Origin of the sequence: Streptomyces sp. NPDC006512, from assembly GCF_040611935.1 — a bacterium.
Lineage (GTDB): Bacteria > Actinomycetota > Actinomycetes > Streptomycetales > Streptomycetaceae > Streptomyces.
On sequence record NZ_JBEXPG010000003.1, the window covers coordinates 170,896 to 226,767 of the forward strand.

The window sequence follows — 55,872 nt, forward strand, 5'->3', positions numbered from 1 at the left end:
CTGGTCGTCGACGACGAGAAGCGTGGGCATGAGTTCGCCTTCCCCCGGGGCACGACATCAGTGACCGGCGGCCGCGATCACAAGTGGTTCGGTATCGGCAGGGTGAGGTCGACCTGGTATCCCCCATGGGGGCGGGGGCCGACGGTGACGCCACCGCCGTAGATTGTGGCCCGTTCGCGCATGCCCATCAACCCGTGACCTGGGAAATCTCGCTGTGCGGGCACGGTCGTGGCGGATCCGTCGTCGGTGATGCGGACGCCGAGGCCCGTCGCGTCCTGCCGGAAGGCGATCTCGACCGCGGCCTGCGGAGCGTGTTTGAGGACGTTGGTGAGGGCCTCCTGCACGACCCGGTAGACGCACATGTCGATGCCGGCGGGAAGACTGGTGGGGACCTCGCCCGCCACGCGCACGCCGACCCCGGCCGCCCGAACCCGTGCGATCAGTCCCGGCAGCGCGGCCAGCCCGTGGGGCTGGACGTCGTCCTCGCCCTGCCGGGAGCCGGCCCGCTCGGTGCCGTGCCGCAGGACGGTCAGCATGCGGCGCATCTCGTCGCCCGCCTCGCGGGCACTGTCCGCGGCCGTGCGCAGGGCCTGGCGGGCGGCGGGCGGGTCGGTGGTGAACACGTAGTCCGCCACGCCCGCCTGGATGGAGATGACGGAGACGTGGTGGGCGATGACGTCGTGGAGCTCGCGGGCGATGCGCATGCACTCGTCGGTGACCGCGCGGCGGGTCCTCTCCTCCTGCTCGGCGCGCAGCTGCCGGGTGAGGACCGCCAGGCGCTCGCCGCGTTCCGCGAACCTCCGGGAGACGTCCCCGGTCACCCACGTGACGGCGGCCGTGGCGGTGACGAACGCGGCGCTGAGGCCTCCGATCCCCGGCTCGGCCAGACGCGTTCCCCACAGCAGCACCAGCCACGTGATCACCGCGACGGGCACGGACACGGTGCGGGGACGGCGGGCGGCGACGGTGTAGCAGGCCAGACCCGGCCCGCACACGGCGACGGCCGGATAGTGGGCCAGGGTGAAGTAGGTGACGGCGCACAGGGCCACGCAGACCCAGACCGCGACGGGATGGCGGCGGCGTACGGCGAGGGGGAGGTAGATCGCGGCCACCAGCCCGTAGGACCACAGGTCGTTGTCGCGCCAGTACCCGTTCGGGTCGGGCCAGTTGTGCAGCATCGTGGCGGAGATGCCCACCGACCCGACCGCGTAGACCACGTCCGCGATCTGGGCGAGGAGCGCACGGGGTGGGAACGCGAACGCGGCGGAGGGTCTCGTCATGGGCGCAGCCTGGGCACTTTCTCTCCGGTGAACGCACCGCGGAACGCCCGGCCCCGTGCGGCGGCCGGTGCGGGCGCGAGGGGTCGGGCGTTCGGGCGTCACGTGGCCAGCAGGTACTTCTCGACCACCTTCACGTCGGTGTTCCAGTAGGTGACCCCGACGCCGGCGTCGACGTTGAGTCCGCCTCCCTGGTCGGCCAGCGACACCTTGACGGGCTTGCCCGCGTCGGATGAGTTGTCGCTGTTCCTGAAGGCGACGGTCATCGACGTCACGACGCGGAGCTCCTCGCCGACCCGGTAGAGGCGCACGCCCGCGTACGCCTTCTCGCGCGGCCGGATCGTGGCGACCGCGTGCCAGTCGGACTCCAGCGGACCGATCTGGTCCGGGGCGCCGTCGAACCGCACCGAGGGGTAGCGGTAGAGGGTGCAGGGCTTGTCACCGGTGTTGGTGGCCGTGAGGAGGACGTGCTTGGTGGAATCCATCCGGTAGTACGTCGTCGTGATCGAGACGTTCGCGTCGGTGCAGGACGCGAGGGCCGTCTTGCCGTCGCCGCCGGGGCTGCCCGAGGCACCGGGCTTGGCGGTCGCGGTCGTCTTCGGGCTCGTCGCGGCCGGCTTGGTGGGCTCGGCGGACGGACTCCCGGCCGAGGTGGGCCCGGCGGAGGCCGACGCGCCCGGCGCGGCGGGCGGGGTGGCGCCCGGGGACACCGGCCCGGCGGAGGCCGACGCGCCCGGTGTACCGGCCGGGGTGGCGCCGCCCGCCCCGTCGCCCTTGTCCGCCGGGCCGCAGGCCGTGGACGAGAGGAGCGCGGCGAAGGCCACGCCGCCCAGGGCGAAGGTCTTCCACGTCTTCTGGGTCGTGCGCATGGTGGTCCCCCCGGATGCCTTCGTGTTCGTTCGGTTGCCGCGGCCGGCCGTTCGGACGCGACCTGACGAACAAGAAGCTACGGGGGGACCGTCCGTGCGCGCGGCCACCCACCGGTGTATTCCGCCCCGCCACCACGGGTGTACGACGGCCTGCACCCAAGGGTGTACAACCCTGCGGGCGCGGCCGCACCGACGGGTGGCCGGAGCGGGTCTCAGGCCTGAGCGAACAACGGGTCGTACGCCCGTGAGGGCCTTCGGCCCGCCGTGAAGGACAGGAAGTCCTTCACGAACGCGCTCCGCGAGTACGTGCCCGCCGCGTCGGTCATGTCCCGCTGGAAGCAGGTGCGGAACAGGGCCCGGTACTCGTCCGCGTCGATCGACTGGTTGCCGTCGGCGTCCGTGGCGTCGAACAGCACGTCCGCCAGTTTGATCAGCGCGGGCCCGGCCAGGCCCGGTGTCGCCGCCGCGTACTCCTCGGCGCTGATGCGGCCGTCACCGTCGCTGTCGAGGGCCCCCTGCAGCTCCTTCCACCAGGCGGCGAACGCGTTGTACAGCATGGTCTCCGCGGGTTCTTCCAGGTCGAGCCGGCCGCAGACCTCGCGGGCCATGGCCGCCAGGTCGGGCCAGTCCAGGTAGCCGTCTCCGGTCTGGTCGAGCACCGTACGGAAGAACTCCTCGGCGCTGCGCCCGCCGCCCGGCGCGGCGGTTTCGGGCTGCGCCGGGATCGGCGTGATCAGCCGGACCAGCGCCCCGGCCCGCTTGATGCCGTCGCGGACCGCGGCGACGGTCCTGGCGCGGGGGTCGTCACTGTCCGGGGACATGGCCAGCAGCCCGGCCAGTACGTCGGCCTGGATCCAGCCGTCGGGCAGGAACCGGGCCAGCCCCATGGCCAGGTAGGCGCTCTGGGCCAGCGTCCGGGCGCCGGGGAAGTCCGGCAGTCCCGCCCGGCGGCGCAGGGATTCCGGCAGGGACGCCACGGTGATCGCGCCGAGGACGGGCCCGGCGACCGCCCGGCCGGCCGCCCACACCGTGGGCAGGCCCTCCAGGAGCGCCGGCGCGGGCAGGTGGTCGAACAGCTTGTAGAGGATGATGCGCAGCGCCTCGGTGTCCTCCAGTTCCTCCACCATCCGGTCGAAGTACGGCCAGAACTCCTGGAGGGTGGGCGGGAGATGCCCCGCCTGGTCGCCCAGGGCCGCGAGGTACGCCTGGAATTCGGTGTACAGGCGTTCCATCGTGGTCTGTTCGAGGGGCTGGCCGCTGAACCGGCACATGGCGACGGTACTTTCGAAGAGGGTCGCCACCACCCATGCCCGGACGTGCGGGTCCATCGCGTCGTACGGCCGGTCGCGGGCATCGGCGCCGCTCAGCCGCGCGTGCAGCCGGTTCAGGCGCTTCGCCTCCCGCTCCCGCACCGCGTCATCGGCGCCGAACATGCGCTGCAGGCTGAGGAACGTGTTGTGCAGCCGCCGCCACGGGTGCGCCACGAACGTGGAGTTGTCGACCAGTGCGGCGCCGATCTGCGGATGGGCGGCCTCCAGCACGGTGGCCCGGACGATGGCCAGGGCCCAGCGCGGGTCGTTGAAGAACTCGTCGAACTGCGAGCCCGGGCCGAACAGGGGTGGCTCGCCGCCGTGGGAGTCGGTGGTGGTCACGGTGTGGGTGCTCCGTTCACGTCCGGTGTGACGCCGCCGAACCGGCGGTCGCGCTGCTGATAGGCGTGCAGGCACTCCACGAAGTGCGACGCGCGGAAGTCGGGCCACAGGACGGAGGGGAAGACCCACTCGGCGTACGCGACCTGCCACAGCATGAAGTTGGAGATGCGCTGCTCCCCCGACGTGCGGATGACGAGATCCACATCGGGGGTGTCGGGGAAGGGGAGATGGGCGGCGAAGGCCTCCTCGGTCAGGGCGTCGGCCGGTGCACCGCTGCGGATGAGGGAGCGCGCCGCCTCGACGATGTCCTTGCGTCCGCCGTGGTCGAACGCCACGGTCAGGGTCATGCCCCGGTTGGCGCCCGTCAGCGTCGTCAGGTCGTCGAAGTCCCGCGCCAGCGGCGCGGGGATCCTGGGGTCCGACACGCCCAGGAACCGGCAGCGGATGCCCCGGGCGTGCAGCAGCGGTGCGTGCTTGCGCACCACGCGCCGCACCAGGTGCATGAGGAAGTCGACCTCGCTGCTCGGGCGGCCCCAGTTCTCCGTGGAGAACGCGTACAGGCTCAGCCACCGCACCCCCGCCGACCGCGCCGCCTCGATGACGTCGATCACCGTCGTCTCCGCCGCGCTGTGGCCCGCGGTCCGGGGCAAGGACCGCCGCGCAGCCCAACGTCCGTTCCCGTCCATCACGCACGCGACGTGACGCGGTACCTCCCGGCGCCGACTCCCGTCGACAGCACCCGGCGCCCCGCCCTGCGACGGCAGCCGCACTCCGGTCTCCCCTTCAGCCTGCACGAGCGGCCTTCCCCCTTGCCCCAGTACGAACAGGGACCGGCTGCCCCTGGCCTCCCGGCCCCCGTGCACGCGGGAGCCCCCGTCCGACTGGCAGCAGACTGCCCGACCCGCGACCGGCGGGCCCGGGCCTTGGCGCCGCGTTCACTCCAACGGGTTGCCCCCGCCCGGTACGGCGGCCGCCGGACCGGGCGGGAGCGCGACCGCTCCTCGGCGGCCTCAGACCGCGTAGCGGTCCGGGGCGAAGAGCGAGGGGTTCGCCGCGATCCAGGCCGAGGTATGGCGCAGCCCCTCCTCCAGCCCGACCCGGGGCCGCCAGCCGGCCCAGTCGCGGGCCCGGGAGTTGTCGGACAGGAGGCGCTGCACCTCGCTGCCCGACGGGCGCAGCCGGCCGGGGTCGACCACGACCTCCGCGTCCCGGCCGGACGCCGTGATCAGGGCCTCGGCCAGGGCCCCGACGGAGATCTCCTCGCCGGTGCCGAGGTTGACCACCTCGCCCAGCGCCCGCTCGCACTCCGCCACCGCGAGGAAGCCCTCGGCCGTGTCCGTCACGTACGTGAAGTCGCGGGTCGGGGTGAGCGAGCCGAGCCGGATCTCCCGGGAACCCGCGTGGAGCTGGGCGAGGATCGTCGGGATGACGGCGCGCGCGGACTGGCGCGGTCCGTACGTGTTGAAGGGCCGGACCACCGTCACCGGCAGTTCGAAGGCATGGTGGAAGGACAGGGCCATCATGTCCGCACCGATCTTCGACGCCGAGTACGGCGACTGCGGCTGCAGCGGGTGGCGCTCGGAGATCGGGGCGGTCAGCGCCGTCCCGTAGACCTCGCTGGTGGAGGTGTGCACGAGGCGGCGCACGCCGTGGCGGCGGCAGGCCTCGGCCACGTTCTGGGTACCGGTGACGTTGGTCTGCACGTACGCGCCCGGCGAGGCGTAGCTGTACGGGATCCCGATCAGCGCCGCCAGATGGAAGACGGTGTCGCAGCCGGCCACGGCGTCGCTGACCCGGCCCGCGTCGCGGACGTCGCCGGCCCACATCTCCACCGGCCCGTCGGGGTCGGCGAGGTAGCGCGCCAGGTGGCCCTTCTCGGCGTACGGCTTGTAGTGGACGAGGGCGCGGACCCGCGCGCCCCGGGACACCAGCAGGTCCACCAGGGTCGAGCCGATGAAGCCCTCGGCGCCGGTGACGAGGACGGTGCGGTCGGTCCAGCTGTTGGGGTTCACGCGTGCTCCAGGTGGGGTGTGGGGACGAAGCCGGCGACGCGGAGGACTTCCGCGGCCAGCAGTTCGGCGGCCCGCGCGTGCGGGCCGGGGTCGGCGGCGCCGGCCATCGCGGACAGCCGGGCCGGATCGGCCAGCAGCGGTCCGATGAGGCCCGCGAGGCGTTCGGCGGTGGTCTCGGCGTCGGGCAGCAGCAGTCCCGCGCCCGCGTCGGTCAGGACCCGCGCGTTGTGCGTCTGGTGGTCGCCGGGCGCGTACGGGTAGGGCACGAGGAGGGCCGGGACTCCGGTGGCCGCGAGTTCGGCGACGGTCGCCGAACCGGCCCGGCACACGACCAGGTCCGCGGCCGCGTAGACGAGGTCCATCCGGTCCAGGTACGGCACGGCCCGGGCGATCCGCTGCCCGCCCGAGGCCGCGAGATCGGCGACCGTGTCGGGGAGCGCGGCCGGGCCGGTCTTGACCAGGAGCTGTACGTCGTCCCGGTACTGCCAGAGCCCGGCGAGCGCCGTCGCCGCGCGGGTGAGCCGGACGGCGCCCAGGCTGCCGCCGTTGAAGACGACGAGGCGACGCCCCGCGGGGACGCCGAGCGCGCGCCGGGCGTCGGCGCGCAGGGCCGCCCGGTCGGCGGCCGGGAGTCCGGCGAGGCCGGAGAGGGCGGCGGAGATCGGCATCCCGGTGGTGAGCGCGCGGGCGCCGCCCGAAAGGTGACCGCGGCTGCGGTCGAAGGCGACCGCGATGTGCGGTGTGAGCCGGGCCGCGAACTGGTTGGCGCGGCCGGGGACGGCGTTCGACTCGTGGATCACGGCCGGCAGTCCGGCCAGCCGGGCTCCGAGGACGGCGGGCGCGCTCGGGTAACCGCCCATGCCGACGGCGACCTGGGCGCCCTGGGCCCGTATCACCGAGCGGGCCTGGTGCGCGGAGCGCAGGAGCGCGGCGGGCAGCAGGTAGCGCTTCGGGCCCAGGGCCGGGTCGAAGGGGATCATGTCGACGGTGTGCAGACGGTAGCCGGCGCCGGGGATCAGCTCGGTCTCCAGGCCCCGCTCGGTCCCGATGAACGAGACCACGGCGCCCGGCACGGCGGCGCGCAGGGCCTCCGCGAGGGCGAGACCGGGATAGATGTGCCCGCCGGTGCCGCCCGCACCGATCACGACGGAGAGGACCGCGGATGTGTGTGGTGTGGTCATGGCCGCACACTCGCGGTGCGCCCTAAGAAGGTTCTAAGAGGTTCTCTCAGAAGGCTTTGGCAGGCTTTGCCCCATGAGCTCCATGAACAGCACGGGTGACGCGTACGCCACCGACAGCGCCGCCGGCACGGGCGGGCGGCGGATCCTCGTCGTCGACGACGAACCCGAGGTGCGGGCGGCCGTCGAGGACGGACTGACGGTCGAGGGGTACGAGGTCCGTGGCGCCGCTGACGGCCTCTCTGCGCTCTCGCAGGTGGCGGTCTGGGAGCCCGACGCGGTCGTCCTCGACGTGATGATGCCGGTGCTGGACGGGCTGGCCGTCTGCCGGCAGCTGCGGGCGTTGGGCGACCGGACGCCCGTGCTCGTGCTGACCGCGCTCGACTCCGTCAGCGAGCGGGTGGACGGGCTGGAGGCCGGGGCCGACGACTACCTCGTCAAGCCGTTCGCACTGGACGAGCTGGTCGCCCGGGTGCGGGCGCTGCTGCGGCGGGCCGCGCCGGAGCCCGCGGGGGCCGCGCCGCTCGGCTTCGCCGACCTCGTACTGGATCCGGCGACGAGGACCGGGAGGCGGGGCGGGCGCCCGCTGGAGTTCAGCCGTACCGAGGCGGCCCTGCTGGAGCTCCTCCTGCGCCACCCGGGCCAGGTGCTCCCGCGCGAGCTGATCCTGGAGCTGGTGTGGGGGCGGGACTTCGGCCCGGATTCCAACTCGCTGGCCGTCTACGTCGGCTACCTGCGCCGGAAGCTGGAGGCCGCGGGTGAGCCCCGGCTGGTCCACACCGTGCACGGGGTCGGCTACCGGCTGGGCGCGGCGTGAGCGGCGTCGGCCGTCGCCGGCTCGGCGCACCCTGGCGCAGGCGGCGCCCGCTGCGGACCCGCCTGGCCCTGGCCGTCACCGCCGCCGTGGCGTTCGTGGCCGTCGGAGTGTGCGCGGCGGCGTTCCTGGTGGTCCGTTCCGCCCTGTACGAGCAGCTCGACCTGAGCCTGACCCAGTCCGCGCGGCTGGCCGCCCAGCGCAATCCCGGGGCTGGACCGGGCACCCTGGCGGGGGAGTGCCGTTTCCTGGCGGCTCCGGCGTGCGCGGAGGTGGTGGCCGCCGACCCGGCCAGGGATCCGGACGGGCCGGGGCTGCTGCCGGTCGCTCCGGCCGCGCGGGAGGTCGCCGGGGGCCGGCGGGCCCCGTACTACACGAACATCACGGTGGCGGGGTATCCCGCCCGGATGCTCACCACCGACTACGCCAAGGGGCGGGCGCTCCAGGTCGCGCTGCGGGCCGACACCGTCGAGGACGGTATCGAGGAGGCCTCCCGGTGGCTCGTGGTGACGGCGGCGGCCGGGGTCCTGCTGGCCGCCGTCCTGGGGTACTGGGTCTCCCGGACCGGTCTGGCTCCGGTGACCCGGCTCACCGCGACGGCCGAGCGGATCGCCGCCACCCGCGACCCCCGGCACCGGATCGAACTGCCGCCGCCGGGGCGGGAGGACGAGATCACCCGGCTGGCCGGGAGCTTCAACACCATGCTGGGTGAGCTGGAACAGTCGGTCACCGCCCAGCGCCGGCTGGTCGCGGACGCCTCGCACGAGCTCCGCACGCCGCTGACGGCGCTGCGGACCAACGCCGAGCTGCTGGCCCGGGCCGACCGGCTCACGCCGGGCCAGCGCGAGCGGGCGTCCGCCGCGCTGGGGCGCCAGCTCCGGGAGGTGACGGGGCTGGTGAACGACCTGATCGAGCTGGCGCGCGACGAGGAGCCGCAGCCCCTGGTGGAGCAGGTCCGGCTGGGCGCGCTGGTGGAGCACTGCGCGCAGGCCGCGCGGACGCACTGGCCGGACGTCCCGTTCCGGGTCCGGGTACCGGCCGGACCGGTGGTGGTGCCGGGGGTGCCGGCGCGGTTGAGCCGGCTGCTGGGGAACCTCCTCGACAACGCGGCCAAGTTCAGCCGCGGCGGGCTGCCGGTGGAGGTGGAGCTGGTGGCGGGCCTGGCCGGCCGGGGACCGGAGCTGACGGTCCGCGACCACGGTCCCGGGATCGCGGAGGAGGACCTGCCCCACGTGTTCGACCGGTTCTACCGGGCCGGCACGGCTCGCGCCCTGCCGGGCTCGGGGCTGGGCCTGGCCATGGCCAGGCAGATCGCCCGGGCGCACGACGCGGAGCTGACGGCGGAGGCCGCGCCGGGCGGGGGAGCGCTGTTCCGGCTGACGTTCTGAAGGCCGCCGGCCCGCTCGGGGGGACGCGGTCCCGGCCGGGTGGGCTGCTGGACGCATACGATCCTCGCGGGCCTGCCCGCCGGAGGGCGGCGGCCGTTGAGCGAGGGGGCGACAGGACGATGTGGCCGCGGGTGAACGGCATGCGCGCGTTGGAACTGGGCTCGGCCGGGGAGGTGCGTGCGCGGCTGAACGCCCTGGTGCTCGCCGGATCCAAGAGGGCCACCACCGGCCTGCTCGACGAGTACGGGGCGGAGGCCGAAGAGCTGGAGTTCGTCGGCGAAGCGCTGGCCTTGCTGGACGATTCGGGCAGACCCGTGGCGACGGTCGAGATCACGGGGGTGGAGGTCAAGCCCTTCGGAGAGGTGACGTGGGCGCACGCCGAGGCCGAGGGCGAGGGTGACGCCTCGCTCGGGGAGTGGCGCGCCGGCCATCGGCGCTTCTGGGCCCGGACGGGCGCGCCCGTGGAGGACGACACGTTGCTGGTGTGCCTGACCTTCCGCCTCGCCGGCACCCCCCGGGGCGGCGACGAGAACCCCGGAGCCTGAGTCTCCCGACCGGTCCGGTGGCTCGGGTATGACGGCCGCGAGGCCCCGCCGGGCGACCGCTCAGGCGGGCGGGACGCCGAACGGCATACCGGAGAAGAGGTGTGTCCCCGGCGTCTCGCGGTGGTCCGCGCTCCCGAGGGGCCCGTCCCGACGGGGTTCCGGAGCCGCCTTGATCTGTTCCTGCGTGCGGTCCACGTAGACCTTCTCCGCCACGTGGTCGATGCGGGTCACCAGGCCGGCCGGCAGCAGGAGCTTCCTGTCGAGGGCCCACCCGCCGGCATCGACGACCAAATACGCGTCGTTCACCTCGTCGGAGTGCTGGTCGACCTTCCCGATGCCGCCGTCGAGCGCCTCGATCCCGTAGCCGGTGAGGTCGGCGGCGAGGTAGTCGACGCCGGCGCGGTAGCACCACAGGTTTTCCGTCATGCGGAACAACTCCTTCGATCGGGATCTCCGTCGACGGCGCGCTTGCCCGGCGATCCGCGGCCCTACTCCCCGCGCCGCGTGCGGCCGCCGAAGTTTTCGGCGAAGAGAACGCGATCCGGTGGTTTGAGCCGGGAAAGACCGGTCATAAGCGGGGTCACGGGAGTCCGCGGCGGTGAGCGGCGCGGACTCCCGAGCCCGGGCCGCGCGGTGGCACCCCCCCCGCCATCACGCGGCCCGGTTTGCTGCCGTGCGGACGCCGGGCGAGCCCCCGAAGGCCGTTGTGGCCGGGCTGCCGGGGGCTACGCCGCGACCCGTCCGGCCCCCTCGTAGGGGCTGTGCATGGCGAGGAACCGTATGTCGAGGTCGGTCTCCAGGTAGTCCATGCGCCGCTCCCAGAAGGCCTGCATGTGGGGGAGGGCCAGGTGGGCGTCGAGATCGGCCTGCGAGCTCCAGGCCTCGTAGAAGACGAAGACGCCGGGGTCGTCGCGGTCCTCGTGGAAGTGGTACTCCAGGCAGCCGGCCTCCTGCCGGGTCGGCTCGACGAACGAGAGCAGGAGCTCCTTCAGCTCGTCGGCGCGTCCGGGCTTGGGGCGAGCGGTGCCGACGAGTACGAACGGCTGGGGCATGGGGTTCCCTCCCTGATAGGTACGATTGATCTCGTACCTGCCGGACGTTACCGAACTCGCAGGTACGATGCAATCCGTACCTGAAGGAACCCGAAGGAAGGTGCCCCGCATGCCGGACGACGAAGGTCATCCGAGCGTCGAGGAGATCGAGCTCGGCTCGGTGCTCTCCGCCCTGGCCGATCCGCTGCGCCGCCGAGTGGTGCGCGAGCTGACGGCCGAACCCGACGGCGCGGCACGGACCTGCAGCTCGTTCGAGCTGCCGGTCTCCAAGGCGACCGTCACGCACCACTTCCGCGCACTGCGCGAAGCCGGGCTGATCCGGCAGGTCGACCGGGGCAACAGCCGGATGGCCAGCCTGCGACGGGCCGACATCGAGCAGCGGTTTCCCGGACTGCTGGGCCTCGTGGCGGCCGAGGCGGACCTGTAGCCGTCCCCGCCCCCGCGAGCGGCCGCCCCTGCGCGCCGCGGCGGGAACCCCCCCCGGCGCGGCGAAACGCGCGGTGCCTGCCGTTGCCGGCGCGGCGGTCCGGGCAGACTGGGCGGATGACGACACCGGGTACCACGGGTCCGCGCCTGCGCAACGGCGCGTACGGCTACGGCCTGGTGACCAAGGCGCTGCACTGGAGCGTGGCCGGGCTCCTCGTCGTACAGTTCACCCTCGGATACCGGATGGCCGACGACGGCGGCCACGGACGCGGGCGAGGGCGGGACGGGGACTCCGGCCGTGGGCGGGGCAGGGGCGGCGAGGACGGGTTCGTACTGTTCGGCGAGGACCGGCTGCTGACCGCACACGCGCTGATCGGAACGGCGATCCTCGTCCTGGCCGTCGTCCGTCTCGTCTGGCGCCGGACCACCCCCCTGCCCCCGTGGTCCCCGGCGCTCTCGCCGGCCGAACGCAGACTCGCCCACTGGACCGAAGCCTCCCTGTACGCGCTGCTGTTCGCGATGCCCCTCACCGGGATGTGGCTGTTCGCCGCGGGCGACGACGACGCGCTCGCACCGCACGTGGCGGCACACCTGGCGTTCTTCGCCGTGCTCGCCGTCCACCTCGCACTGGTACTCGGCCACACCCTCGTGCGCCGTGACCACCTGCTGCGCCGCATGCTCTGAACCACCGGGCGCAGCCACGCCGGCCCGCCCATCGGACCGCCCGGGGACTCGGGGTCGCGAAGGGCTTCGGCCGCCCTGACGTCCGTACCGGCATGCCGTGAACGGCGTCCGGCGGACCTTCTATCTCCAACCGGCGTTGTTCCTAGAATGACCGCATGGAGGACATCGATGCGATCGCGGCGTTGCAGGACCCGGTACGGCGCCGTCTGTACGAGTACGTGGCGGCACAGGGCCGGGAGGTCGGCCGCAACGAGGCGGCCGAGGCCGTCGGGGTGGCGCGCACGCTCGCCGCGCACCATCTGGACAAGCTGACCGGGGCGGGACTCCTGGAGAGCGGCAGCCGCCGCCTGTCGGGCCGTTCCGGGCCGGGCGCGGGCCGTCCCGCGAAGGTGTACGTGCGGGCGCGGGCCGAACGGTCGGTATCGCTGCCCGCCCGCGACTACCGGACCGCCGCCGAACTGCTCGCCGAGGCCGCCGAACAGGCCGGGCTGGATGCCGGGTTGTGCGCGGCCGCGCGTCGCCGGGGAGAGGCCCTGCGCGGGTCGGCAGCGCCCTGCGGCGACCTCGAAGAGGCGATGGCGGCACTGTCCGCCCGAGGCTACGAACCGCACCTGGAAGAAGCCGGCAGCGCCCAGAATGCTCGGGGCGCCGAAGACGGCGACGAGCCGGCCGGGGCGGCCGAGCGGGTCATCCGCATGCGCAACTGCCCCTTCCACGCCGTCGCCGAACGCTTTCCCCCGCTCGTCTGCGGGATGAACCTCGCGCTGCTGGAGGGGCTGCTCGGTGCGGACGGTCCCCTCCGGGCCCGCATGGACGCCCGTCCGGGGGCGTGCTGCGTGGTCGTCGAGTCTTCTAAAAACAATGGGGATTGACATAGAAAACGGGGCCGTGCTGGGATGAGGTCATGACCGCATCCCCGCACGCCGCATCCCCGCATGTCGCATCCCATCTCGCCCAGTTGAACGTCGCCACGCTCCGCCACCCCCTGGACGACCCGCGCACCGCGCCGTTCGTCGACATGCTCGACCAGGTCAACTCCGCCGCCGACAGCGCACCCGGCTTCGTCTGGCGGCTCGTCGAGGAAGGCGCCGCCGACGCCACCGGCCTGCGCCCGGCGGGTGAGGACGTCATCGTCAACCTGTCGCTCTGGGAGAACCAGGAGACCCTGTGGGACTTCGCCTACCGCAGCGGGCACCTGGAAGTGATGCGGCGACGCCGGGAATGGTTCGAACGGCACGTCGAGGCGCACATGGTGCTCTGGTGGGTCCCCGCCGGACACGTCCCCACCGTCGGCGAAGCGCTGGAGCGGCTGGCGGAGCTGCGCTCCCACGGGCCGTCCCCGCGGGCGTTCACCTTCGCCTCCTCGTACACCCCTGCCGAGGTTCCGCCGCGCAGTTGAACGGCGCCGCCTTCGGCCGCTCAGGCCCCTGGCGCGAACCGCTTTCGGCACACCTTTGGCATGATCACCGCATGCATCGAGAAGACGGTCCCCCGGACGGCGCGAAGCGGCTCGGACGCGCGGCGCAGGAGGGTGACGCGGATCTGGTCACCGAACTCCTCGCCTCGGGAGTCGAACCCGACGCGCGGGACGGACACCGGCCCACGGCTCTGGAATCCGCGGTCAGCGCGGGCCACGCGGACGTCGTCGCCGCGCTCCTCGGCGCGGGCGCCGACCCGTGCCAGTACACCGGCGAATACGCGGAGCAGACCCCGCTCTGCCAGGCCTTGGCCTGGGGACACACCGACGTCGCGAGGCTCCTCCTCGCCGCGGGAGCCCCCACCGGCATCCAGTCCCGGCACGGCCACCTGCTCCCCCTCGTCCTCGCCGCGAGCTGTGACCGGACCGACGACCCGGCCCCCCTCGTCGACCTGCTCCTGGAGTACGGCGCGGACCTGGAGGACCGGTCCATGAAGGGCGAGACCCCTCTCGAATGGGTGGCGGGCATGCCCCACCCCGAGAGGGTCCGTCACCTGCTCGCCCGCGGCGCTGCCCCCACCCCGTTCGCCGTGGCCCGCGCCCGCGGCGCGGCCCAGAGGCATCCGGAGCTCGCCGCCGTGTTCCGGGAGATCGAGGAGGCGGTCCTGCGGGCGGCTTCCGCGAGCCGCTGACCGGGGCCGGCGGCTTCCGGGCGCCAGGAGGACCCGGCCGGAGGCCACCCGCGCCTGCGGGGCGACGCCTTCCGAGCTCGTTGACGATCAGCGTGCATCGCATCGGTTTCGGCGGGCAGGTGCCTCAACGGGCCGCACCGCGGGGGTGGGTCTTCGAAGGGATGTGATCTTCATGAGCGTTGACGTTCTCCCCTCACCGGGACCGCAGGGCGCCACCGCCCCGGAGGCTTCGCCGCTTCCCGAGCCGGCCGTGTCGTGGGCGGTGGGCATGCTGATGGCGACCGTCCCCGGCCCGGCTCACGTGGCGGAACGGGTGCTGTCCACCGCAGCCGCGCAAGCCCGTCTGACCGTCGCCGAGTTCGCGCGGGGGATGGCCGCCGGATCCCGCGGCACGCTCGTCGCCGCCCACATCGACGGGGCCCTGCACCGCGCGGTGCGGGCCGCCCAGCAGCCGGGCTCCGAACCGCCGAGGTCCGGCCCGTACCTGATGCCGACCCGGGCGGACGCCGCCCACGCGCTCGGCCGGTTCTACGACGCCCGCGCCCGCTTGGTCGCCGCCCCCACCGACGACGCGGCACGCCGCACGATGGAGGACGCCGTGTACACGCTGTGCGTCCTCATGGCGCAGCCTTCCGCGCACGCGGCGGAACGCGAAGCCCTCCAGTACACGCAAGGCTGAGGGCGTGGCCGACGCCGCGGGCGCGCCGGGCGAACGGCCGCCCCTGTTCCGGTACGAGGTCCGGCCGCATCCTCGGCGGGGTCCGGGTCGTTGATTTCGCGGTTCCGGCCCGCGATCGAAACGAGACCCGTGTGAGCAGCCCGATCGGCCTGTCGCAAGAGAGCGTCCACGCTCTCCGGCACCTCAAGGACAGGCGAGAGGTCAATACCGTGATCCTCCGCTCCACCGAGGTGCAGCCCCGGGCCCTGGTGCCGGCGGCGGAGGCCAACCTGACGCACGACGAGCTGATCGCCGCGCTGCCCGCGGACGAAGCGCGGCTGGTCGTCCACGAGTTGTCGTTCGCGACCCGGGAGGGCACCCGCAGGAACGAGCCGCTGCTGATCCTGTGGGTGCCGTCCGACGCCGGCGCCGAGGAGGGTTCCTACACCGCCGCGTACGCGGCCCTGAAGGAGTTCCTCGCCGACGTCCACGTCCACCTCACCGCCCGGCGCAGGGAACACCTGGAGTACGGACGTCTGGTCGCCCTGGCCGGCTGAAACCCGCCACCGCCGCGAACCCTGCGACTCCGCTTCGGCGAACAGGGTGAAGCGCCGCGACCCGGTGGACCTTTCCGGCCACGGCACTAGCAGGACCGGGAGCAGCGTGCGCGCCCGAGCACCTTCATGGCCGAATCGCGCGGGGGCCTGGGCAAACTCCGCACACCACAAGATCACCTCATCGGGGTAATCACACCGGCGTTTGCGGGACGAATGACCTTGGGCCGATAGCGTTCTCAACGGATCTGGGCCAATTCTCTGACGTTTGTTCCCCTTTGCTCCTGGCCTGGATCGCGTGCGCACCGATTCACCGCCCCTCGTGAAGGAGAACCCGCTCATGACCGTTGACAGCAGCCCGGAAGCGCAGCTGGAGCCGCCTCGGCAGTCCAGTCTGGGGACGGCGGCTGCGCGCAACCTCGCCACGACGACCAAGTCCGCCCCGCAGATGCAGGAGATCACCTCCCGCTGGCTGCTGCGGGTGCTGCCCTGGGTGGAGACGAAGGGCGGCACCTACCGGGTGAACCGCCGGCTGAGCTACACCGTCGGAGACGGGCGCGTCGAGTTCGTCCAGGACGGTGGCAGCGTCCGGGTGATCCCCCGCGAACTCGGCGAACTGGCCGTGCTGAAGGGCTTCGACGACCTGGAGGTGCTCACCACGCTCGCCGGCCGGTGCGTGCAGCGCGACTTCCGGGCCGGCGAGGTGCTCGTGGAGCGCGGTACCGCCGCGGGCCAGATCCACCTGATCGCCCACGGCCGGATCAGCCAGACCTCCGTGGGCAAGTACGGGGACCAGATCGCGGTCGCGGTGCTGGCCGACGGCGATCAGTTCGGTGAGAACGCCCTGCTGGACGCCGACGCCACCTGGGACTACACGGCCACCGCCGAGACCCCGGGCACCCTGCTCACCCTGTCCCGCGCCGATTTCGCGGCCGTGGTCGCCGCGGCGCCGAGCCTCCAGGCCCACGTCCGGGAGTTCAGCGCGCTGCCCCTCCAGCGGCAGAACAAGCACGGCGAGGCCGAGATCGCGATGTCCGCCGGGCACACCGGCGAGGCCGACCTGCCCGGCACCTTCGTGGACTACGAACTCAACCCCCGCGAGTACGAACTCTCCCTCGCGCAGACCGTCCTGCGGGTCCACACGAGGGTCGCCGACCTCTACAACGAGCCGATGAACCAGACCAAGGAGCAGCTCCGGCTCACCATCGAGGCGTTGCGCGAACGCCAGGAGCACGAGCTGATCAACAACCCTGAGTTCGGCCTGCTCCACAACGCGGACTTCAAGCAGCGGATCCAGACCCACTCCGGCCCTCCCACCCCGGACGACCTGGACGAGCTGCTCTGCCGTCGCCGCGGTTCGAAGTTCTTCCTCGCCCACCCCAGGGCGATCGCGGCGATGGGACGGGAGTTCAACGCCCGGGGCCTCTACCCGGACCACGTCGATCTCGGCGGGCAGCAGGTTCCGGCCTGGCGGGGGGTCCCCATCCTGCCCTGCAGCAAGATCCCCATCACCAAGGAGAACACCAGCTCGATCCTCGTCATGCGAACCGGTGAGGACAACCAGGGCGTCATCGGCCTGCACCAGACGGGCCTGCCGGAGGAGTACGAGCCGGGCCTGTCGGTGCGCTTCATGGGCATCGACGAACGGTCGATCATCTCCTACCTGGTCACCACCTACTTCTCCGCCGCCATCCTGGTGCCCGACGCACTCGGCGTGCTGGAGAACGTGCAGATCGGGCGCCGGCGCGACTAGGTCGCGTCCTCGCGGTCCTGCCCGCCCCGACCTGCCCGGGCCCGGGCCTTCCCGGGGCCTCCGGACCGGTCGGGCGTGCCCGGCACCGCACATCGCTCACCCACCTCACCAAGGAGCAACGGATGCCCGACCCCGGGCTTTCCCCCTTGCAGTCGGGCCTGCCCGGCGCCGCGACCCACTTCGGGGCCCACGTCCTCGCGAACGCCCGGACCCACCTCACCGCAGCCCCCGATGCCCTGACCACCCTGCCCGAGATGCCTGCCCTCCCCGGCCCGCCCGCCGTTCCCGGCAGCAGCGCGGAAGCCGCCGCACCCGTGCCCGCGGCGGGCCCCGCGCCCGTACCAGAACCCGCGAACGGCCCCGCGCCCTTCGGTGACCCGGGCGCCCTGGGTCGGATCCTGCGAGGCCCGAGCGGCCTGGGTACCGCGGGCCTGTACCTGACGAGCCGCCCGGAACCCGCATCCCCTCCGGCACCGGCGGTGCCCGCGGAACCGGCGGCCGGCCGGCCGATCCCGGGGCTCTACCACCACCCGGTGCCGGAGCCCGATCCGGCACGGGTGGAGGAGGTCAGCCGCAGGATCAAGGCCTGGGCGATGGACGAGGTCGAGCTGTATCCCGAGGAGTGGGAGGACCAGTTCGACGGCTTCTCCGTAGGCCGCTACATGGTCGCCTGCCATCCGGACGCCCCCAGCATCGAACACCTGATGCTCGCCACACGGTTGATGGTCGCCGAGAACGCGGTCGACGACTGCTACTGCGAGGACCACGGCGGCTCGCCCATCGGTCTCGGCGGACGGCTCCTGCTGGCCCACACCGCTCTCGACCCCCTCCACACGACGAAGGAGTACCAGCCGCAGTGGGCGGAGTCGCTCCACGCGGACGCCCCGCGGCGCGCCTACCGCTCCGCCATGGAGTACTTCGTCCAGCAGTCCTCGCCCTCCCAGACCGACCGGTTCCGGCACGACATGGCCCGGCTGCACCTGGGCTACCTCGCCGAGGCCGCCTGGGCCCAGACGGACTACGTCCCCGAGGTGTGGGAGTACCTGGCGATGCGCCAGTTCAACAACTTCCGCCCCTGTCCCACCATCACCGACACCGTCGGTGGCTACGAACTCCCGGCGGACCTCCACGCGCTGCCCGCGATGCAGCGGGTCATCGCGCTCGCCTCGAACGCCACCACGATCGTCAACGACCTGTACTCGTACACGAAGGAACTCGCCTCCCCCGGGCGGCACATGAACCTGCCCGTGGTGATCGCCGAACGCGAGGGCACCTCCGAGAAGGACGCGTACCTGAAGGCGGTCGAGGTCCACAACGACCTCATGCACGGCTTCGAAGCCGAAGCCGCCGCCCTGGCCGTCGCCTGCCCCGTCCCGAGCGCGCTGCGCTTCCTGCGCGGGGTGGCCGTCTGGGTCGACGGCAACCACTACTGGCACCAGACCAACACCTACCGCTACAGCCTGCCTGATTTCTGGTAACAGCTGCTGAAGATGGGACGATCCATGACCAGTACCGACCTCGGCACCACCACCAACTCCGTGTTCATCCCCTCGCCGGCCACCGCCTACCAGGGGGACATCGCCCGCTACTGGGACCACGAGGCCAGGCCCGTGAACCTGCGTCTCGGTGACGTGGACGGCCTCTACCACCACCACTACGGCATCGGTGACGTCGACCGTGCCGCCCTCGGCAGCCCTGACGACAGCGGCTACGAGCAGAGGCTGATCGCCGAACTCCACCGCCTGGAATCGGCGCAGGCCGAAGTCCTCCTGGACCACCTCGGCCCGATCGGGCGCGACGACACCCTCGTGGACGCGGGCTGCGGCCGCGGCGGTTCGATGGTCATGGCCCACCAACGTTTCGGAAGCAAGGTCGAGGGCGTCACCCTGTCGGCGAAGCAAGCGGACTTCGCCAACCAGCGTGCCCTCGACCTCGGCATCGAGGACCACGTGCGCGCCCGCGTCTGCAACATGCTCGGCACGCCCTTCGAGACCGGGCAGGCCGCGGCCTCGTGGAACAACGAGTCGAGCATGTACGTCGACCTGCACGACCTCTTCGCCGAGCACTCCCGCATCCTCGCGGTCGGCGGCCGCTACGTGACCATCACGGGCTGCTGGAACCCGCGTTACGGCCAGCCCTCGAAGTGGGTCTCCCAGATCAACGCCCACTTCGAGTGCAACATCCACTCCCGGCGGGAGTACTTGCGCGCGATGGCCGACAACCGTCTCGTACCGCAGGCCGTGATCGACCTGACCCCCGAGACCCTGCCCTACTGGGAACTGCGGGCCACTTCCTCCCTGGTGACCGGGATCGAGGAGGCGTTCATCAACTCCTACAAGGACGGCTCGTTCCAGTACGTCCTGATCGCGGCCGACCGCGTCTGACCGACTCGACCCGACCCGAACCAGCCCCGGCCCGGCCGCGTAGAAGCGGCCGGGCCGGGGCGTGTGGTGAGGCAGTGCGACCGGTTCCGGGGCCCCGCCGCCCCTGGGGGAATCCCAGCAACAGACGGACCGCACGACGGCCTCGCGAACGGCAAAAGCAAAGGCAAGGAGAGCTCTCTCCTTGCCACTCTCAAGATATAGCGCACCGGGGGGCTTGCGGCAAGACCCGGGTGGTGCCGCAAAATCATCCGCCGAAGCCACCACCTGCGGAAATGAGGGGCACGACGTGCGTGAGTTGTCGACGGACGGGGGCCGCCTCGGAGGTATCACGATGACCGAGCAGCAGTACGTACTGGACCTCCGAGAGGCCGACGGGACGTGGATCGACGCCGTCGGCGGCAAGGGCGCGCACCTGGGCGTGCTGTCGCGGATCGAAGGCATCCGGGTACCGGACGGCTTCTGCGTGACGACGGACGCCTTCCGGCGGATCATGGCGCAAGCGCCGTCGATCGGCGACCGGCTCGACCAGCTGTCGCGCCTGAACCCGGACGACCGGGAGGCGGTCCGCACGCTCAGCGCGGAGATCCGACGGACCATCGAAGGGATCGCGATCCCCGGCGATCTCGCGGAGGCGATCACCGGCGCGCTCTCCCGGCTCGGCGAGCGGACCCCCTGCGCCGTCCGGTCCAGCGCGACGGCGGAGGACCTGCCGACGGCCTCCTTCGCCGGCCAGCAGGACACCTACCTGAACGTGGTGGGGCCGGCGGCGGTCCTCCGGCACGTCAGCCGGTGCTGGGCCTCGCTCTTCACCGAGCGGGCCGTGGCCTACCGCCAGCGGAACGGCATCGACCACCGTACGGTCCACATGGCCGTGGTCGTGCAGCGGATGGTCTTCCCGGAGGCGGCAGGCGTCCTGTTCACGGCCGACCCCGTCACGGGCAACCGGAAGGTCGCCACCGTGGACGCCGGCTTCGGTCTCGGCGAGGCCCTTGTCTCCGGCCTGGTGAACCCGGACGTCTTCAAAGTCCGGCACGGTGAAGTCGTCGAGAAGACGATCGCCGCCAAACAGCGTGCCCTGCACGCCCTGCCGGCCGGCGGTACGCGCGAGGTCGCGGTCGACGCGCGGCGGCAGGAGCAGCCGGCGCTGACGGATGCGCAGGCCGTACGGCTCGTGCAGCTCGGGCGGCAGATCGAAGCGCACTTCGGCCGCCCGCAGGACGTCGAATGGTGCCTGGTCGACGACGGGTTCCACATCGTGCAGAGCCGGCCGATCACGACACTGTTCCCCGTCCCGGAGACCGGCGACGAGGAGAACCACGTCTACGTCTCCGTCGGCCACGGGCAGATGATGACCGATCCCATGAAGCCCCTCGGGTACTCCATGTGGCAGCTCACGGCCATGGTGCCGATGCACGAGGCCGGCGGGAGGCTGTTCGTCGACGTCACCCGGCGCCTGGCCTCGCCCGCGAGCCGCGCCGGCCTCCTGGACGCCTTGGGGAAGGGCGATCCGCTGATCAGGGACGCTCTGGAGACCGTCCTCGACCGCGGCGACTTCATTCCGTCGCTCCCGGACGCGGGCCCCGGCGGGCCGCCGGCCGGCGGCGGGGAGTCCGACCCGGTCGACGCCGATCCGGGCATCGTCAACGAGCTGATCGAGCGCAGCCGGGCGTCCGTCGCGGCCCTGGAGCGCGACATCCGTACGAAGACCGGACCGGAGCTGTTCGAGTTCCTGCTGGAGGCCTTCGAGGAGCACAAGCGAGTCCTCGGTGATCCGCTGAACCTCCAGGCGATCATGGCGGGGATGGAGGCCACGTGGTGGCTCAACGACAAGCTGTACGAGTGGCTGGGCGAGAAGAACGCGGCTGACACGCTCACGCTGTCCGCCCCCGGCAACGTGACGTCGGAGATGGGGCTGGCGCTGCTCGACGTCGCGGACGTGATCCGCCCGCATCCGGAGGTGGTCGCGTTCCTGCAAGGAGTCGGCGACGAGGACTTCCTCGACGAGCTGGCGAAGCTCGCGGGCGGAGCCGAAGCGCGCGACGCCATCGAGACCTACCTCGACCGGTACGGCATGCGCTGCGTCGGCGAGATCGACATCACGAGGCCGCGATGGCGCGAGCGCCCCAGCACGCTCGTGCCCGTGATCCTCGACAACGTCAGGAACATCGAGCCGGGCGCCGCCGGGCGCCGCTTCGAACAAGGGCGGCAGCGGGCACTGGAGAAGGAAGGGGACGTACTGTCCCGCCTGCGGGCCCTGCCGGAGGGGGAGCGCAAGGCCGAAGAGGCCAAGCGGATGATCGACCGGGTCAGAACCTTCATCGGGTACAGGGAGTACCCGAAGTTCGGCATCGTCAGCCGCTACTTCGTCTACAAGCGGGCCCTGTTGGCGGAGGCCGGGCGCCTCGTGGAGGCGGGCGTGCTTTCCGAGGCCGAGGACATCTTCTACCTCACGTTCCAGGAACTCCACGACGTCGTGCGTTCCAACAGGCTGGACGAGCAGCTCGTCCGCCGGCGCGAGGAGGCGTTCCGCGCGTACCACGCGCTCACCCCGCCCCGGGTCCTCACCTCGGACGGTGAGGCGGTCACCGGGGCGTACCGGCGCGACGACGTGCCGGCCGGCGCGCTGATCGGCGTACCGGTGTCCGCCGGGACCGTCGAGGGGAGGGCCCGCGTCATCCTCGACATGGCGGAGGCCGATCTCGAAGCGGGCGACATCCTGGTCACGACCTTCACCGACCCCAGCTGGTCGCCGCTGTTCGTCGGAATCGCGGGCCTGGTGACGGAGGTGGGCGGCCTGATGACCCATGGTGCGGTGATCGCCCGGGAGTACGGTTTGCCGGCCGTCGTGGGCGTGGAGGGGGCGACCCGGCTGATCCGGGACGGGCAGCGGATCCGCGTACACGGCACCGACGGGTACGTCGAGATCCTGCCGTGACCCTCACCCGGCCGCGTGGCCGGCCCCCTCCACCGCGCCGGGCTTGACCGCCCGGACGACGGCGGAGTGCATGCCGTCCGCGACCGGGTGGGTGGGGGAGATCTCGATGCCGGTGAAGCCGGCGGCTTCCAGGCCCCGGCGGTACTCGGCGAAGGAGAGGGCGCCGGCGATGCAGCCGACGTGGTCCCCGCGCTCGGCGCGCTGTTCGGGGGCGAGGCCGTCGTCGGCGACGACGTCGGTGAGGCCGATGCGGCCGCCGGGCACCAGGACGCGGAAGATCTCGGCGAAGACGGCCGGTTTGTCCGTGGACAGGTTGATCACACAGTTCGAGATGACGACGTCGACGGTGTGCGAGGGCAGCGGGACGGCCTCGATGGTGCCCTTGAGGAACTCCGCGTTGGTGACGCCGGCCTTCGCCGTGTTGCTCAGGGCCAGGGCCAGCATTTCCTCGGTCATGTCCAGGCCGTACGCCTTGCCGGTGGGTCCGACGCGGCGGGCGGAGAGCAGGACGTCGATGCCGCCGCCCGAGCCGAGGTCCAGGACGCGCTCGCCCTCGCGGAGGTCGGCGACGGCGGTGGGGTTGCCGCATCCGAGGGAGGCGGCGACGGCCTCGGCGGGCAGGGCGTCGCGGTCACCGGGCGTGTAGAGGGCCGAGCCGAAGCCGTCGCCGGCCTCGATGTCCTGCGGTCCGCAGCAGCCGGCGCCGCCCTCGGTGATCTGGAGGGCGGCCGCGGCGTAGCGGCGGCGGACGGTTTCGCGCAGGTCGGTGGGCTGCTCGTGCATGATGCTCACTCCGAGGGACAGGGCCCAACCTTGGAGGGGCTGGACCAGGCTGCATAGATGTTTCTCGATGCAAGCTTGCGCCTTGGATCGAGGAACGTCAATATAGAGGCATGTCGAAACAAGAGCTCGTGGTGCTCGGGCGGGATGCCGACGGCACCTGTTGCGGGGAACTGGCGGCCGCGCCGCTGGACGAGGAGCAGGCCACCGATCTGGCGAAGGTCTTCAAGGCCCTGGGGGATCCGGTCCGGCTGCGTTTGCTGTCGATGATCGCCTCTCGGGACGGGGGCGAGGTCTGCGTGTGCGAGCTGACCCCGGCCTTCGAACTGTCCCAGCCGACGATCTCCCACCACCTGAAGCTCCTGCGGCAGGCCGGCCTGGTCGACTGCGAACGCCGCGGCACCTGGGTCTACTACTGGGTGCTGCCCCAGGCCCTGGAACGGCTCGCAGCCGTGCTCAAAGCCCCGCAGCCGGCCCGGACGACGGGATGAGCGCCCCGCTGGCCCGCCGCGTCGCCGCGGAAGCCGTCGGAACGGCGCTCCTGGTGGCGGTCGTGGTCGGCTCCGGCATCCAGGCCTCCGAGCTCTCCCGGGACGCCGGTGTGCAACTGCTGGCCAACTGCCTGGCCACCGTGTTCGGACTGGGCGTGCTGATCGCCGTCCTCGGGCCGGTCTCCGGAGCGCACTTCAACCCCGCCGTCACCCTCGCGTCCTGGGCCGCCGGCCGCCGATCGGGTCAGGGCACGACGCTGCGGGAGGCCTCGTTGTACGTGCCCGCCCAGATCGCCGGCGCGATGGCCGGTGCGATGCTGGCGAACGCCGTGTTCGGCCACCCGCTGGTGACCTTCTCCACCCACGACCGCTCCGCCGTCCACCTGTGGCTGGGCGAAGTGGTCGCCACAGCCGGGCTCCTCCTGGTGGCCGTCGGACTGACCCGCGCCGGCCGGGCGAACCTCGCACCGGGCGTGGTGGCCGCGTTCATCGGCGCCGCCTACTGGTTCACCTCGTCCACCTCGTTCGCCAACCCGGCCGTCACCGTCGGCCGGGCCCTCACCGACTCCTTCGCGGGCATCGCCCCCGCCTCCGTACCGGCGTTCATCGCCGCCCAGGCCGTCGGGGCCGCCCTCGGAGTCGGCCTGGCCGCCCTGATCTTCGGCCGGCCTTCCCCCGTACCTCCCCGGCCCGCGGTCCCCCTCACCGTCGTCGCCGCCCCCTGAAAGCCAGGAGAACCCGCCCGTGAGCCCCTCACGCCCCACCGTGCTGTTCGTGTGCGTCCACAACGCCGGCCGCTCCCAGATGGCCGCAGCCTTCCTCAGCCACCTCGCCCAGGGCCGCGTCGAGGTCCGCTCCGCCGGCTCGGCACCGGCGGACGCGGTCAACCCGGCCGTGGTCGAGGCGATGAACGAGGTCGGCATCGACATCTCCGCCCAGATCCCCAAGGTCCTCACCACCGAGGCGGTACGGGCCTCGGACGTGGTGATCACCATGGGCTGCGGTGACGCCTGCCCCTGCTTCCCCGGAAAGCGCTACCTCGACTGGCAGCTCGACGACCCCGCCGGACAGGGCGTCGAAGCCGTCCGCCCCATCCGCGACGAGATCGAAGTCCGGATCCTCGGCCTGATCGGCGAACTCCTCCCCGGCTCCTGATCCCCCGGGGGAGCGCCCGCGCGGATCAGGGGCCGCAGGCCGAGGGCCCGGGTGCTCAGCCGGCGGCTGTGCCGAACCACTTGGCCAGGTGGCCGAGCAGCTCCCGCTGGTCCTCGCCGGCCCACGCCACGTGGCCGTCCGGCCGCAACAGCACCGCGGGGACATCCAGTTCCTCGCTGACGTCGACCACGTGGTCGACCCGGTCCGCCCAGCCCTCCACCGAGAGCCGGCCGGTCTGGTCCAGGAGCAGGCCGCGCCCGCCGCGCGTCAACTCGTAGAGACGGCCCTGCTTCAGGCGCAGGTCCCGCATCCGCCGGCCGAGCAGTTCGTCACCCTCGCCCAGGTCGTAGCGGACCCCGACCGCCGTGATCATCTCGGTCACGTACCGGTTCACCTCCTCGAAGTCCAACAGCTTCGAGAACAGTTCCCGCAGTGCCTTCGCACCCGCACCGGACTCCAGCAGCACGCCCTGCGCCAGGGTGCTGGTCAGCACGCGGGCGCCCTCCGGGTGCCGTTCGGCGTGGTAGCTGTCCAGCAGTCCCTCCGGCGCCCAGCCGGCCACCTCCGCCGCCAGTTTCCAGCCGAGGTTGAACGCGTCCTGGATGCCGAGGTTGAGCCCCTGCCCGGCGGTCGGCGGATGGATGTGCGCCGCGTCGCCGGCCAGCAGCACGCGGCCGACCCGGTAGCGCTCGGCCTGCCGGCTGGCGTCGCCGACCCGGGAGATCCAGCGCGGCGAATGCGCGCCGAAGTCGGTCCCGGCGAATGCCCGCAGCCGCTCCTTGAACTCTTCGAAGGTCGGCGCGGCCGTACGGTCCTCGGCCAGCCCCTCGGCGGGCACGATGATGCGGAACACCCCGTCCCCCATGGGAACGGCGCCGAACCGGACGTGGGTCTCGCGGATCTCGGCGACCACGGCCGCCAGCTCCGCCGGTTCCGCGGTCACCTCGACGTCGCCCAGCAGCGTCTCGACCTTGGCGGGCTCGCCGGGGAATCCGACGCCGAGCAGCTTGCGCACCGTGCTGCGGCCGCCGTCGCAGCCGACGAGGTAGCGCGAACGCAGCCGCGTCCCGTCCGTCAGCTCGACGGTGACCCCGTCCCCGTCCTGACTCAGCCCGGCCACTTCACAGCCGCGCCGGATCTCGGCACCGAGTTCGACGGCACGCTCGTGCAGCAGCCGCTCGGTGACCGTCTGCTGGATGGCGAGGCCGTACGGATGCGCGGTGTCCACCCCGTCCGGCCACGGCTTGATGATCGCCGCGAAGAAACCGCCGGCCTGGAACTGCTCCCCGGCCGCGAGGAACCGGTCCAGCAGGCCGCGCTGGTCCAACGCCTCGACGCTGCGCACGTGCAGGCCGCGCGCACGGGACTGGCCCGCGGGCTCGGCCAGCTTCTCCAGCACGACCACGTGCACACCGTGCAGCCGCAGTTCGGCGGCCAGCATCAACCCGGTCGGTCCACCGCCGGCAATGATCACATCGGTCATCAAGAATTCCCCGTTTCCGCAGGTCCTGGCTTTGCCCGCTGATCTTGCAGCATGGCGGGGCCCTTGCCGCAAGCCCCCCGGCGCACGGTATCTTGATCTTGAAGCCGAGGTCGTCGGCGGGGCCTCGCGCCCCAGGTCCAGCCGCCCGCGCCTCACCCCACGAGATCCGGCGCCCGCAGCACGGCGGACGGGACGCCCCACGCGTCGACGAGGTCGACCGCGAGGGGACGGACCTTGCGGCAGAGGTCGTTCACCTGGCGGCTGATCGCCTTGGAACGCTGGACGGTCAGCCGCCCGTGCTCCATGAACCAGGCCCGGTCCGCCTCGATCGCCGACAGGGCGAACAGGTCGCAGAGGAGGGCGAGCGCCGCCTTCTCGCCCCCTTCGGGCAGCCCGCGCACCTTGTCGACGAAGGCCTCCGTCACCAGCCGCTCGACATGTGCGCGCGCGAGCGCGATGACGTGGTCCTGCACCTCCGAGAAGACGGCGCCGGCCTCGCGCTTCCGGTCGATCCCGCCCTTGATCCGCCGGGCCAGTCCGGCGAGCATGTGCTCCTCCCGGAAGCGGACCATGGCGAGCTGGTACTCCGGATCGAGCAGGCCGGCCTCCCGGTCCCACTCGTCGCCGCCGGGCAGCAGGTCACGTACCCGTTCGAGCAGTTTGTGGGCCGACGTCCGCTCGATGACCGTCTCGACGGCGAGGCCGGTGACGTAGCGGACCACGCCGAGCTGGTCGAGGTCCTCGAACTCGCTGGCGAGATCGGTGAGCAGCCCCTTGGCCACGAGCTGCAGCAGGACGTGGTTGTCACCCTCGAAGGTGGTGAAGACGTCGCTGTCGGCCTTGAGGGCGGCGAACCGGTTGACGGCGAGATAGCCGGCGCCGCCGCACGCCTCCCGGCACTCCTGGACGACCCCGGTCGCGTGCCAGGTGCCGAGCGCCTTGAGGCCCGCAGCCCGTGATTCGAGCCGCCGCCGCGCCGTCGCGTCGTCCTCGATGCCGGAGAAGACCTCGTGCAGCTGCGTGCGCACGACGTCCTGCGCGAAGTGCAGGGCGTACGTCCGGGCGATGAGCGGCAGCAGGCGCCGCTGGTGCAGGCCGTAGTCGAGGAGCACCTGCTCCCCGCTGTCCGGGGCCGCCTCGAACTGGCGGCGCCGCACCGCGTACCTGGTGGCGATCGTCAGGGCGACCTTGGCGACGTTGATCCCGGCGCCGGCGACGCTGACCCGGCCCTGCACCAGGGTGCCGAGCATGGTGAAGAACCGCCGGTTGGGGTCGTCGATCGCACTCTCGTAGACGCCCTCGGGGGTCACGTCGGCGAACCTGTTGAGCAGGGCCTCGCGCGGCACCCGCACGCCGTCGAACCAGATGCGCCCGTTGTCCACCCCGTTGAGCCCCATCTTGCGGCCGTCGTCCTCGATCCTGACGCCGGGCGCCGTCTCACCGCCCACCCGCAGGGGGACGACGAAGGCGTGCACGCCCCGCGACCGGCCGTCCACCTCCAGCTGGGCGAAGACGACGGCCAGTTCGGCATGCCGGGCCGCATTGCCGATGTAGTCCTTGCGCGCGCGGTCGTCGGGGGTGGTGATGACGAACTCCCGGCTCGCCGTGTCGTACTCCGCTACGGTGCCGAGCGCCTGGACGTTGGAGCCGTGCCCGGTCTCGGTCATCGCGAAGCAGCCCATGAGCTCCCCCGTGATCAGGTCCGGGAGGTAGGCGTCGTGGTGGCGCCCGGTGCCCAGGTGCAGGATCGCACCGCCGAACAGCCCGAACTGCACGCCGGCCTTCACCAGGACCGACAGGTCGCCGAAGGCCAGCGTCTCGAACGCGGCGATCGAGGCCCCGACGTCGCCGCCCCCGCCGTACTCGGCGGGAAAGCCCATGCCGGTCTGGCCCGTCGCAGCCATCTCGACGACGATCTCCCGCACCCGCTCGCGGAACGCGTCGATGCCGAGCTCTTCGGCCTCTTCCAGGACGGAGGCGTACATCGTCAGGTTGGTCCGGACGAGGTCGCGGATGCCGGCGTACCCGCCGTCGAGCACCTCGGTCAGCGAAGCGACGTCGATCTCGGGCCGCACGTGACCGGACGCGGGGGCGGAAGCGTTTTCGGGAGCCATGCCGCTCCGCTACCCCACCGCGGGACGATCAACCGGGAGCCGCCCGGCAGGGAGGCACGCGGTGCACACCGGTGCGCCGGTCCGGGCCCGGTCAGGGCCGGACCGGCGCACCGGGGCGTCCGCGGCAGGCGGGTCAGACGTGCTCCGGGACCGGGGTGCGGAGCATCGTCGCGCAGCGGTGGAGTTCCGCCGCGAGGGTGTGGCAGCGCCGCAGCAGAGCCCCGTCGGGCAGGGGGGCCGTGCCGGACGGGCCGGGGGCGAAGTCGGCCGGACAGGCCGCGATCTGCGTGGGAGCCACCCAGCCCCCGAGCGCCTTGGCCACCGTACGCAGGTGCTCGCACACCACGCCGCCGGTGCGCGGGCCGGAGCCGTGGGCGACGAGCCCCACCGCCGTGTCGGCCAGCCAGTCGCCCGGTACCTCGTCCAGCGCGAGCTTGAGCAGGCCCGAGTAGCTGGCGTGGTGCACGGGACTGGCCAGGACGACGGCGTCGTGGTTCCGCGGCAGGGCCCGAAGACGGGGGCCCGCGGGGTCCCCCAGCTCGATCGTCGTCACGGTGGCGCCCCGGGCGAGCAGGGCATCGCCCACCAGCGCGGCCAGTGCGGTGGTGCCGGAACCCGCCCGGGGGCTCCCGCTGATCAGGAGGGCGTGCACGGTCGGTTGTCCTTTCCTCGGGCGGGTGGCGGCAGGCGCGGGGGGTGTCGGCGGGGCCGGGCCCCGGTCCTCACGCGGCGTCGATCAGCGTCCACGGCACCGTACGGCCGAGGGCCTGGCGGGGCTTGCTGCGCGCCCAGTGCAGCACCGACGCCGCCATCACCCCACCCGGGTCGGTGACCTTGTGCGTGGGCTCGAAGGGCTCGCTCATGCTGGTGTAGCTCTGGAACATCGCCAGCAGCTTCACGGCCTCCTGCTGGACGGGGGAGAGCCACTGCCCGGCCAGCGGCAGGAAGAACCGGTTCCAGCTGTCGGTGGACACGGTCGGCGGCTGCGCGATCGGGTCGACTCCGTGCTCGGCCCGGAACGCGTTGAGGGTGTCACAGGTGATGCGGACCAGGTCGGACAGGCGCATGCTGTCCTGCCCCGCCGAGATCACCTCGGTGCGCGGCGACCCGGGCGGGGTGCCGAGGGCGGCGCCCGCGATCACCTCGGCGACCTCGTCGACGGGGCTGATCTCGGCGTATCCGTCCGGGTCCCCGACGACCACCGCCGCCAGGCCGGAGACCAGTGCCGGGAAGAGGCTGTAGGGGCCGGAGAAGCGGCCGATGCGGCCGTCGCCGCGGCGGCCCAGTACCAGGGGCGGGCGGACGATCGTCGCCGGTCCGCGGTGTTCGGTGGCCACGATCTCCTCACAGGCGGCCTTCGACCACTCGTAGCCGTTGCGGTAGCCCTCGAACTCCTCGCCCCTGAGGTCCTCGGGGGCGCGTACTCCGCCCACGTAGGCGGTGGAGACGTGGACGACGTGGGTGTCCGGGCCGGCGAGCGAGAGCACCGCCCGCAGGGTCCGTATGTTGGCGTCCGTGGCCTCCTGACGGGTCATGGTCCACCGGGTGGACGCCGCGGTGTGCACGATGACGTCCCAGGGACGTCCGGTGAGGGGGGCCGGGGCGGGTTCGGCGCCGATGTCCCAGGGCACGGGCCCGGCATCACCGCCGGCCGCGCGCCGCGCGGTACGGACGAGGGCGGGAGCGGCAGGGCCGTCGGCCCCGGACGCCCCGATGGCTTCGGCGGCGAGCCGCTCGGCCACTTCGGTGCCTACGACGCCGGAAGCGCCGGTGACGAGGATGCGCATGGCAAGGCTCCTGGGGTTCAGGTGGCGGGTTGCAGGACCAGGCAGACGTTCTGTCCGCCGAAGCCGAAGGAGTTGGAGAGCACCGGGGCACTGTCGACGCGGCGCGGGGCTCCGGCGACCACGTCGATCCGGTCGGCCTCCGAGGCGGTGGTGAGGTTGGCGACGGGCGGTACGATCCGCCGCTCGGCACAGACCAGGGCGATCGCGGCCTCCAGCGCGCCGGAGCCTCCGATGAGGTGCCCGGTGACACCCTTGACGGCGGTCACCGGCGGGGCCTGCCCGTTGAAGCACCGGTGGATGGCGGCGGCCTCGGCCCGGTCGTTGGCCTGCGTCGACGTCCCGTGCGCGCTGATCTGGCCGATGTCGGACGGCAGCAGCCCGGCGTCCGCGATGGCCTGCGCCATGCACGCCGCAGCGACGGCCCCGTCGGCGTGGGGGGCCACGATGTGGTGGGCGTCGGCGTTGGTGGCGTACCCGGCGATCTCGCCGAGGATGGTCGCCCCGCGGAGCAGCGCCGACTCGCGCCGCTCCAGTACGAGTACGGCCGCGCCCTCGCCCATGACGAACCCGTCGCGCTCGGCGTCGAAGGGGCGGCTCGCCTTCCCGGGATCGCCGTTGCGGGTGGACAGCGCCTGCATCCGCGAGAACCCGCTCAGCATGAAGGTGGTCACCGCGGAGTCGAACCCGCCGGCGACGGCCACGTCGAGCTCGCCGTACTGGATGCGCCGGGCGGCTTCCCCGATGGCCGTGGCGCCGCTGGCGCAGGCCGTGGCGTAGGTGACGCAGGAACCCTGGAAGCCGAAGCGCATCGCCACCCGGGCGGCCGCGGAGTTGGCCATGGTCCGGGGGACGGAGTGCACCGGCATGGCCGTGGGGTTCGCGTCGTTGTCCCGTACGAGCCCCTCCATGGTGGGGAGACCGCCGATGCCGGTACCGAGGTGGACGCCCACGCGGGAGGGCGGGAGCTCGGGCAGGCCGGCCTGCCGTACCGCGTCGGCCGCCGCGCACAGGGCCAGTTCGGTCGGCCGGTCGATCTGACGGCGCTCGCGGCGGGTGATGTAGGAGTCGACGTCGAACTCCGGCACCCGGCAGGCGATGTGGACGGGGGAGCCCGCGTCGATCAGGTCCGTGTACACCGCGGCGGCGGGGCGCGCCGCGAGGACGGTCTCCATGACCTCGTCGAGGGTGAGGCCGGCCGGGGACTTCACGCCGATCCCGGTGACGACCACGCGCGGGCGTTCGGCGGGGCGGACCGCGGCGGGCGCGGTGTGCTGCCGGGTCATGAACGGGCCGCCTGGCGCTCCGTGAGGAGGGCGACGGCATGGCCGACGGTTTCGGCCCGCATCAGGTCCTCGGCCGCGATGCGTACGTTGAGGGCGCGTTCGAGCTGGGCGCCGATCGACATCATCTCCAGGCTGTCGATGCCGTATTCGGCCCGCAGGTCCGTGCTCTCCTCGATGACGTCGGGGGTGGTCCCGAGGACATCGGCGATGGTCTCGCGGACGACGTCGAAGAGGTCGGCGGGAGACAGGGTGGTGGGTTCGGTGGGGTTCACCTGGTTCCTCCGGTGTGCTGGTGACGGGGTGGGGTGGTGGTCGCGAGCGGGGCTGGGGCCGGCCGGCGGCGGGTGTCAGCCGGGGAGGCCGGCCGGGGCCGCCGCGCCCAGCGCCGCATCGAGGATGGCCAGTGCCTCGTCGAGCTCCGCCTCGGTGGTGACCAGCGGGGGCAGCAGCCGGACGGTGGTCGGGCGTCCCAGGCAGGGCGAGACGAGCAGGCCGTTGTTGGCCAGGGAGACCACGGCCTCGCCGGCCGCCGCCGGGGTGGTGAACTCGATGCCCCACAGCAGGCCCCGGCCGTGATGGCCGGCCATCACCCGGGGGTGGCGTTCTTCGAGGGCGCGCAGGCCGTCGGCGAGCAGGGCCGACAGCTTCGCTCCGTGCTCCGCGAGTTCCTCGACGGCTTCCAGGGCCGCGGGGAGCGCGGCGCAGCTCAGCGGGTGGCCGCCGAAGGTCGCCGAGTGCAGGAACGGGTCCTGCGCCAGCGGGGCGTACAGCTCCTCGCTGCACACCACGGCCGAGAGCGGCACCACGCCCCCGCCGAGCGGCTTGCCGACGAGTACGGCGTCCACGGGCAGGCCGTCCGCCAGGGCGACCGAAGGCTCCCCGCAGCGGCGCAGCCCGCACTGGATCTCGTCCGCGATGGCGAAGGCGCCGTGGGCGTGCGCGTCCTCGCACCACTGGCGCAGGACATCGGTGCGCAGCGGCACGGCGCCGTTCTCGCCCTGTACGGGTTCGAAGACCACGGCGGCGACCGGGGCGGCCTCCAGCTGCGCGCGGACGGCGTACGGGTCCTCGGGGTCGATGTGGACCACGTCGACGACGGCGCCCCGCAGGCCGGCCCGGAACAGCGGGCTGTGCGTCAGGGCGAGGGCTCCCAGCGTCTTGCCGTGGTAGCCGCCGGTGACCGCCAGCACCCGGTCCCGGCCCGTGGCGAGCCGGGCCAGCTTCACGGACACCTCGACGGCGTCGGCCCCGTTCAGGCCGAAGTAGACCTTGGGGAGCCGGCCGCCCAGGTAGTCGGAGAGCAGGGCGGCGGACCGGGCGGCCACCGGGTTGGCCAGGCTGCGCGTCGACGTCGGCATCACCTCCAGCTGCCTGGCCACCGCCGCGACCACGCCGGGGTGACGGTGGCCGAGGAGGGCGACCGCGTAGGAGCCGAAGTCGAGTGCGGAGCGGCCGTCGGAGAGGGTGACGCGGGAGCCCAGCGCACTGGCCTCCACGGCCCCCTGGCCGGCGAACTTCCCGGTCAGGGCGAGCTTGGGGGACTGGTGGCGGCGGAGTTGGTCGAAGACCTCGCCGGCGGTGGGCGGGGCGGTCGTGGACGTGTCGGCCACGGGGGACCTCCTGGAGGGGGTGGGATGGTGGACGCGGGAGGCGCGGACCGCCTCGTCGGGTCGCGTCAGCGGGCGGCGTCGGCGGTGAGCCGTCGCTCCAGCGCGTGCAGCATCTGCTCGGCGTTCTCGCGCAGGGCGGTGGCGGCGACGGGGTTGAGCATGTCGGCGAGCAGCGGGATCCCTATCTCGAACTCGACGGTCAGGGAGACGTGGCTGCCGCCGTCGTCGGAGGGCCGCACGGCCCAGTGACCCACGAAGTGCGCCAGGTCGCCGCTGACCTGGTGGAAGTCGAAGCGCCGGGCGACGTGGTCGAGGCGCTCGGCCTCCACCCACTCCAGGACCGAGCCCTTGAGGTGGACGGACCAGGCCGTCGTGCGCTCGTCCTCGCCGGAGCGGTCGACGATCGTGACGGACTGGACGCTGTCCATGCAGGAGGCGTAGCTCTCGACGTCGATGACGGCGTGCCAGCTGTCCTCGGGGCGGGCGGCGATGGGGATCTCGACCTGGACGAGGGGCATGGTGGTTCTCCTTCGAATGCGGAATGCGGAATGCGGAATGCGGAATGCGAATGCGAATGCGGACGAGGAGCCCGTACGGGCTCGTCGGTGATGTTCGGGAAGATCCCGGGAACCCGGCAGAGCCGGAGCCGGAGCCGGAGCCGGGACGGGCTCCGGGCGGGCGCGTGGCCCGTCAGGACTTGGGCGCCAGGGCCTGCTCGCGGGCGGCCTCCAGGGCCGGCGGCAGCAGGAGGCGCAGGACCGTACGGGGCAGCCGTCCGGTGTGGGTGAGCGCGTACGACTGCTCGACCAGCTCGCAGCCGAACTCGCGCTTGGGCTCGTACGCGGTCTGCGCGAAGCGGATGTGGCGGCAGCCCCGGCCGATGGCCAGCTCGATCGCCGCGTAGTGGAGGTTGTGGTAGAGCCGCGCCCGGTGGGCCAGCCCGTAGTCCAGGCCGATCCGGGCACCGACCGCACCGGTGCCGCGGAACAGGCAGTGCAGGTAGCCCACGAGGCGGTCGCCCTCGAAGCAGGCGACCAGCCGCTGATCGGTGACCTCCCGCTCGCCGTCGCCGGTGTCGGCGCCGTCGGCCAGGGCCCGTACGAAGTCCTCGTCGAGCACGTCGAGGGTCTGGTCGGCACGGTCCATGACCTGCCGGTACAGCCCCATCATCTCGGGGACGAGGTGCCCGAACCCGTCGAGGACCTCCATCCGCAGGTCCTCCTGCTGCCGGAACTTCCGTATCTTGTTCCGGGCGTTGCGCCGCGGCTTGGCCGGAAGCGACGCCAGGAAGCTCTCGAAGTCCGCGTGTCCCAGGTTCAGTTGGGTGTCCGGCAGGGAGGCGACGGTGAAGAAGCCGGCAGCCTCCAGGGCCGGTCGCAGCACGTCGAGGTCATGCGGGGCGAAGTCCTTGAAGACGACGGTGCCCAGGCGGTGGTCGCGGGCGAAGTCCATGACCTCCCGCACCAGCAGCCGGGCCGCCGGCGCCGGGAGCGGGCTTCGGCCCATCACGTGGCCCTGCCCGAGGAAGTTGCCGCAGAACAGCATCGGCACCCGCAGGAGCCGTGGGAAGGCCCGAGTCACCGGTGCCATCAGGCGGCGTTCGCGCGGCCCCACGACCCGGTCGAGCCGCAGGCCGCGTACGGCGCTGAGCGGCAGGACCGCGACCGGCAGGCCGTCCCGGCGCACGAGCAGGTAGGCGTACGCGTCCGGGCCGATCTCGGCGCGCTGCATGGCGGCGAACACGTCCCGGCCCCACATCGGGTCGTCGGCCGGGGCCAGTTCGTCCCACACCTGCCGGGGCACGTCCTCGGCGCGGTCCAGCCGCTCCACCGTGTAGGCCGCTTCCCGCCCGGGCGGTACGGCCGCCTCGACCGCCCCGCCCCGGCCGGCCGGGGCGGCCCCGCCGTCAGCCGACACGGAGCGGCCCGCCGTCGAGCGCCGCGCACAGCGGCTCGGCCATCCGGGCCCGGGCCGGCGGGTGGAAGTTCAGGCCCGCGGCCGCCGAGGCCAGGTAGGTGCCCTCGTCGGAGCCGATGAACGACATGCCGCCCAGGGCCTCCAGGGCCGCCGCCGTGGTCCGGGCGATGGCGTCCTGGGCCGCGTACCGCGCGGTGAGCGCGGCGACCAGCAGGGGTTCGCCCCACTCCGGGGATTCCCCCATGGTCCGGGCGACGGCCTCGACGGCGAGCATCGCCGCGTCGACCTCGGTCACCAGCGCCGCCCGCACCGCGGCGGGGGCGCGCCCGTGCAGGGTGACGCGCTCCACCAGGGCGCTCGCCGTGCCCAGGTAGCCGGCGGTCATCAGCAGTTCGAACCAGAGGAAGCCCGCCACGTTCAGGGAATCCAGCACGGAATCGGCGGTGACCTCGGTCAGTACGACCATCTGCGGGTCGAGGGCGACGTCCTCCAGGACGACCTCGTCGCTCTCCGCGCCGGCCAGCACCGTGCTCTGCCAGAAGGGACGGACCGAGACGCCCGGCGTGTCGGCGGGGACGATGGCGACCGCGAGCCGTTCGGTGCCGTCCTCGTCCGCCATCACCACCGAAGCCGTCAGCAGGTCCATCGAACGGGCCAGGCTGCAGGGCTTCTTGCTGCCGTTCAGCACCACCTCGCCGCCACGGCGCTCGGCCCGGATGCCGGGCCGCAGGATGGACTGGCCGGTCCGGCCCTCCGAGAAACCGGACGCCAGCAGCATGCGCTTGCCGACGATGGCCTCCAGGAGCATCCACTCGAAACCGGCGCCGTTCTTCGCGGCCTCCACCAGGCTCGCCACGGAGAAGTGGTGCATCGTCGTGGCGACGGCGAGCGACGGGCAGCGGGCGCCGACCGCGCGCTGCAGGCGCACGGCCTGGAGGGGGTCCGCGCCGATCCCGGTGTTCTGCCGGGGTACCAGCAGGGCCGCGCCGCCCGCCTCGCGGAACGCGGCGATGGCCGGGCTGCCCGGCCGCTCCAGCTCGGCCAGCGGATGACGGGCCAGCTCGGCGTCGAGGCCGGGGAGCAGCGTTTCGAGCACCGCCCGTTCGGTGTCCAGAAAGGCCATGGGTCAGTCCTTCGTCGTCGTGGCGCCGGCCGTGGCCCGCGTACGGGTCGTTCCGGCTGCGGCGGTGGTGGTCAGGGGCAGGTCCTCGTACATGCGGAGGCTGAAGGACTCGCGCCGTACCGGCGTCCCCGCCAGGGCGAGGCCGGGGAAGCGGGCGAAGAGCCGGCGGACGGCGATGGAACCCTCCAGCCGGGCCAGGGCCGCACCGAGGCAGTAGTGCGGGCCGGCGCTGAAGCTCATGACCCTGCTCCCGGACCGCCGTACGTCGAACCGGTGCGGGTCGGGGAACTGGGCCGGATCCCGGTTGGCGGCGGCGAGCACCGTGGTGACGTTGGCCCCTGCGGGCACGGTGACCCCGCGGATCTCGGTCGCCACGGAGGCGATCCGCTCGGTCATCTGGACGGGCGTGTCCCAGCGCAGCGCCTCGTCCACGGCCTGGGCCGCGAGTTCCGGATCGGCGTCCAGGGCGGCCCGCTGACCGGGATGGGTCAGCAGGGCGTGGGTGACGATGCCCAGCATGGCGGCGGTCGTCTCGAACCCGGCGACGAAGGTGAGGATCAGGGTGTCGACCACCTCCTTCCTGGTGAGCCGCTCCTGTCCCTCACCGGTCTCCAGCAGCACGGTGGCGAGGTCCTCGCGGGGCTCGGCCGCCCGGCGCTGCAGCAAGTCCTCGAAGTACACGCGCAGTTCGGTCACCGCCGCATCGGCGCGAGCCCAGTCCTCCTCGGTGCGGACCGGCTCCAGCAGCCGGCTGGCGTCACCGCCCAGGCGCTGGAAGCGGAGCCGGTCCTCGGCCGGGACGCCGATCAGCTCGCCGACGACCGCCACGGGCAGCGGATAGCCCACCAGTTCCTGGAAGTTGGCCGCACCGCCGTCCGCCGTGGCTTCGGCGAAGGCGTCGAGCAGGGAGTCGGTGAGCTCCTCGACGGCGCCGCTGAGGGCGGCGACCCGGCGCGGGGTGAACCCCGCACCGATCAGCCGGCGCAGCCGGGTGTGGTCGGGCTGGTTCGCACGGAGCATCGAGGCGTAGAAGAAGTCGGCGGCGGGGTGCTCGCGCCAGTCCGGCAGGTTGTCCTCGCACCAGCTCAGATCGGGCGTACGGAACGAGGAATCGGTCAGGACCGCCTGGCAGTCCGCGTACGTCGTCAGGAAGTAGGTGTCGAGGTCCTTGTCGTAGTAGACCGGAAAGTTCTCGCGGAGCGTTTCCAGCGCGAGGAACGGGTTTTCCCGGCCTTCCGGTGTGAAAAGGGAGAAGAGCAGGGCCTGGGGGTCCAAAGGGGGGTCCTCAGCAGATCGGCGTGCGGCCCCGGGATGCCGCGGAGTGCCCGGGCCGCCCCCCGGCAGGGACGTCCGGAGGGGGAGAGGACATCCGTGCGGGGGGCGGTGACAAGAGCCTGTCACCGCCCTGCTCGCGCGGCCTCAACAGCGCATCAACGGAACGTCAACCGGACCGCGCACCCCCCGTGGCGGGGAAGGCCCGGGCCGCCCCGGAGGGGAGGGCCGGGCCGCCGCGTCATCCGCCGCCGAGCCTGGCCTCGACATCCGCCGCGTCCGGCATGCGCAGTTCACGGAAGAGCTGCAACGCCTGGCGGTGGTAGTACCCCGCCTGGCCCGGCCGGCCCAGGGCGCCGACCGCGTCACCGAGTTGCACGAGCGCCCGCCCGAGCAGGTACGTGTCCCCGTGCAGGGTGGCGACGTCCCGGGCCTCCGTGGCGTGGGCCACGGCTTCCTCGTGGCGGCCCAGCAGGTTCAGCGCCTCGGCGATCCCGCCCAGCACCAGCGCCTCCCGGAACGCCGAGCCCGTCGTCCGCCACAGCCGCAGACTGGTGCGCATGCAGGCCAGGGCCTCCTGCCGCTGCCCCGTGTACAGCAGGACCTGCCCGAGGGCGCGCAGCGCGTTCGCCTCACCGGGCCCGTCCCCGCAGGACCGCGCCAGCTCGACGGCGGTACGGGCCGACCGTACGGCTTCCCCCGCGTTCCCCGTCGCCAGCTGCGCCAGGCACAGGAAGCCGAGGGTGACGGACTCGCAGGCGGGGCTGCGCGGCTCCAGGCTGAGCGGCAGCGCCTCCGTGAGGTGGCGCACCGCGGTGGGGAAGTCCCGCCCGGCCAGGGCGCACCCGCCGAGGGCGTTCAGCGCGTGCGCGAGCAGCGGCCACCGCTCCTCGCGGCGGAAGACGTCGGCCGCCTCCCGCAGGTGGGGCAGCGCACGGCCCATGTCGAACCGGATCGCGAAGGAACCGCCCAGCATGAAGTGCGCGATGCCGCCGGCGACCGCGTCGGCCGCCCCGCGCGCCGCCGCCAGGACGGCCCGGGCGGCACGCTCCAGGTTCCGCGTACCGGTGCTGTCGCGCCCCAGCGGATCGGTGGCCAGCAGCAGGCGCGCGCAGACGGCGGCCGGGACCTCGGCGAAACCGGCGGCCTGTTCGACGAGCGCCAGCAGGTGCTGCCGTTCGTCGAACAGCCAGGTGGTGGCCTCCGCCGGGCCGGTGAAGGCGCGGGCGGGGTGCGCGCCGGAGCCGGGCCGTCCCGCCGGATCCCGCACCTCCGCGGCCGGTATCTCGTCGGCGGGGAAGGGGTCCCCCACGGTCGAGGCCCAGTAGGCGTCCCGGGCGACGTCGGTGTAGGTGCTCAGCAGCCGCAGCATCGCGCCCCCGCGTTCCGCCGCGGGCAGCTCCTCGGCCCCGGACGTCCGGGCGAACAGCCGCAGCAGGTCGTGGTAGCGGTAGCGGCCCGGCGCCGGCGACTGGAGCAGGCTGGCGTCGACGAGGTCCTCGCACAGCACTTCCGCCTCCTCCCGGGTCCGGTCCAGCAGGGCGGCGGAGCTCAGCCCGCCCAGCTCCGGGACGTCGGGCAGGGCCAGCAGCCGGAACGCCCGCAGCTGTTCCGGACCCAGGCGCGCCGTTCCCAGCCGGAAGGTGGCGTCCACCGCGCCGCCGTCCCCGCTGAGCTCCGTCACCCGCCGCCGCTCGTCCGCGAGCCGCTCGGCCGTCTCCGCGACCGACAGGGCCGGTGAGGCGGCCATCCGGGCGGCGACGACCCGCAGGGCGAGCGGGAGCCGTCCACAGTCGGCCACCAGCGCCCGGGCCGCCTCCTCCTCCCGTCGCACGCGCTCCTCCCCGACGAGCCGGACCAGCAGGTCCAGCGCCACGCCGTCCGTCAGTTCCTCCAGGTGCACCAGCGCCGCTCCGGCCAGGCTGCCGAGGCCGGTGAGCCAGTTCCTGCTGGTCACGAGGAGGCCGCAGCCCGGTGAGGTCGGCATCAGATCGCGCACCTGGCGCAGGTCGTGGGCGTTGTCGAGGACGAGGAGCACGCGCCGCCCGGCGAGGAGCGAGCGGTGGAGCGCGACCCGCTCGGCGGTCTCGGCCGGAAGCTGCGCCGGTGTCACCCCGAGGGCCCGCAGCAGGTCACCCAGGACCTGGTGGGGATCGGCCGGCCGGGCGTCCATCCCGCAGAGGTCGACGAAGAACACCCCGTCGGGGAAGCTCGCGGCCGCCTCGTGCGCGACCCGCACCGCCACCGCCGTCTTGCCGACCCCGCCCATCCCGCTGACCGCGCCGACGGCCGCCACCGAGCCGCTCTCCAGGACCTGCCGCAGACGTACGACCTCCGCGTCGCGGCCGACGAGGTCCGCCGGGTCGGGCGGGAGGCTCAGCATCGGCGACATCAGGGCCGTGGGGGCGGGTGCGGGGGCGGGCGGGGCGGCCGCCGCCGGCGCGGCCGTGCCGGCTGCCGCGGAACGGAGCGGCCCCGAAGTCCGTGCCGGGGCGCCGCCCGGGGGAGGGGACTGCGGGCTCCCGGGGCCGTTCGCCGCCGCGGGCCCGTCCGCCTCGGGAGCGCCGGGACCGGCCAGGATGCGCAGCCGGATCCGGTCGAGGCCCGTACCGGACCCCGGCCCGTCCGCGCCGCGCAGGGCTTCCCGGGCCCGGGCGTACACGTCCAGGGCCTCGGTCTGACGGCCCGTCTCGTACAGCGCCGTCATCAGGAGTTCCTGGAGCCGCACGCGCCCCGGATGGGACCGGGCCGGCCCGCGCAGCTCCTCCACGGCCCGCGCGTGGCCGCCGAGCAGCAGCGCCACCTCCCACCGCGCCTCCAGCACCGCGAGCCGCCGCTCGCGCAGCGCGGAACGCTGGGCGGCGGCGAACGGACCGGGCACCCCCGGCAGGGGTTCGTCCCCGTCCCAGAGGTCCAGCGCGGAGTCGTACAGCGCGAGCGCGTCACCGGTCCGCCCGGCGAGCACCGCCCGGGCCGCGCTGCCCGCACGCCGGTCGAAGACGGTCAGGTCCAGGGCGTCCGGCAGCAGGTGCAGGGCGTAGCCGTTCGGCCGGGACACCAGCACCCGGGCCGGGGTGCGGGGCGCCCGTCCGGGCTCGATCACGCGGCGCAGCGCGGCCACGTGGCCCCGCAGGGCCCCGGACGCACCGCCGGGTGCCGCGTCGCCCCAGACGGCGTCGATGAGGGCCTGCGTGCTGCCCCTGCGGCCGTGACGGAGCAACAGGGTGGCGAGCAGGGCTGCGGCCAGGGGTGGACGTACGTCGGTCCCGCCCGCCCCGGTGTGCACGCGCAGCGGGCCGAGCACCCGGAAGGACAGGGCGGGCGGTGGAGCGTCCAGGGCGTGGAGGGCGGGGGAGGGGGAGGGGCGGTGGGCGGGTGGCACGGGGAGGTTCTCCAACGGGTTCACGGGCGGGAACGAACGCCGACGCAACGGCGGCCGGGGCGTGCGGGCCCCGGCGACGCGGCCGGACAGGGGTGAGGCGCCCACGCGGGCGCCGCGCGCGGAACAAGGCCGCGAGTGGGGAGGGGGTACGGGCCGGGCGGGGGCCGGTGGGCGGGGCGCGGGGAGGAGGTGGGGGCGGTACCGGGGCGCCGGACGGGGTCTCGCCGAGGGCCGAGGGCCGAGGGCAGGGGGCCCGGGGGTCTGGGGGTCGGGGGCCGGGGCGTCGGGCCGCGCACCGTGGTGCCGCCGCGGCCCGCGCCCCCGCACCCGTCAGGAGGCCAGGCCCTCGCGCGCCCCGCGAGCGGGCCGCAGCGGGCCGCCGCCGAGCCGGAGATCCGTGCCGCCGGGAGCGAAGAGGACCGGCGCGGGCCGGTCCCGGTCCGCCCGGGGCGCCAGTTCGTCCTGCTGGACCGAGACGGCGAACTCCCGCAGGAGGCCGTGCACGTGGTAGCGGTCGGGCCGTTCCGACTCCAGCCAACTGCGGTCCACGAGTTCCTCGCACAGGGCGCGCGCCTCGCCCGACGGCAGCCCCAGGGCCAGGGCCACCGCGGTCGGCCCGAACCGCCCGTCCGGCTCCCGCAGCAGCGCCACCCGGGCGAACGCCGCCCGCAGGGAGGCCGGCAGGTACCCGTACTCCCGCTGGAACGCCTCCCGTACGGACAGGTCCGCGATGCCGAGCGCGGCCAGCCGGTGACGGCCGCGCAGGGCCCCCACCACCGAGGCGATCGCCCAGGCCGGACGCGTGGCGAGCCGCATCGCCACGATCCGCAGGGCCAGGGGCAGCCCGCCGCACAGATCGGCGAGCTCGGCGCAGGCCTGCGGTTCCGCCGCGACGCGCTGCGCGCCGATCGCCGTCTCCAGCCATGTCAGGGCCTCGGCGCGGGAGAGCACGCCCAGGTGGGTGTGGTGGGCGCCCGCGAGACCGGAGAGCCGTGCGGTCGTGGTGATGAGTGCGGCGCAGCCCGGGCCGCCCGGCAACAGGGCCCCGACGGAAGCCGGTTCCGCGACGTTGTCGAGGACCACCAGGACGCGGCGCTCGGCGAGCTCCGAGCGGTACAGCGCGGCCCGGTCGGCCTGCTGCTCGGGGACCGGCGCACCGGGCCCGCCGAGCGCGCGGAGGAAGGACTCCAGGACCACCGCCGGGTCGATCGGTGTGCCGTCGGCGGCGCGCAGGTCGGCGTACAGCTGCCCGTCGGGGAACTCGGCGCGCACCCGGTGCGCGGCGTGCACGGCCAGTGCGCTCTTGCCCGTGCCGGTCGAGCCGGACACGACGACGACCGGAGCCGGACGGGCCGCTGCCGGGGACCGCAGGCCGTCCGGGGTCCGGGCTCCCGAGCCGGTCAGCTCGGCGGCCACCTGCGCCAGCGCCTCTTCCCGGCCGGTGAAGTCGGCCAGATCGCGCGGAACTTGGGCAGGCCGCCGGAATGCGTCCGCCCCGGGCTCCGGCCCGGACCGTACGGCGGCGGCCCCGGCGGCGGGCACCTCCCGCGGCGCCCCGTCCGCCGCCGTCACCCCTGCCGTCCCCGCCGCGGGGTGACGTCCGGTGGCGCCCCCGCCCACCGGGTCCGCCCCGCCCGGCCCGCTGGTGATGCCCTCGGCCATCGTGGCCATCTCGCGCCCCGGGTCGATCCCGAACTCCGCCGCGAGGAGCCGCCGCGTCCGCTCGTGGACGGCGAGCGCCTCCGCGCCCTGTCCGCTCAGCACGTACGCCCGCATCAGCAGGGCGCCCAGCCGCTCGCGCAGGGGATGGCGCTCCGTCAGCTCGCGCAACTCCGGCACCACGCTGACGTGTTCTCCGAGTTCCACGTCCAGCGAGAGGCGGGTCTCCAGGGCGGCGAGCCGCTGTCCGGCCAGCCTGTTGCGCTCCGCCTCGACACCGGGCCCGCCCAGCCCCGCGAGGGGTTCGTCCCCCCACAGGGCGAGCGCGGTGCGCAACAGGGCCCGCGCCTCCTCGGGGCGCCGCGCCGCACGGGCGAGGTCGGCGGCGGCCACGTCCCGCCGGAACAGCCCGAAGTCCACCGCTTCGGCCGGTACCCGCAGGGCGTAGGCCCCGTGCTCGGAGACCAGTACCCGCGTCCCGTCGCCTTCGCCGTCCGGCGCCTCGATCTCCTTGCGCAGCCGCGAGACGTACGTGCGCAGCGACCCCACGGCGCGGGCGGGCGCCCGGTCACCCCAGATGTCCGCCACCAGCGCGTCGACCGGCACGGGCCGGCCCTCCCGCAGCAACAGCAGTGCCAGCAGCGTCCGTTGCTGGCGCGACCCCAGTTCCAGTTCGCGCGGGCCGCGCCAGGCCCGCAGGTGGCCCAGCAGGGCGAATCGCAGGGTTATCGCCTCGGTGGTCATGTCATGCCCCCATGTTCCGTACTGTCCGGCCCGGCGCCGCCGGTCCTCCTCCTGTGCCCCACCGGGAAGGAGTGCCAAGTGCCGCGGGAGGTCGACCCGCCGAACACCCGGTGTGCTACGCCGATTTCGGCCGGGGACATCACCCCGGCCGCGCGAAAGCCCACCTGAACAGCAGTTTCTCTCATGGCCGGGAAACGGAGGGCCTTGTTCGGCCATCGGCGCGTCGCCCGGACGCGACCGCGGGCGGGCAGCAGGAGGCCCGCCCGCAGGAGCACGAGCGGGGCGGCCGCACTCCCGCCGGGCCCGCGCAGGCGTTCCGCGACGGTAGCGGTGCCGGGCGGACGTGACCGCCGCGCCGCGCCGCCGGGATGCGGAGTCGGCCGGATTCTTGCCTCCGGCCGCACGGTTACCGAGAGTACGCACCGTCAGGGGTGTGAGCCGGGTGACCGGTCGAGCCCGGTGCGTGACGGGACGGCCCGCCCTCCGCCGCGCGAGGTCCGGCACGATCCGGAAGAGACGGCCTATGCGGCCAGCCGTGCCCCGGCAGCCGCCCGTACCTCGGGCGTCTCCATCGGGTCGTCGCGCAGCCCCCTGATCCGCCGCAGGGCCTGGGGCCGGTCAGGTGCCGAGGCGATGCCCAGCAGCCGTGCCCGCTCCTCGCAGTCCCAGAGCGACTCCGTGTACGCGTCGTCCAAGCCGGACGGGTCGATCGCGGCGAGCGCTTCCAGGTAGTCGGCGCGCTCGTACGAATGCGGGGTGCTGTGCCAGAAGCGCCACAGGACGGGCGCCGCGGCGGCCGCTCGGGGTCCGAAACGGGCCAGTCGCCCGGCCGTCGTGTCGGGGCCGCACCAGGCGCGCGCCTCCCACTGTCCGGCGAGTTCGGCCACGAGCCCCGGCAGCGCTTCGGGCCCGGGGTGGTCGGCCAGGACGTCCGCCCCCAGCCGGGCCAGCCACGGCCGCCCGTCCTCCGCCCACCCGCGCGCCGCCGGCACGGCGAGGGCTCCGAGGCGGTCGACCGCCCGTCGGAGCAGCGGCAGGGGCCGGCGGCCGTCCGGGGTTCCCAGCGAGGGCACGAGCGGGATCAGCGCCTCGGCCGGCTCCCGCCCGGCCAGCGCCCGCAGTGCGTCGATCCTGTCGGACTCCGTGCCGTCGGCGGCCAACAGGGCGAGCAACTCCTCGTCATCCAGCTCCCCGAGGGACGGCCGGGGAGGGAACCGGCGGCCCGGCACCTCGATCCCGAACCGGCTCCACGGCTCGCCGGGCCACGGAAGGTCCTCCTCCGCGCCGATCCGGGCGCGCGCCACGTCGCCCAGGTCCTCCCACCACTCGGCCGGCCAGCCATCCGCGACCGACTCCAGTACGGAGACCCAGTGCTCGCCCTCCCGTATGTACGCCCGAAGCGCCTCCCGGGCCTCCTCCGAACCGGCGAGGCCGAGCGGTTCCAGTACGTCGGCGGCCCGCAAGCAGGCCTCCTCGTCCCCCGCCAACTGGTCGATCAGCGGCGTCGGCGACAGCTCCAGGTCCCTGATCAGCCGCGCCTGGAAGAGGTAGCGGGTGTCGGTCTGGCCGTCCCACTTCCAGTCCCGGCGGATCCCGTCGTACACGAACGGAGCGGCGGCCGCCGGATCGTGCCGTGCGCGCTCCGCGCCCAGCCCCCGGCCGCGCTGCAGCAGCCCCTCCAGGGTGTCGTGGCGGGCGTAGGACGGGGACGTCTCGTCGTGATGGCTCATCGACCACACCCTGCCTGGCCGGGGGGCCGGTTGCCATGCGTTATCGGCGGGCCCGCCGTGCGGGCGGTCAGGCGGGGATGTCCACCACGCCGACCGGGGCCGTGGTGGGGCCGGTGGACCCGGCGGCCGACTCGACGGTGACGCCGACGGCCGTCGCCTGTTCGACCGGCCCGTCCAGGAGCTGGATGTGCCAGTTGCCGCCGCCCGCCAGGGTGCCGGCCGAACGGGTGGTGCCGTCGTCGTCGTACCAGAGCGCGTACACCTGGTCGGCGGGGAGCTTCGGCAGACCGGTCGCGATGAACGCGGCCCGGCTCTGGCTGCGGGAGACGATGACGCAGCCGGTGGCTCCGTCCTCGAACCGCGCGGCGCTGACCCGGGCGTCCGGAGCCGCGAGTACCTCCGCCAGCTCCTGGGCGGGGCCCGCGGGACGGGCCGCGGTCAGCCCGGCGCGGGCCTCCTCGGCCTCCTGGTGCTGCCACAGGGCGATGCCGCCGAAGGCCGCCGCGACGGCGGCGCAGGCGGCCAGGGCCCACCGCAGGCGCCGTACGCGGCCGGCCCGGCTCCCGGGAGCGGCGGCCCGGCCCCCGGGCGCGCCCGGGGCGTGGGACGGGGCGGTGAACGGGACGGGACCGGGGGAGCCGGACGGGTCCGCGCCCTCCTGCGGCGTACCGGCGATCCGCTCCAGCACCACGGCCCGCAGCTCCGCCGGCGGCGACACCGGAGGGGAGGCGCACAGGCCCGCGACGACGGGCGCGAGCGCGGCGGCCTCGCGGCGGCAGGACACGCAGCCGGCCAGGTGCCGGGCGAAGGCGGCCTCCTCGTCGGGCGGCATCGCGTGCAGCAGGTACGCCCCGAGCGACGCGTGGGGGTCGGGCGCGATGCTCATCGGGACGCCTCCAGACAGTCACGCAAGCGGTGCAGTCCGTCGCGGAGCCGGGATTTGACCGTCCCCTCGGGCGCCTCCAGCGAGCGGGCCACCTCCCGGTAGGTCATCCCCTCGTAGAAGGCCATCCGTACGGCCTCCCGCTGGGGCCCGCTCAGCCCGTCCAGGCAGCGCCGCACCCGGGCGTACTCGTCACGCCCCTCGACCTCGTCCGCGACCTCGTCGAAGGGCGGCGTCAGGTCGAGCAGGGCCGCCTTCTCCTCACGAACGCCGCGCGCCTCCGCCGAACGCACGCGGTCCACGGCCCGCCGGTGGGCCAGCACCAGTACCCAGGCCTTCGCGGTCCCGATCTCGGGGCGGAACCGGGCGGCTGTGCGCCACACCTCGACCATCACCTCCTGGGTTACCTCCGCTGCCTGGTCCTCGTCCCGCAGGACCCGGCACACCACCCCCGTCACCGGGGCGACCAGCGCGTCGTAGAAGGGGGCGAAGGCCTCCGCGTCGCCCTGGGCGACCCGCAGCAGCAGCGCGTCCGGCCCGTCCACGGGGTCGGCGCCCGCGCCGTCCGCGCTCACCGCCCTGTCCGTGCTGTCTGCCGTGCTGTCCGCCATCTAAGGTCCCGTGCTCCTCGGGTGCGTGGGGTTCCGATCCCATCACCGCTCGGGACCGGGCGCATCCGGAGGACGGGTCCCACGCGGGCGAGGGCCCGCGGTGCGGGCCCTCGCCTACCGTGCGTCCTGCGGGTGGAAACAGCCGCTACCAGCGGTGCTTGTACGAGCAGTCCCAGTGGCCCTTGACCCACTGCTTGTCCCACTGGCCGGGAACGTACACCCACTTCCAGTGGCCCTGGTTGCCCCGCTTGGAGTCGTCGTGGCCGCCGTTGCGGTCACGGTCCCTGTCGCCGTTCCCGTTCCCGCGGTCGTCCCAGCGGTTGTCCCAGTGCTTCTTGACCCACCGCTTCTCCCAGTGGCCCTTGACCCACCGCTTCTCCCAGTGGCCCTTCTTCCAGACGCACCGCTTGTCGTGGTCGCTGGTGACGGACGTGGAAACGACCTGGGTGGCGGCCGGGGCCGCCATCGCGGGGGCCGCGGCTCCGAGCGCCGCCCCGCCGACGAGGATGCCGGTCGAGGCGACGGCCACCGCCATGTGTCTGACACGGATGGGAACGGACATGGATCCCACCTCCTCGCCCCCACCGAAGTGAGAGCACCGACTGATCTGACACAAGTAATACGAGACTGCCGGTGGGGGTGGATGGGATGGTTCGTCCCCTTTTTTTGAGGCGTCCGGCGTACCTGTCGCACAGGACGCCGGGCGACCCGGCAGAACCGGCGTCCCCGGCCGCTGCGACTACGGACGCTGCGACCACGGCCGGCGCGGGGAGGGCCGTGCGGGCGGGAGCGCCCGGTGCACCGTCCGTAGCACGACCGAACGCGGAGGCTGCCAGACGCCGCGGTCCTCGAACGGCCAGGCGTAGACCGGGGCTCCGTCGCGGACGCAGCCGAGCAGGTCCGGCGCCGCGAGTTCGTGAGCCGACCACGCGTAGAGCTGTTGCAGTCGCGGGACGATCACCCCGAAATCGAGGAGGCGGCCGAACCCGGTCTCCGCGTCGAGATAGGTCCGCACCGGGTCGCGGAGCGGGTACTCGTCGGGGAGCACGCGCGACAGCTGCAGGAAGATGCCGGTCATGCCCAGCCTCGGATCGCCGAGGAGCGGGGCGAGCGGACGCAGCGGGCCGAGGGAGAGCCGGGGAGCCGCGACGAGGGCGTGGGCGTACAGAACGCGGACGAGGACGACGTTCATGAAGAACCGCTCGGTCTGGTTCTCCGCCTCCGCGAGGCCGCGGTTTTCCAGGTAGGCGGCGACCACGCTCCCGTTGTGCGCCCGGTACCAGGCCCGGGCGGTGGGGTGGCCGACGAAGTCCAGCCAGTGGTCGACCGTGCGCGAGGAGGGCGGCCCGGGAAGCCCGCCGCTCAGGCCCACCGCCTCGCAGCCGTCGCGGACAACGCGTTCGTTCACCGCGCGCCACCACGCGCTGCCGGGCCGGCCGTCGGACGCCGGCCGCAGCACGCCCCGCCGCAGCTGCCAGCGCATGAACGACATCGCGGCCCGCCGGAACGGCAGGTGCCGCGGCGCCCTGCCGAACGGGCCGGAGTAGCAGCGCCCCATCAGGGCCATCCGCCCGGCCGGGTCGTCACGGACGGGTGCGACCTGTCGCGCCGCCCACGCCGCGGCCGTGACCTCGGACGTCATGCCCACAGGATGACACGACCGGCCTACGAGGATCCGGCCCGCCGGTCCGGCAGGTACCAGCGGTACGGTGCGACGAGCGCGTCGATGCCGGCCGGCCCCCAGCTCCCGGGCGCGTACGGCTCCACCGCCGGCGGGGCGTCGAGCAGCGGGGCCGCCACCTCCCAGAGCCGTTCGATGCCGTCGGACCGCGTGAACAGGGACTGGTTGCCGCGCATGGCCTCCAGGAGCAGGTGCTCGTACCCCTCCAGGAAGTTCTCCGCGGCGAACGAGGTGCGGTAGTTGAACACCATGTCGCCGTCCGCCAGCCGCATCGACGGCCCCGGTTCCTTCACCAGGAAGCGGGCGGTGATGGAGCCGGGATCGTCGAAGTCGATGACGAGTGCGTTGCCCCGGCCGTCCGCGGCGGCGCGCGCGTCCAGCGGGAACATCCGCAGGACGGGCTCGCGCAGGCCGAGCGTGACCACGTGCCGGCCCTCGGCCAGGGCCTTGCCCGTACGCAGGTGGAACGGCACCCCCGCCCAGCGCCAGTTGTCGATCTCGACCCGGACCGCCGCGAACGTCTCCGTGTCCGACGCCGGATCGACGCCCGGCTCGTCGCGGTAGCCGGTGTACTGGCCGCGGACGACGTGCGCGGGGTCCAGCGCGCGCATGCTGTGGAAGACCTTGACCTGCTCGTCGCGGACCGCGCCCGCCTCCAGGGCCACCGGCGGTTCCATGGCGACGAACCCGAGCAGCTGGAACAGGTGGGTGACGACCATGTCGCGGAAGGTTCCGGTGCCCTCGAAGAAGCGGGCGCGGCCCTGGATGTCGATGTGCTCGGGCACGTCGATCTGTACGTGGCTGATGTGCTCGCGGTTCCACAGCGGCTCGAAGAGCCCGTTGGCGAAGCGGAGCGCCAGGACGTTGTCGACGGCCTCCTTCCCGAGGAAGTGGTCGATCCGGAACACGCGTGACTCGTCGAAGACGGCGTGGATGGCGGCGTTGAGCTCCCGGGCGGACGCGAGGTCGGTACCGAAGGGCTTCTCGACGATGACCCGGCCGTCCCCGGCCAGCCCCGTCGCGCCGAGCAGGTCGATCATCGAGGTGAACGCGACGGGGGGCACGGCGAGGTGGAAGAGCCGGCGCGGCTTGCCCCCGAGGGCCGACTCGGCCTCGCGCACCGCCGTCATCAGCGGTTGAGCCGCACCCGTGTCGGCCGCGCCGAAGGACAGGGCGGCCGCGAACGCCTCCCAGGCCGGGCCCTCGGGCCGCGAGCGCCCGAATTCCGCCACGGCCTGCTGGGCGTGGGCCCGGAACTCCTGGTCGCTGAGGGCCTCCGCCGCCGGTGCGGTACCTACGATGCGGTAGCGCCGCGGCATCAGCCCGGCGCGGGCCAGGTGGAACAGCCCGGGCAGGAGCTTGCGCCGGGCCAGGTCGCCCGTCGCGCCGAACAGGACGATCACGTGGTCGGCAGGGGGCTCGGAGGCCGCGGCGGCCTCGGGGGGCTGGGCGGGCTGGACCATCGGGCATCCTCACTCGTCCGCGCCTGAGCGCTGCACCGGCACGGCGCGGGGCCCCGTGCCGTCTCCGCCACCGGGGCGGCGGCCGTGCGTCCTCAGGCCCCACTCTGCGCGCCCCGCGACGATCCGGCACCCCGGGCCCGTCCGAACCGGTCCGGGCCGCGAGCGGGGTGCACCGGCCGGCCGCTCCGGGCTGCGATCCTGTCCACCATGGAGACGGACCCTGACGACGTCCTCGGCCGGCGCGTCGCGCCGGTGCCGGAGCCGCTGCGCGGTGACGAGGCGTTCACCGGCGCGTCGGGTCCGACGGACCCGTTCACGGTGCTGGACTTCTGGCGCTACGCGATGCCGGACCTGCGGACCAACACCACACGGGGCCTGCTGGCGGAGTTCCTGGCGCACCGGGCGCTGGGCGCGCGGGTGCGGAACGGGGAGTGGGAGAGCTTCGACGTCCTGACCGACGACGGCCTGCGCGTGGAGGTGAAGGCCAGCGCGTACGTGCAGGTCTGGGATCAACGAGGCCCCTCCGCCATCCGTTTCACCCGGCTGCGCGGGCGGACCGGGACCGCGCGCGGCGGCGACGGGTCGGAGCCCACCTACAACGCCGACGTGTACGTGTTCGCCCTCCACACCGCCCCCGACCACGCCGCTTACGATCCGCTCGACCTGGGCCAGTGGTCCTTCTACGTCCTGCCCGGCCCCAGGGTGGAGGCGCTGGCCCAGACCAGCCTGGGCCTGGCCACGCTGAGCCGGCTCGCCGGACCCTCCGTCCCCTTCGACGCCCTCGCCGCGCGGGTGCGGTCCGCCGATCCGCGGCGCTCGGCGGGGGCCGCGCCGGGATCCGTACCGGCCGCCCGCGTGGCGGCGTCCGGACCCGCACCGTGGCGGGCCGCGTCCGCAGCCCCCGCGGATCACATCGGCGAGGGGTGACCGGCGGCTTCGTGGACGCGTGACCGGGTCAGCGCAGGCGAAGCCCGCCCGGCAGCTCCTCCTCGATGATCTCTACCAGCCAGTCGAAGGCGGTGGGGCCGCGTCCGGCACGCGCCTCCGCGAGCCTGACACCCACACCGGCCCTGTTCGTCGGATGGCACCGCGCGAGCACCAGTTCGAGCTGGCGGGCCGTCTCGGCGTGGCCGAGGTTCCGCCGGGACCTCTCGTGATCACGCCATTCGATCGCGAAGTCGCCGTCGTCCGGCGTTCCGAAGCCACCGCGGAGGCAGTCGGCGAAGGCGTCGAGGTTCCGGCCGAAGTAGCCACCGCAGCCGATGCTCTCGCCGGCGACCCGCCAGAAGTCCTCCAGCGTCCCGACCCGGCTCCCGTCCAGCACGTACGTCACCGTCACAGCCCGCAGACCACGTCCGGCCGGGCGGCCCGCCCACTGTTTTCGCCCTCTCGGACCTCTGACCACCCGCACCCGCCCGTACCCGCCCGCCCGTCGGGCGCGGCCTCGGCCAAGGCGTAGGGTGATCCGCGCAGCGGTACCCCAGTACCGCACGGCGAACAGCACCAGGGGAGGGGACCCACCACGATGAAGCTCGGCGAAGCGCTGGCGGAGCGCGCGGAGGCGGCACGCCGCGTCGAACAGCTGCGGGCCCGCATCGTGGCCAACGCCCGCCACCAGGAGGGCGAGACCCCCGCCGAGGACCCGGCCCGGCTGCTCGCCGAGGTGACCGAAACCCTCGACGCCCTGGAGTCCCTGATCCGGCGCATCAACCGGACCAACGCCGCCGTCGACATGGGCGCCGACGGCACCCTCACCGACGCCCTCGCCCGCCGCGACACCCTGCGCCTGCGCCACTCCGTACTCACCTCGGCCGCCGACGCCGCCGCCGGCAGCGGGGAGCGCGGCCACGGCCGCCAACTGCGCTCCGAGCTGATGGTGCTCCCCGCGCTGCCGGTCGCCGAGCTGCGCACCCGCGCCGACGACGCCGCCCGGGAGATCCGCGAGATCGACGTACGCATCCAGCGCACCAACTGGGAGTCCGACCTCCTGGACTGAGACCCGCGATGTGGAGCAGGTAGTCGCTCCGGAGGCGTGCACGACCGAGGGCCGGCGGTTACCGGCCCGGCTGGCGCGTGGAGAGCAGCGCATCGGGTTCGACTCCCGAGACGACAGTGCAGCTCAGCAACGTGACGAGTCACAGTGCATCGCGCACCGTTATCACCATGTGCAGATCCGGTCGTGACGAGGGCGGGCTCGGGGCATCCGCATCGCAGGACGGCGCCCGGTCCGGGAGTTCACGCTCCCGGACCGGGCGCCGCGTCGTGTGACCGGCCTTCCACCGGATGCCTGATCACGGGTGGGGCGCGGTGGTGAGGCGGTGCAGCGCGGCGTGGGCGGGCGGGCCCCAGGTGGGCTGGTCGCCGTGCAGCCAGAGCCTCGGGCCCGCCCACTCGGGCGCGGCGGCGGCGTCTTCCCAGACCGCGCGGACGGCGTCGGGGTCGCGGATCAGCCCCAGTTCGGTCGCCGAGACGAGCCCTTGGCTGAAGCGTTCGGCGGTGGCGGCCAGCGGGCCACCGCGGTCCCGGCCCGTCGGGGCCCCCTCGGGGGCGGGGCGGTGGAGGGCGGTCAGGAAGCCGGCCAGGGTGACGGCGGCCTCCGCGGGCCGCGTCGCGGGGGCACGGTCGGCGGGCTCGCCCGGGACCCAGGTGGTGACGAGCCAGGGCCGCGGGAACCGCTCGGAGGGCTCCCCGAGGCGCTGCGGGACGGGGACGGGGAGGGGCAGGTGCGGGGCGAGGAGGGGAACCCAGGCGTGTTCCTTGCGCAGCAGCGCGTCCGCGGACCGGGTCGCCCAGGGCAACCGGACGGCCAAGTCGTCGCCGAGGCGCCACAGTTGGTTGTCCCAGCCGAGCGCCGCGAGCTGCAACGGGCGGTCCGCCAGGTCGGGGTGCTGCTCGCGCAGCAGATCCCGGACCACGTCCCCGGTGATGTCCCTCTCGGTGGTCGTCATGTGCGGCAACGGTAGCCGGACGACGGCCCGCCCCGACTCTCACGGTCGGGCTTCCGGCTCGTAGGCGGTGAGGGCCAGGGCCGCGTCCTCCCCGGCGACGACGTGGACGGTCAAGCTGCTCGCTTCGTCGAAGCGCAGGGTGAAGACCGGGTCGAGGTCCATGAGGAAGTCGAATACCTCCTGGTCGTCCTCGGACAGGGGAGGGTCGAGTACCGCGTCACACGCCCAGAGGGCGTCACTGGCACTGACTCTGATCCGCAGGCCGAACGCGCCCAGGCAGGTTGACCGGTTGGCCCACCATTCGAGCACCGCTGTGCCCTCCCAAACGTCCATGCCGGGAGTATTGCGGCTGTACGGCCGGCCGGGCATCCGAGATTTTCACGAGCTCGGCAGCACTGCCGTGGAGCGGGCACGTCACGGCAAGGCTCCGACGCAGTCGGGTGGTTGAACTGGTAACCGGTTGTGAAGGGTTGGCGCTCGTGCCCCGGGCGGCGCATGATGGAGACAGCGCTCTCACCCGCATGGACGCAGGAGAGTGACAGCCCTTCTCGGCTCTCACGCCCGTCCCGTACAGCCGGCGTGGTCGATGCCGATCCGAGTGTTCGGAACACTCACACACGCACACACTCGCGTGGACGCATCATGGAACGAGGACACCGTGGCCGCTTCCAAGCTCTCACTGTTTTCGAACAACTTCCCTGACTTCTTCATCATCGACCGCAGCGGTGTCATCGACATCGCGAAGATCGAGACCGAAGAAGACCGTCGTAACGCCACGTTCCAGTGGACCGGCCCCAGCATCGACTTCGATGAGACGGGAATGCTGGTGCGCGCGGTCGCTCCGCTGGGGTTCTGCCTGCGCATCGCGACGTTCGACGACTTCCGCATGCACAGCAAGTTCTTCACCGGGATCATCGACCCCCAGGTGAAGGCCGAGGTCATCGAGGAATCGACCTTCGTCCTCCAGCGGGCGGAAATCGACCCGAACCAGGCCTCGTTCCGTTCCGTGAAGTTCCCGGAACGGTTCATCCGGCACCGGAACTTCGAACTCTTCGCCGAGCCGGTGGTGTCCCCGGACGAGCTTCAGTCCGCCTGCTTCAGGATCACCCAGCCGCTCCACCCGGACGATTTCTGACGCCTCAGCGGTTGGCGTTCGACGGGCCGAAGAACTCGATCTCCGTGATGGCGACCTGTTTGTCGGCGGAGACCGCGTGCGACGACTCGACGGTGAAACGGACCTTCGTGACCTCGCCGACGCGGAACGGACGCCGCTGACCGCCCGCCCCCTGATCCAGGGTCAGCCGGCGCGTGGTGACCTTGCCGTCCTTCCCGGTGATCGTCGCCGTGACGCGGTGCGGCAGGGCAGACTCGCCGATCTTGTCGGCCCGCGCGGAGACGCCCGGGGTGATGATCAGGTCCAGCAGCCGGGTCGGCTCGTTGAAGGTGGCCTCGATCCACTCGCCCTGGCCGGACTGCGAGACGCCGGGACCCCACCAGGTGTTGCTGCGCTTGTCGAAGGCCAGCTCCGGCGCGTGGTCCGGATACGAGCGGGAGGCCGCGATCCGGTCCGGTGCGACCGGGGCGCGTTTGGCGAAGTGGTCCAGGGTGGCGTGGACGCCGTCGGGCAGGTACACGAAGCCGAGGATCGCCAGCGTGACGACGACGGCCAGGGTGATCCACGTGCCGACGCGGTCGAAGACGCGGCGCAGCCGGGGCCGCTCGCCCGCCCAGGGCGTCTCGTGATGCCGCCCGCCGAAGAGCCGGCGCCACCAGGGAGCCCGCCGTGGTGCGGCGGCCCCGTCAGTCCCGGCCAGCGGCATCGCGCAGCGCACGCAGTAGTGACGGTCGGGACCGTTGGGAGTCGAGCACCAACGGCACGGCGGGCCGCCCGCGGTGCCGGGCTGCGGGCCGGGGGCGCGCACGGCGGGCCGGTCGGCGTCCGGCCGGCCCGGCAGGACGGGCACGGCTGCCGTCGGACCGGGGTGCGGTGCCTCCGGTTCGGTCACCGGCACCAGGAGGGAGCGCGCCCGGTCGGCCACGGTGTCGCTCAGCGCGTGCGGGGCCGGGGCGGCGGGCCCGGACGCGGCGGGCACGGTCCCGTCCGGCGGCGGTACGTCGCCCGGCGGCGCGGGGTCCTCCGGCGACGGGGGACCCGGGCGCGACGGAGCGGGTCCGGCGGACCGACCGCCGTCGGCGGCCCGGGCCAGACCGGCCGGCGCCGCGCGGCCCGGCCCGGCTGGCCGCGCCGACGAGCCGGGCCGATCCGGCTCCCCGGCGCCCCGGTCCGACCCGGGCCGTCCGGGCGCACCGTACGCCCCCGCGGCAGCGGAAGGTCCCGTACCGCCGACGGCTTCCGGCGGTTCCGTGACGGTCGAACGCCTCGCGGTCCCCGGCCCTTCCGGCCCGTCCACCGGCCGCGCCGACGGTCCCCCCGAACCCTCCGGGGCGGACGCCGCGGCGGGTCCGCGCTGGTGTGACGGGCCTGCGGGCCGTGCGGTGCGGGCGTCCCGGTCCCAGCCGAGCACGGCGCCGCACGCGTCGCAGAAGGACTGGCCCGGCTCTGCGCGCGTTCCGCACTCGGCACAGTTCTGCGTGGTCATGACTCCGGGGTCCTTTCGGCGGCGGTCACCTTGACCGAGTAGGGCATGTGGGCGGGGCGGGCGGCGGCGACCAGGGAGTCCAGGCGGTGGACGTCGGCCGGAGTCGGGTCGGGCAGCCGGAGGGTGACGCGCAGACGGGGGCGTGGGGCGCCGGGGAACGGGCCGAGCGGGCGGGCGTTCCAGTCGGCGCCGCCGCTCTCGGTGATCTCTGGTGCCACGCCGAACGCCAGTCGTACCGCCTCCGCGAGGCCGCGGCGGGTGCCGCGGATCCGGTGGAGCGCGACGGCCGCCGCGACGGCGGCCCGCAGCCGGGGCTCGGGTTCGCCGCCGTCGGTCTCGGCACCCACCCAGGTGCCGAGCCAGCGGGCGAAGTCGGCCGGGGCCAGCGCCGGGTCGAAATAGGTGTCCAGGCAGTCCAGGACGTTCAGGATGGGCGCGAGAACGTCGTCGAGCCCACCGACGAACCGCTGGGCCAGGTCGTCGTCGGCGAAGACGGCGGGGAGCATCGGGCCCAGCGGGAGGGAGGAGCCGAGGCCGTCCACGGAGCCCCGGTGCGCGGCGGCCGTCATCCGCCGTCCCCGATCACCCGGACGCGGTGGTCGAAGGAGAAGACCAGCGAGGGCCGCTCCAGGTCGATGCGGTCGGTCGGGCTGCCGCGCTTGCCGGTGAGGGGATCGGCGGGGTGCAGGACGACCTCGTCGACGAGCTCCACTCCGGGGACCCGCTGCAGGACGGCGAACACCTCGCCGGTCTGGACCGGTCGGCCGAAGGGCCAGCCCTGACCGTCCGCGCCGCCGGTCAGCGGATCGAGGTGGCGGTAGAGAGCGTCGTGCGCCTGGCGGCGCACCCGGTCGGTGTCGACTCCA

The 55,872-nt window shown here is 73.6% G+C and carries 55 protein-coding genes (2 of these 55 cut by a window edge); 20 read left to right on the forward strand and 35 right to left on the reverse strand.

The genetic code is table 11. The annotated features are described in order from the left end of the window. From ABZZ17_RS03375 to ABZZ17_RS03405, 7 genes are all read right to left on the reverse strand, one after another. On the reverse strand, positions 1–30 hold the 5' portion of the coding sequence (locus ABZZ17_RS03375; RefSeq protein ID WP_356871446.1) for a response regulator transcription factor. The gene continues 627 nt to the left of window position 1, outside the view; the window shows 30 of its 657 coding nt (coding positions 1–30); the start codon lies at positions 28–30; its stop codon lies beyond the left edge, outside the window. A 47-nt stretch (positions 31–77) separates the two neighbouring features. After that, positions 78–1,280 carry a histidine kinase gene (locus ABZZ17_RS03380; protein WP_356871448.1) on the reverse strand — a complete coding sequence of 401 codons (1,203 nt, stop codon included), beginning with the start codon at positions 1,278–1,280 and terminating at the stop codon, positions 78–80. Positions 1,281–1,378: 98 nt separating this feature from the next. After that, on the reverse strand, positions 1,379–2,146 hold the full coding sequence (locus ABZZ17_RS03385; RefSeq protein ID WP_356871450.1) for a DUF4232 domain-containing protein: 768 nt from the start codon (positions 2,144–2,146) through the stop codon (positions 1,379–1,381). A 212-nt stretch (positions 2,147–2,358) separates the two neighbouring features. Then, complete coding sequence (locus ABZZ17_RS03390; protein WP_356871452.1) at positions 2,359–3,798, reverse strand: oxygenase MpaB family protein; 1,440 nt, start codon at positions 3,796–3,798, stop codon at positions 2,359–2,361. Then, the gene (uppS, locus tag ABZZ17_RS03395) at positions 3,795–4,562 is read right to left on the reverse strand and encodes a polyprenyl diphosphate synthase (protein ID WP_356871615.1); all 768 of its coding nucleotides are present in this window, start codon (positions 4,560–4,562) and stop codon (positions 3,795–3,797) included. The genes ABZZ17_RS03390 and uppS overlap by 4 nt, the downstream gene beginning before the upstream one ends. Before the next feature lie 246 nt (positions 4,563–4,808). Next, positions 4,809–5,810, reverse strand: a complete 1,002-nt coding sequence (locus tag ABZZ17_RS03400) for an SDR family NAD(P)-dependent oxidoreductase (RefSeq protein WP_356871454.1) — start codon at positions 5,808–5,810, stop codon at positions 4,809–4,811. Further along, positions 5,807–6,991 carry a UDP-N-acetylglucosamine--N-acetylmuramyl-(pentapeptide) pyrophosphoryl-undecaprenol N-acetylglucosamine transferase gene (locus tag ABZZ17_RS03405; protein ID WP_356871456.1) on the reverse strand — a complete coding sequence of 395 codons (1,185 nt, stop codon included), beginning with the start codon at positions 6,989–6,991 and terminating at the stop codon, positions 5,807–5,809. Before ABZZ17_RS03405 ends, ABZZ17_RS03400 begins: the two co-directional genes overlap by 4 nt. A gap of 82 nt (positions 6,992–7,073) precedes the next feature. Between ABZZ17_RS03405 and ABZZ17_RS03410 the strand changes: the two genes are divergently transcribed. The 3 genes from ABZZ17_RS03410 (at position 7,074) to ABZZ17_RS03420 (ending at position 9,735) form a co-directional block, all read left to right on the forward strand. Next, positions 7,074–7,805, forward strand: coding sequence for a response regulator transcription factor (locus tag ABZZ17_RS03410; protein ID WP_356871617.1), 732 nt, complete (start codon positions 7,074–7,076; stop codon positions 7,803–7,805). Beyond that, positions 7,802–9,190: a HAMP domain-containing sensor histidine kinase gene (locus ABZZ17_RS03415; protein WP_356871458.1), complete on the forward strand. Its 1,389-nt coding sequence runs from the start codon at positions 7,802–7,804 to the stop codon at positions 9,188–9,190. Before ABZZ17_RS03410 ends, ABZZ17_RS03415 begins: the two co-directional genes overlap by 4 nt. 140 nt (positions 9,191–9,330) lie before the next feature. Beyond that, positions 9,331–9,735 (forward strand): ASCH domain-containing protein, encoded by a 405-nt coding sequence (locus tag ABZZ17_RS03420; protein WP_356871460.1) that lies wholly within the window; start codon positions 9,331–9,333, stop codon positions 9,733–9,735. Positions 9,736–9,795: 60 nt separating this feature from the next. Here ABZZ17_RS03420 and ABZZ17_RS03425 read toward each other — a convergent pair whose 3' ends face one another. Continuing rightward, a complete protein-coding gene (locus tag ABZZ17_RS03425) occupies positions 9,796–10,161 on the reverse strand; it encodes a PRC-barrel domain containing protein (RefSeq protein WP_356871462.1) in 366 nt (121 codons plus the stop codon). 299 nt (positions 10,162–10,460) lie between these two features. Beyond that, positions 10,461–10,787, reverse strand: coding sequence for a putative quinol monooxygenase (locus ABZZ17_RS03430; RefSeq protein ID WP_356871464.1), 327 nt, complete (start codon positions 10,785–10,787; stop codon positions 10,461–10,463). Positions 10,788–10,896: 109 nt separating this feature from the next. On the opposite strand from ABZZ17_RS03430, the gene ABZZ17_RS03435 reads away from it, so the two are divergent. The 11 genes from ABZZ17_RS03435 to rph all read left to right on the forward strand — a co-directional run bounded on the left by ABZZ17_RS03435 (position 10,897) and on the right by rph (position 22,290). Beyond that, complete coding sequence (locus ABZZ17_RS03435) at positions 10,897–11,214, forward strand: helix-turn-helix domain-containing protein (RefSeq protein ID WP_356871466.1); 318 nt, start codon at positions 10,897–10,899, stop codon at positions 11,212–11,214. Positions 11,215–11,330: 116 nt separating this feature from the next. Then, positions 11,331–11,897: a cytochrome b/b6 domain-containing protein gene (locus ABZZ17_RS03440; RefSeq protein WP_356871468.1), complete on the forward strand. Its 567-nt coding sequence runs from the start codon at positions 11,331–11,333 to the stop codon at positions 11,895–11,897. Positions 11,898–12,052: 155 nt separating this feature from the next. Continuing rightward, a complete protein-coding gene (locus tag ABZZ17_RS03445; protein ID WP_356871470.1) occupies positions 12,053–12,769 on the forward strand; it encodes a helix-turn-helix domain-containing protein in 717 nt (238 codons plus the stop codon). A 32-nt stretch (positions 12,770–12,801) separates the two neighbouring features. Beyond that, positions 12,802–13,296 (forward strand): DUF3291 domain-containing protein, encoded by a 495-nt coding sequence (locus ABZZ17_RS03450; RefSeq protein WP_356871472.1) that lies wholly within the window; start codon positions 12,802–12,804, stop codon positions 13,294–13,296. A 71-nt stretch (positions 13,297–13,367) separates the two neighbouring features. Continuing rightward, the gene (locus tag ABZZ17_RS03455; RefSeq protein WP_356871474.1) at positions 13,368–14,006 is read left to right on the forward strand and encodes an ankyrin repeat domain-containing protein; all 639 of its coding nucleotides are present in this window, start codon (positions 13,368–13,370) and stop codon (positions 14,004–14,006) included. Positions 14,007–14,178: 172 nt separating this feature from the next. Further along, positions 14,179–14,685: a DUF5133 domain-containing protein gene (locus ABZZ17_RS03460; protein WP_356871476.1), complete on the forward strand. Its 507-nt coding sequence runs from the start codon at positions 14,179–14,181 to the stop codon at positions 14,683–14,685. A 131-nt stretch (positions 14,686–14,816) separates the two neighbouring features. After that, positions 14,817–15,221 (forward strand): cofilin family protein, encoded by a 405-nt coding sequence (locus tag ABZZ17_RS03465; protein ID WP_356871478.1) that lies wholly within the window; start codon positions 14,817–14,819, stop codon positions 15,219–15,221. 337 nt (positions 15,222–15,558) lie between these two features. Next, complete coding sequence (locus ABZZ17_RS03470; protein ID WP_356871480.1) at positions 15,559–16,971, forward strand: family 2B encapsulin nanocompartment shell protein; 1,413 nt, start codon at positions 15,559–15,561, stop codon at positions 16,969–16,971. A 254-nt stretch (positions 16,972–17,225) separates the two neighbouring features. Next, entirely contained in the window at positions 17,226–18,449 is a 1,224-nt protein-coding gene (locus tag ABZZ17_RS03475; protein ID WP_356871619.1) for a family 2 encapsulin nanocompartment cargo protein terpene cyclase, read from the forward strand. A gap of 24 nt (positions 18,450–18,473) precedes the next feature. After that, positions 18,474–19,355: a geranyl diphosphate 2-C-methyltransferase gene (locus ABZZ17_RS03480; protein WP_356871482.1), complete on the forward strand. Its 882-nt coding sequence runs from the start codon at positions 18,474–18,476 to the stop codon at positions 19,353–19,355. A gap of 331 nt (positions 19,356–19,686) precedes the next feature. Next, positions 19,687–22,290 carry a rifamycin-inactivating phosphotransferase gene (gene rph, locus ABZZ17_RS03485; protein WP_356871485.1) on the forward strand — a complete coding sequence of 868 codons (2,604 nt, stop codon included), beginning with the start codon at positions 19,687–19,689 and terminating at the stop codon, positions 22,288–22,290. 3 nt (positions 22,291–22,293) lie between these two features. Here rph and arsM read toward each other — a convergent pair whose 3' ends face one another. Then, a complete protein-coding gene (gene arsM / locus ABZZ17_RS03490; protein WP_356871487.1) occupies positions 22,294–23,073 on the reverse strand; it encodes an arsenite methyltransferase in 780 nt (259 codons plus the stop codon). 110 nt (positions 23,074–23,183) lie between these two features. On the opposite strand from arsM, the gene ABZZ17_RS03495 reads away from it, so the two are divergent. From ABZZ17_RS03495 to ABZZ17_RS03505, 3 genes are read left to right on the forward strand one after another with little or no spacing between them, the layout of a single operon-like run. Next, on the forward strand, positions 23,184–23,561 hold the full coding sequence (locus ABZZ17_RS03495; protein ID WP_356871489.1) for a metalloregulator ArsR/SmtB family transcription factor: 378 nt from the start codon (positions 23,184–23,186) through the stop codon (positions 23,559–23,561). Then, positions 23,558–24,286 carry an MIP/aquaporin family protein gene (locus ABZZ17_RS03500; protein WP_356871491.1) on the forward strand — a complete coding sequence of 243 codons (729 nt, stop codon included), beginning with the start codon at positions 23,558–23,560 and terminating at the stop codon, positions 24,284–24,286. Before ABZZ17_RS03495 ends, ABZZ17_RS03500 begins: the two co-directional genes overlap by 4 nt. A 19-nt stretch (positions 24,287–24,305) precedes the next feature. Then, positions 24,306–24,716 carry an arsenate reductase ArsC gene (locus tag ABZZ17_RS03505; RefSeq protein ID WP_356871493.1) on the forward strand — a complete coding sequence of 137 codons (411 nt, stop codon included), beginning with the start codon at positions 24,306–24,308 and terminating at the stop codon, positions 24,714–24,716. A gap of 55 nt (positions 24,717–24,771) precedes the next feature. Here the strand turns inward: ABZZ17_RS03505 and rox are convergent, their stop codons facing one another. From rox to zwf, 19 genes are all read right to left on the reverse strand, one after another. Further along, complete coding sequence (gene rox, locus ABZZ17_RS03510) at positions 24,772–26,199, reverse strand: rifampin monooxygenase (protein ID WP_356871495.1); 1,428 nt, start codon at positions 26,197–26,199, stop codon at positions 24,772–24,774. A gap of 152 nt (positions 26,200–26,351) precedes the next feature. After that, the gene (locus ABZZ17_RS03515) at positions 26,352–28,313 is read right to left on the reverse strand and encodes an acyl-CoA dehydrogenase (protein ID WP_356871497.1); all 1,962 of its coding nucleotides are present in this window, start codon (positions 28,311–28,313) and stop codon (positions 26,352–26,354) included. A gap of 133 nt (positions 28,314–28,446) precedes the next feature. After that, entirely contained in the window at positions 28,447–28,965 is a 519-nt protein-coding gene (locus ABZZ17_RS03520; protein ID WP_356871499.1) for an NADPH-dependent FMN reductase, read from the reverse strand. Between the two features lie 70 nt (positions 28,966–29,035). Then, entirely contained in the window at positions 29,036–30,100 is a 1,065-nt protein-coding gene (locus ABZZ17_RS03525; RefSeq protein ID WP_356871501.1) for an SDR family oxidoreductase, read from the reverse strand. 17 nt (positions 30,101–30,117) lie between these two features. Next, positions 30,118–31,383, reverse strand: coding sequence for a beta-ketoacyl-[acyl-carrier-protein] synthase family protein (locus tag ABZZ17_RS03530; protein ID WP_356871503.1), 1,266 nt, complete (start codon positions 31,381–31,383; stop codon positions 30,118–30,120). Further along, a complete protein-coding gene (locus ABZZ17_RS03535; protein ID WP_356871505.1) occupies positions 31,380–31,655 on the reverse strand; it encodes an acyl carrier protein in 276 nt (91 codons plus the stop codon). The genes ABZZ17_RS03530 and ABZZ17_RS03535 overlap by 4 nt, the downstream gene beginning before the upstream one ends. Before the next feature lie 75 nt (positions 31,656–31,730). After that, the gene (locus ABZZ17_RS03540; RefSeq protein WP_356871507.1) at positions 31,731–32,993 is read right to left on the reverse strand and encodes an aspartate aminotransferase family protein; all 1,263 of its coding nucleotides are present in this window, start codon (positions 32,991–32,993) and stop codon (positions 31,731–31,733) included. Between the two features lie 65 nt (positions 32,994–33,058). Continuing rightward, positions 33,059–33,511: an SRPBCC family protein gene (locus ABZZ17_RS03545; protein WP_356871509.1), complete on the reverse strand. Its 453-nt coding sequence runs from the start codon at positions 33,509–33,511 to the stop codon at positions 33,059–33,061. Positions 33,512–33,683: 172 nt separating this feature from the next. Next, positions 33,684–34,910 (reverse strand): GNAT family N-acetyltransferase, encoded by a 1,227-nt coding sequence (locus ABZZ17_RS03550; RefSeq protein WP_356871511.1) that lies wholly within the window; start codon positions 34,908–34,910, stop codon positions 33,684–33,686. Next, positions 34,900–36,033 carry an acyl-CoA dehydrogenase family protein gene (locus ABZZ17_RS03555; protein WP_356871513.1) on the reverse strand — a complete coding sequence of 378 codons (1,134 nt, stop codon included), beginning with the start codon at positions 36,031–36,033 and terminating at the stop codon, positions 34,900–34,902. Before ABZZ17_RS03555 ends, ABZZ17_RS03550 begins: the two co-directional genes overlap by 11 nt. Positions 36,034–36,036: 3 nt before the next feature. Continuing rightward, positions 36,037–37,308 carry a cytochrome P450 gene (locus ABZZ17_RS03560; protein ID WP_356871515.1) on the reverse strand — a complete coding sequence of 424 codons (1,272 nt, stop codon included), beginning with the start codon at positions 37,306–37,308 and terminating at the stop codon, positions 36,037–36,039. 238 nt (positions 37,309–37,546) lie between these two features. Further along, positions 37,547–40,711 carry a tetratricopeptide repeat protein gene (locus ABZZ17_RS03565; protein WP_356871517.1) on the reverse strand — a complete coding sequence of 1,055 codons (3,165 nt, stop codon included), beginning with the start codon at positions 40,709–40,711 and terminating at the stop codon, positions 37,547–37,549. 306 nt (positions 40,712–41,017) lie between these two features. Beyond that, entirely contained in the window at positions 41,018–43,090 is a 2,073-nt protein-coding gene (locus ABZZ17_RS03570) for a BTAD domain-containing putative transcriptional regulator (RefSeq protein WP_356871519.1), read from the reverse strand. A gap of 521 nt (positions 43,091–43,611) precedes the next feature. Continuing rightward, a complete protein-coding gene (locus ABZZ17_RS03575; RefSeq protein WP_356871521.1) occupies positions 43,612–44,820 on the reverse strand; it encodes a hypothetical protein in 1,209 nt (402 codons plus the stop codon). A 67-nt stretch (positions 44,821–44,887) separates the two neighbouring features. After that, positions 44,888–45,706: an anti-sigma factor gene (locus ABZZ17_RS03580; RefSeq protein WP_356871523.1), complete on the reverse strand. Its 819-nt coding sequence runs from the start codon at positions 45,704–45,706 to the stop codon at positions 44,888–44,890. Continuing rightward, complete coding sequence (gene sigK / locus ABZZ17_RS03585; RefSeq protein WP_356871525.1) at positions 45,703–46,314, reverse strand: ECF RNA polymerase sigma factor SigK; 612 nt, start codon at positions 46,312–46,314, stop codon at positions 45,703–45,705. Before sigK ends, ABZZ17_RS03580 begins: the two co-directional genes overlap by 4 nt. A gap of 145 nt (positions 46,315–46,459) precedes the next feature. Then, entirely contained in the window at positions 46,460–46,876 is a 417-nt protein-coding gene (locus ABZZ17_RS03590; RefSeq protein ID WP_356871527.1) for a hypothetical protein, read from the reverse strand. A 177-nt stretch (positions 46,877–47,053) separates the two neighbouring features. Beyond that, positions 47,054–47,956, reverse strand: coding sequence for a hypothetical protein (locus tag ABZZ17_RS03595; RefSeq protein WP_356871529.1), 903 nt, complete (start codon positions 47,954–47,956; stop codon positions 47,054–47,056). Between the two features lie 23 nt (positions 47,957–47,979). Further along, positions 47,980–49,458 carry a glucose-6-phosphate dehydrogenase gene (gene zwf / locus ABZZ17_RS03600; protein ID WP_356871531.1) on the reverse strand — a complete coding sequence of 493 codons (1,479 nt, stop codon included), beginning with the start codon at positions 49,456–49,458 and terminating at the stop codon, positions 47,980–47,982. 207 nt (positions 49,459–49,665) lie between these two features. Between zwf and ABZZ17_RS03605 the strand changes: the two genes are divergently transcribed. Further along, positions 49,666–50,385 carry a hypothetical protein gene (locus ABZZ17_RS03605; RefSeq protein ID WP_356871533.1) on the forward strand — a complete coding sequence of 240 codons (720 nt, stop codon included), beginning with the start codon at positions 49,666–49,668 and terminating at the stop codon, positions 50,383–50,385. A gap of 28 nt (positions 50,386–50,413) precedes the next feature. Here ABZZ17_RS03605 and ABZZ17_RS03610 read toward each other — a convergent pair whose 3' ends face one another. Beyond that, positions 50,414–50,797 carry a barstar family protein gene (locus tag ABZZ17_RS03610; RefSeq protein ID WP_356871535.1) on the reverse strand — a complete coding sequence of 128 codons (384 nt, stop codon included), beginning with the start codon at positions 50,795–50,797 and terminating at the stop codon, positions 50,414–50,416. 186 nt (positions 50,798–50,983) lie between these two features. Between ABZZ17_RS03610 and ABZZ17_RS03615 the strand changes: the two genes are divergently transcribed. Then, complete coding sequence (locus ABZZ17_RS03615; RefSeq protein WP_356871537.1) at positions 50,984–51,454, forward strand: DIP1984 family protein; 471 nt, start codon at positions 50,984–50,986, stop codon at positions 51,452–51,454. Between the two features lie 295 nt (positions 51,455–51,749). Here ABZZ17_RS03615 and ABZZ17_RS03620 read toward each other — a convergent pair whose 3' ends face one another. Together ABZZ17_RS03620 and ABZZ17_RS03625 are read right to left on the reverse strand one after the other, a co-directional pair. Then, positions 51,750–52,406 (reverse strand): phosphotransferase, encoded by a 657-nt coding sequence (locus tag ABZZ17_RS03620; protein WP_356871539.1) that lies wholly within the window; start codon positions 52,404–52,406, stop codon positions 51,750–51,752. 39 nt (positions 52,407–52,445) lie between these two features. Beyond that, positions 52,446–52,739: a hypothetical protein gene (locus ABZZ17_RS03625; RefSeq protein ID WP_356871541.1), complete on the reverse strand. Its 294-nt coding sequence runs from the start codon at positions 52,737–52,739 to the stop codon at positions 52,446–52,448. Between the two features lie 298 nt (positions 52,740–53,037). Between ABZZ17_RS03625 and ABZZ17_RS03630 the strand changes: the two genes are divergently transcribed. Beyond that, entirely contained in the window at positions 53,038–53,541 is a 504-nt protein-coding gene (locus ABZZ17_RS03630; RefSeq protein ID WP_356871543.1) for an AbfB domain-containing protein, read from the forward strand. A gap of 4 nt (positions 53,542–53,545) precedes the next feature. On the opposite strand, the gene ABZZ17_RS03635 is transcribed toward ABZZ17_RS03630, so the two are convergent. The 3 genes in view from ABZZ17_RS03635 to ABZZ17_RS03645 are tightly spaced (each overlapping or abutting the next) and all read right to left on the reverse strand, a layout consistent with a single transcriptional unit that may run on beyond the window. Further along, positions 53,546–55,006, reverse strand: coding sequence for a zinc ribbon domain-containing protein (locus ABZZ17_RS03635; protein WP_356871545.1), 1,461 nt, complete (start codon positions 55,004–55,006; stop codon positions 53,546–53,548). Further along, positions 55,003–55,575 (reverse strand): phage tail protein, encoded by a 573-nt coding sequence (locus ABZZ17_RS03640; RefSeq protein ID WP_356871547.1) that lies wholly within the window; start codon positions 55,573–55,575, stop codon positions 55,003–55,005. The genes ABZZ17_RS03635 and ABZZ17_RS03640 overlap by 4 nt, the downstream gene beginning before the upstream one ends. Beyond that, a protein-coding gene (locus tag ABZZ17_RS03645) for a putative baseplate assembly protein (RefSeq protein WP_356871549.1) crosses the window boundary here: on the reverse strand, positions 55,572–55,872 show its 3' portion. Its footprint extends 1,658 nt past the window's final position; 301 of the gene's 1,959 nt are visible here — the last part of the coding sequence; its start codon lies off the right edge, out of view; its stop codon occupies positions 55,572–55,574. Before ABZZ17_RS03645 ends, ABZZ17_RS03640 begins: the two co-directional genes overlap by 4 nt.

Coding starts and splice junctions, on each gene's coding strand:
- sigK (WP_356871525.1), bottom strand. CDS start 46,314: ATGGCGGACAGCACGGCAGACAGCACGGACAGGGCGGTGAGCGCGGAC.
- arsM (WP_356871487.1), bottom strand. CDS start 23,073: ATGCACGAGCAGCCCACCGACCTGCGCGAAACCGTCCGCCGCCGCTAC.
- rph (WP_356871485.1), top strand. CDS start 19,687: ATGACCGAGCAGCAGTACGTACTGGACCTCCGAGAGGCCGACGGGACG.
- ABZZ17_RS03470 (WP_356871480.1), top strand. CDS start 15,559: ATGACCGTTGACAGCAGCCCGGAAGCGCAGCTGGAGCCGCCTCGGCAG.
- ABZZ17_RS03385 (WP_356871450.1), bottom strand. CDS start 2,146: ATGCGCACGACCCAGAAGACGTGGAAGACCTTCGCCCTGGGCGGCGTG.
- ABZZ17_RS03500 (WP_356871491.1), top strand. CDS start 23,558: ATGAGCGCCCCGCTGGCCCGCCGCGTCGCCGCGGAAGCCGTCGGAACG.
- ABZZ17_RS03515 (WP_356871497.1), bottom strand. CDS start 28,313: ATGGCTCCCGAAAACGCTTCCGCCCCCGCGTCCGGTCACGTGCGGCCC.
- ABZZ17_RS03480 (WP_356871482.1), top strand. CDS start 18,474: ATGACCAGTACCGACCTCGGCACCACCACCAACTCCGTGTTCATCCCC.
- zwf (WP_356871531.1), bottom strand. CDS start 49,458: ATGGTCCAGCCCGCCCAGCCCCCCGAGGCCGCCGCGGCCTCCGAGCCC.
- ABZZ17_RS03595 (WP_356871529.1), bottom strand. CDS start 47,956: ATGACGTCCGAGGTCACGGCCGCGGCGTGGGCGGCGCGACAGGTCGCA.
- ABZZ17_RS03530 (WP_356871503.1), bottom strand. CDS start 31,383: ATGACCCGGCAGCACACCGCGCCCGCCGCGGTCCGCCCCGCCGAACGC.
- ABZZ17_RS03640 (WP_356871547.1), bottom strand. CDS start 55,575: ATGACGGCCGCCGCGCACCGGGGCTCCGTGGACGGCCTCGGCTCCTCC.
- ABZZ17_RS03460 (WP_356871476.1), top strand. CDS start 14,179: ATGAGCGTTGACGTTCTCCCCTCACCGGGACCGCAGGGCGCCACCGCC.
- ABZZ17_RS03620 (WP_356871539.1), bottom strand. CDS start 52,406: ATGACGACCACCGAGAGGGACATCACCGGGGACGTGGTCCGGGATCTG.
- ABZZ17_RS03475 (WP_356871619.1), top strand. CDS start 17,226: ATGCCTGCCCTCCCCGGCCCGCCCGCCGTTCCCGGCAGCAGCGCGGAA.
- ABZZ17_RS03445 (WP_356871470.1), top strand. CDS start 12,053: ATGGAGGACATCGATGCGATCGCGGCGTTGCAGGACCCGGTACGGCGC.
- ABZZ17_RS03410 (WP_356871617.1), top strand. CDS start 7,074: ATGAACAGCACGGGTGACGCGTACGCCACCGACAGCGCCGCCGGCACG.
- ABZZ17_RS03420 (WP_356871460.1), top strand. CDS start 9,331: ATGCGCGCGTTGGAACTGGGCTCGGCCGGGGAGGTGCGTGCGCGGCTG.
- ABZZ17_RS03455 (WP_356871474.1), top strand. CDS start 13,368: ATGCATCGAGAAGACGGTCCCCCGGACGGCGCGAAGCGGCTCGGACGC.
- ABZZ17_RS03545 (WP_356871509.1), bottom strand. CDS start 33,511: ATGCCCCTCGTCCAGGTCGAGATCCCCATCGCCGCCCGCCCCGAGGAC.
- ABZZ17_RS03580 (WP_356871523.1), bottom strand. CDS start 45,706: ATGAGCATCGCGCCCGACCCCCACGCGTCGCTCGGGGCGTACCTGCTG.
- ABZZ17_RS03430 (WP_356871464.1), bottom strand. CDS start 10,787: ATGCCCCAGCCGTTCGTACTCGTCGGCACCGCTCGCCCCAAGCCCGGA.
- ABZZ17_RS03625 (WP_356871541.1), bottom strand. CDS start 52,739: ATGGACGTTTGGGAGGGCACAGCGGTGCTCGAATGGTGGGCCAACCGG.
- ABZZ17_RS03575 (WP_356871521.1), bottom strand. CDS start 44,820: ATGAGCCATCACGACGAGACGTCCCCGTCCTACGCCCGCCACGACACC.
- ABZZ17_RS03495 (WP_356871489.1), top strand. CDS start 23,184: ATGTCGAAACAAGAGCTCGTGGTGCTCGGGCGGGATGCCGACGGCACC.
- ABZZ17_RS03590 (WP_356871527.1), bottom strand. CDS start 46,876: ATGTCCGTTCCCATCCGTGTCAGACACATGGCGGTGGCCGTCGCCTCG.
- ABZZ17_RS03555 (WP_356871513.1), bottom strand. CDS start 36,033: ATGGCCTTTCTGGACACCGAACGGGCGGTGCTCGAAACGCTGCTCCCC.
- ABZZ17_RS03570 (WP_356871519.1), bottom strand. CDS start 43,090: ATGACCACCGAGGCGATAACCCTGCGATTCGCCCTGCTGGGCCACCTG.
- ABZZ17_RS03435 (WP_356871466.1), top strand. CDS start 10,897: ATGCCGGACGACGAAGGTCATCCGAGCGTCGAGGAGATCGAGCTCGGC.
- rox (WP_356871495.1), bottom strand. CDS start 26,199: ATGACCGATGTGATCATTGCCGGCGGTGGACCGACCGGGTTGATGCTG.
- ABZZ17_RS03440 (WP_356871468.1), top strand. CDS start 11,331: ATGACGACACCGGGTACCACGGGTCCGCGCCTGCGCAACGGCGCGTAC.
- ABZZ17_RS03405 (WP_356871456.1), bottom strand. CDS start 6,991: ATGACCACACCACACACATCCGCGGTCCTCTCCGTCGTGATCGGTGCG.
- ABZZ17_RS03525 (WP_356871501.1), bottom strand. CDS start 30,100: ATGCGCATCCTCGTCACCGGCGCTTCCGGCGTCGTAGGCACCGAAGTG.
- ABZZ17_RS03450 (WP_356871472.1), top strand. CDS start 12,802: ATGACCGCATCCCCGCACGCCGCATCCCCGCATGTCGCATCCCATCTC.
- ABZZ17_RS03605 (WP_356871533.1), top strand. CDS start 49,666: ATGGAGACGGACCCTGACGACGTCCTCGGCCGGCGCGTCGCGCCGGTG.
- ABZZ17_RS03380 (WP_356871448.1), bottom strand. CDS start 1,280: ATGACGAGACCCTCCGCCGCGTTCGCGTTCCCACCCCGTGCGCTCCTC.
- ABZZ17_RS03615 (WP_356871537.1), top strand. CDS start 50,984: ATGAAGCTCGGCGAAGCGCTGGCGGAGCGCGCGGAGGCGGCACGCCGC.
- ABZZ17_RS03635 (WP_356871545.1), bottom strand. CDS start 55,006: ATGACCACGCAGAACTGTGCCGAGTGCGGAACGCGCGCAGAGCCGGGC.
- ABZZ17_RS03425 (WP_356871462.1), bottom strand. CDS start 10,161: ATGACGGAAAACCTGTGGTGCTACCGCGCCGGCGTCGACTACCTCGCC.